The sequence below is a fragment of the Cryptosporangium japonicum genome, assembly GCF_039524755.1.
Classification (GTDB): domain Bacteria; phylum Actinomycetota; class Actinomycetes; order Mycobacteriales; family Cryptosporangiaceae; genus Cryptosporangium; species Cryptosporangium japonicum.
This window is the reverse complement of the sequence record NZ_BAAAGX010000008.1, coordinates 1-57,671: the sequence shown is the minus strand read 5'-3', so window position 1 is coordinate 57,671 and position 57,671 is coordinate 1. Positions and strand designations below refer to the sequence as shown.

Here is a 57,671-nt window from a genome sequence, read left to right as displayed (position 1 = left end):
CCAGCGTGTAGGCCCGCGACGTGGAGTCGAGGGTCAGCAGGCCCCGGTCCACCAGCGACCGCATGATCCGGTGCACGACGGCCTTGCTCAGGTCGAGCTCCCGGGCCATCGCGGACACGCCCCACGACTGCGGGCCGTCGACGAACCGGAGCAGGACGTCGGCGACCCGACCGGCGCCCTCCGTACCGTCGCTGGCCATGCGGCTCCCTCCACGTCGAATCCGGCGTGTAGACCGTACCGGTTCTAAACCGTTCCTCTAGCAGGAACGCCATCATCCATCACATCAACGCGGTGTAAATGCTGCATCTCGTAGGGAGAGAACCCTTGACGACTCCACCTGCGGGTGGAACGGTCTGCGTTAACTAAAGCAGTCGTTCCGATTAGCGGAACGCAGCCCGGCACCTTTCGAGGGAGCGACATGGGTAGGCGGACTCTTCCGTTACTGGCGCTGGTGTGTTCCGTCTCGCTCGCCGTGGCCGGGTGCGGCGGCGGGTCGACCGGGTCCGGGAACTCCGGCGGCACGATCAAGATCGGCACGCTCCACCCGCTCACCGGCCCGTACGCGGGCGACGGCCAGCAGATGGAGAACGGCGTCAAGCTCGCGATCGACGACATCAACGCGGCCGGGGGCATCAAGGCCCTGGACGGCCGGAAGCTCGAGCTGGCCGGCGGGGACACGCAGGGCAAGCCCGACGTCGGGCAGAGCGAGGCCCAGCGCCTGGTCACCGAGGGCGTCACCGCGCTGGTCGGCACCTACCAGAGCGCGGTGAGCGCGAACGTCGCCCCGCTCGCCGAGCGCAACAAGGTGCCGTTCGTCATCGACATCTCCGGCGACGACGGCATCCTCTCCCACGGGTACAAGTACGCGTTCCGGATGCAGCCGCGGAACACGGTGTTCGGCACCGCGGGCGCGAAGTACCTGCAGGAGATCTCCAAGGCGGCCGGGAAGCCGCTCCCCAAGGTCGCCTACCTGCACGAGAGCACCGCGTTCGGCACCGGCGTGTTCAAGGCGTTCAAGGCCGAGGCCGAGAAGGCCGGCATCACGGTCGACCCGGAGATCACCTACGACGCGGCCAGCGTCTCCGACCTGACGACGCAGATCACCCAGGTCAAGGCGTCGGGTGCCCAGGCGCTCGTGGTCACCGGCTACTACAAGGACGGGGTGCTCGCGGCCAAGGCGGTGTCCACCGTGAAGCCTCCGCTCGACGCGGTCTACGGCATCGCGAACGGCGCGTTCGACCAGCCGCAGTTCCCCACCGACGCCGGCCCGGCCTCGGCCGGCTACTTCGACGTCAACTACCACCTCAACGACAAGAGCCCGGAGGCGACGAAGTTCGCCCAGGCCTACCAGGCGAAGTACGGGCAGCCGCCGCGTACCGGCGCCGCGCTGGCCTACGACTCGGTGCGGGTGATCGCCGCGGCGCTGGAGCGTTCGAAGTCGGTCGACGGGTCGAAGCTGCGCGACGCGATCGCCGACACCGACCTGACGCCGCTGACGCTCAACGACGGGCCGATCACGTTCGACGACAAGGGCGAGAACTCGACCGCGCTGCCGGCGCTCACCCAGGTCGTGAACGCCAAGCCGACCGTCGTCTACCCGGCGGAGTTCGCGACCGCGAAGGTCACGTACCCGGCCGCCCCCGGCGCATGAGTACGGCCGAAGCCCTCACCACGCGGTGGCGGTCGGTTCCGGCCGCCCCCGTGGTCGCGATCGGCCTGGTGTTCGTGCTGATCGCGGCCGCGCTGCTGAAGTCCGGCAGCGGCACGATCACCGGCCAGGCCGTGCTCACCGGGCTGGTGAACGGCGGGGTGTACAGCCTGCTCGCGATGGGGCTGACGCTGATCTTCGGCGTACTGGACATCGTCAACTTCGCCCACGGCGCGTTCCTCGCGGTCGCGCTGTTCGTCACCTACCAGTTCGTGAGCACGACCGGCGCGAACCCGTACGTCGCGCTGCCGATCGCGATCGCGGCGCTGTTCGCGCTGGGCGCGCTGGCCCAGTGGGCGTTGCTCAACCACACGATGGGCCGCCCGCTGGAGAGTCAGCTCCTGCTGACGCTCGGCCTGTCGCTGCTGGTGTCGAACCTGCTGCTGCTGGCGTTCGGCGGCGACCCGCTCTCGGTCGCGGTCGCCGGTGACCACGGCGTGAACGTGCTCGGAGCGGTGGCCAACCAGACGCGCCTGGTCGCGTTCGGTGGCGCCCTGGTGCTGGCGGCCGGCCTCTACCTGCTGCTCGGACGCACCCGGCTGGGGCGCGCGATCCGGGCCGTGGCGGCCAGCCGGCAGGGCGCCGGGCTGGTCGGCATCGACGTCCGGAAGATCTACGTGCTGACGTTCGGCCTCGGTACCGCGTGCGCCGGCGCGGCGGGCATGCTGATCGCGCCGTTCACCACGATCACCCCCACCGCCGGCGACCAGTTCAACATCCTCGCGTTCGTGGTCGTCGTGATGGGTGGCCTCGGCAACGTCGCCGGTGCGCTGATCAGCGGCATCATCGTGGGTCTGGTCGAGCAGCTGGGCGGGGTGCTGCTCACCGGGCAGAGCCCGCTGTTCGGCGTGTTCCTGGTCTTCATCCTGATCCTGGTGGCCCGCCCGCAGGGCCTGTTCGGGGCCCGGTCATGACCGCCGTCGTCGCGCCCGACGCCGGTGCGCACGAGGGGACCGTCACGCGCAGGCACCGCTCCGCGCGCGGAACCCTCGGGGTGCTCGCGGCGGTCACCGCCGTCGCCGCGACGATGCCGTTCGTGCTGCCGGAGTCGCAGCAGGCGGTCGCGATCCGGGTGCTGATCTTCGCGCTGCTGGCCACCGGCTGGAACCTGATGAGCGGCTACGGCGGCATGTTCAGCTTCGGCAACGCGGCCTACTTCGGCGTGGGCGCCTACGCCGACGTCGTGCTGCTGGTCGGGCACGGTGTCTCGCCCTGGATCGGCATGGTGGTCGGGGCGGCGCTCGCGGCCCTGCTCGCGGTGGGCACCGGGTACGTCGCGTTCCGGTACAAGGTCAAAGGCGCCTACTTCGCGCTGGCCACGTTCGCGATCGCCGAGATGCTGCGGCTGCTCGCCACCGACACCACCTGGGTGAACGGCACGATCGGCTACCACGTGCCGCTGCTGGCGGAGGAGTCGTGGTGGATGTTCCAGTTCGAGGCCAACGCGCCCGAGTACTTCTGGATCGGTCTCGCGCTCGTCGTCGTCGCCTTCCTGGCGGTGTTGTTCTACCTGCGCTCCAAGGCCGGCCGGTACACGGTCGCGATCCGCGACGACGAGGACGCGGCGGCCGCGCTGGGCATCGCGGTGATGCGCTACAAGCTCACGACGATGGCGCTGGCCGCGGCGATCACGTCGGTGGCCGGTGCGTTCTACGCGCAGTACTACCTGTTCGTCGACCCGGACATCGTGCTCGGGCAGACGCAGTCGATCCAGGCCATCGTGCCCGCGGTCGTCGGCGGCGTGGGGACGCTGTGGGGTCCGGTGATCGGCGCCGTGATCGTCGGCCCGCTCTCCACGGTCACCGCGTCGCTCCTGCGGACGCCGCCCGACGCGCTGTCGTTCCTGGCCGGGCGCAGCGGGCTGGACGTCGTGCTCTACGCGGTGCTGGTGATCGTGATCGTCCTCGTGCTCCCGAAGGGGCTGTACGGAACGATCCGCCAGTTCGTGCTCGATCGGTGGCGGTCACGGTGAGCGTGCTGCGGGTCGAAGGGCTGAGCAAGTCGTTCCGGGGCATCGCCGCGCTCTCCGACGTCGACGTCGAGGTGGCCGAGGGAACCGTCCTCGGCATCATCGGTCCGAACGGCGCCGGGAAGACGACGTTCTTCAACGTGGTCGCGGGGGCGTTCAAGCCCGACGCGGGCACCGTGACGCTCGACGGCACGGACATCACCGGGCTCCCGGCGCACAAGGTCGCGCGGGCCGGGATGACCCGGACCTTCCAGCTGATGCGCCCGTTCGCGACGCTGAGCGTGCTGGAGAACGTGGCGATCGCGGCGTCGGTGGGCGGGGGATCGCAGCGGGCGGCGCGCCGGCGGGCCGAGGAGGTCGTCGCGTCGGTCGGCATGGACGAGTGGGCCGACACGGTCGCCGGGACGCTGCACACCGCCGCGCTCAAGCGGCTGGAACTGGCGCGGGCGCTCGCGACGCGGCCCCGGGTGCTGCTGCTCGACGAGGTGCTGGCCGGGCTGGTGCCCACCGAGCGCCAGCCGGTGCTCGACCTGCTGGCGGGCCTGCGTGACGAGCAGGGGCTGACGCTGGTGTTCGTCGAGCACATCATGGCCGCGGTGATGCGGCTGTCCGACTCGGTCGTCGTGTTCGACCGCGGGCGGGTGATCGCGCGCGGCGCGCCCGCGGACGTGGTCGAGGACCCGGCGGTGGTGGAGGCGTACCTCGGCACGGGAGTGGGGTCCGGTGACTGACGGGCTGCGGATCGACGAGGCTTCGGCCGGGTACTCCGGCCTGCAGATCCTGCACGGGATCTCGCTGCACGTCGACGCCGGGGAACTGGTGTCGATCGTCGGCGCCAACGGAGCCGGGAAGTCGACGACGCTGCGGCTGATCAGCGGGCTGCTCCGCGCCACCGCGGGCACCGTGACCTACGCCGGGGAACGCATCGACGGGCGGCGGCCGCACGAGATCGTGCGCCGCGGCGTCGTGCAGGTCTCGGAAGGGCGCGACCTGTTCGGCCCGATGAGCGTGGACGAGAACCTGCGCCTCGGCGCGTGGACCGTGCGCTCCGGCGTGGACGCGCTCCTGGACGAGGTCTACGCGCTGTTCCCCGCGCTCGCCGAGCGCCGCAGGCAGGCCGCGCAGACGATGAGCGGCGGCCAGCAGCAGATGCTGGCGATCGGCCGGGCCCTGATGAGCCGGCCGAAGCTGCTGATGCTCGACGAACCGTCGACCGGCCTGTCGCCGAAGCTCACCTGGGAGGTGCTCGAGGCGGTGCGCTCGATCCGGGACCGCGGTGTGGCCGTGCTGCTGGTCGAGCAGAACGCCGCCCAGGCGCTCGGCATCTCCGACCGGGCGTACGTGCTGGAGAGCGGCACGATCGTGCTCGACGGTCCGGGTTCCGAACTGGCCGAGGACGCCCGGGTGCGGAAGGCGTACCTCGGCCTATGAGCGCGACGCCGGTGCGTGCCCTGGCCGCCTGGGCGGCCGGGCTCCGCACTGTCGACCTGCCCGGTGACGTTCCGAGCCGGCTGGAGACCGTGCTGGCCAGCGTGCTCGGCGTGACGCTGGTCGGGTCGGCGGGGCGCTCGGCGCTGGTCGACGCGTGGGACCCGCCGCCGGGGCCGTCCGTCCTGATCGGAACCGGCCGGTCGACGACGCCGGACGCGGCGGCCTGGCTGAACGCGACCGCGCTGGTGAGCCTGGAACTCGACGAGGGCAACCGGTTCGCCGGTGGGCACCCGGCGGCCCACGGGTGGCCGGCGGTGCTGGCGCTGGCCGGTGCCCGCGACGCCGACGGACCGACGACGGCGGCGGCGCTGGTGGTGGCGTACGAGGTGGCGGCACGGTTCGGCCGGGCGACGCGGCTGCGGCCCGGCACGCATCCGCACGGCACGTGGGGCGCGACGGGCGCGGCGGCCGGGTGCGCCCGTCTGCTCGGGCTGTCCGCCGACGCGACGGCCGCGGCGATCGACACCGCGGCCGGGATGGCCGTCGCCGGACCGTTCGTCGCGGCCCTGGACGGCAACCCGGTGCGTGACGAGTGGGTGGGCGCGGCCAACCAGAGCGGGCTGGCCGCCGCCCGCCTGGCCGCCGCCGGGCTCGCCCGGGACACCGGCATTGCCGGGCACTCGCTGGGCGGGCTGCTCGGGACGTTCGACCCGGCCCCGCTCACCGAGGAGCTCGGGCAGCGGTGGGACCTGGAGCTGGGCTACTTCAAGCGGCACGCGTCGTGCGCGTACACCCACCCCACCGCCGACGCGGTGCTCGACCTGCGGCCGCGGGTGCCGCTCGAGGACGTCGACCGGGTGGACGTCGAGACCTACACCGCGGCGGCGGCCCTCGATCGCGTCGACTGCCCCACCCGGCTGGCCGCGATGTTCTCGGTGCCGTTCGTCGTCGCGACCGCGCTGCGTGAGGGGGCCGTGCGCCCGGACGCGTTCACGCGCATCGACGCGGCCCGGCCGCTGATGTCACGCGTCCACCTGGCCGTCGCGCCCGACCTCGACGCCGCCGTGCCCGAGCACCGCGGTGCGCGGGTGCGGGTGACGCTGCGCTCCGGCGAGGTCGTGCGGGCCGAGGTCACCGACCCGATCGGGGACGCCGCCCGGGGCCCGTTCGGCGCCGCCGACGTCGAAGCGCTCCTCGCCGACCTGCTCGGCTCGGCCGCCGACGCCGAGCGCGTCTGCGCGGTCGCCCGGGAGCTGCCCTGGCTGGGCTCGGTCCGCCGGGCGCTGCGCGAGCTCCCCTGACCCAGGAGGTACTGACATGCGGATCTACGCCGTGACCCCGCTGCACGTCGGGGCCCGTGAGCTCGCCCGTCGGCAGGAGCGCTACGACTGGATCGCGCCCGACGGCGTCGTCGTGGACCTGCACGACCTGCCGTTCGGCGCGCCGACGTCGCTCGAGACGCCCGCGGACATGCGCTCCTCCGAGCGTTCGGTCGTCGCGGCGCTGGCCGACGTGCCCACCGGGTACGACGCGGTGATGCCCGACTGCGTGCTCGACCCCGGCGTCGCGGCCATGCAGGCCGACCCGGCCTTCGGCACCGTGATCGGTGTCCTGCGGGTGACCCTCGCGCACGCGTCGGCGCTGGGGGAGACGGTCGCCGCGGTGGTCAGGAACCCGGCGATCGCCGACGAGCTGCGCGCGGTCGTCGACGGGTACGGCTGGGGTGCGGTGGTCACCCCGGTGCGGACACTGGACCTGGACTTCGCCGCGGTGGCCGACGGGGACCGGTGGCGCGAGCGCCTGGCCGGTGCCGCGGCCGACCTGGCCGGCTCCGGAGCGACCGCGCTGATCAACGGCTGCTCGGCGGTCGACGTCGGCGGCGGCACCCCGATCCCGGTCGTCGACCCGGTGATCCGCACGCTGCGCCTGGTCGCCGCCGGGGCCGCGGCATGAGCGCCGACGGGCCGGACCTGGTCGTGGTCGGCGCCGGGGGCGGGCTGTTCGCGGCGTTGCGTGCGGCCGAGCACGGGCTGAGCGTGCTGGTGGTCGAGGCCAGCGCGCACTACCGCCGGGGCAACAACACCTCGATGTGCACCGCGATGGTGCCCGGCGTCGGCACCCGCTGGCAGCGCGCCGCCGGGATCGAGGACTCGCCTGAGCTCTTCGTCGACGACGTGCGCCGCAAGACCGGCGGCACCGGCGACGCCCGGCTGGCCCGCGCGCTCGCCGAGGTGAGCGCCGAACTCGTCGAGTGGATGGCCGACACGGCCGGCTTCGAGATGTCGTTGATGACCGACATGAACTACCCGGGGCACTCGGTGGAACGCTGCCACACGATCCCCGAGCGCCACGGCGCCGCGCTGGTCGACCGACTCACCCGCCTGGCCGACGCCAGCCCGCTGATCGACGTGCTGGTGCCGGCCCGCGTCACCGACGTGCTGCTCGACGACGACGGCACGGTGCGTGCCGTGGTCGCCGGGGACGAGGAGATCCCGACCGACGCGGTGCTGCTGGCCACCAACGGCTTCGGCGCCGACCGCGACCTGGTCCGCGCGCACCTGCCGGAGATCGCCGCGGCGACCTACCACGGCAGTGAGACCTCCCGGGGCGACGCGCTGCGCATCGGGGCCCGCCTCGGGGCCGACACCGCGTTCCTCGACGCCTACCAGGGGCACGCCGCGCTCTCGGCGAAGGCCTCCACGCTGCTCGGCTGGGCCACGATCGTGCACGGCGGGATCATGCTCGACACCACCGGTCGTCGCTTCGGCCGCGAGACCAGCGGCTACTCCGAGTTCGGCCCGGCGCTCGCGGCCCGCCCCGGCGCGACCGGCTGGATCGTCTACGACCAGGGCGTCCACGACGAGTGCCTGCCGTTCACCGACTTCCGCCACTGCGTGGAGGCGGGCGCGGAGGTGTGGGCGTCCTCGCCCGAGGAACTGGCCGAGGCGACCGGGCTGCCGGTGGACGGGATCCGGGCCGAGCTGGCCGGGGTCGAGCGGCACACCCGGGAGCCGGACCCGTTCGGACGCACGTTCACGCGGGCGTTGCGTGCGCCGTACGCCGCGGTCCGCGTGCTCCCCGCGCTGTTCCACACCCAGGGCGGCCTGGTGGTGGACGGCCGCGCCCGGGTACTGCGCCCCGACGGCAGCGCGATCCCCGGCCTCTACGCGTCGGGCGGTGCCGCGGCGGGCATCTCCGGGCACGGGGCCGCCGGCTACCTGGCCGGCAACGGCCTGCTCCCCGCGTTCGGCCTCGCCTACCTGGCCGCCGACGCCGTCGCCGAGGGAAAGGCGCGCGCGTGATCCGACCGGTTCGCAGTTACCTCTACGTCCCGGGTGACCGGGCGGACCGGCTGCTCGGCGCGCGTTCACGCGGTGCCGACGCGCTGATCGTCGACCTGGAGGACGCGGTCGCGCCGGCGCGGAAGCAGGCGGCCCGGGAGCTGGTGGCCGACTGGCTCACCCCGGAGCCCGGCCCGCAGGTGTGGGTGCGGATCAACGCCGAGAGCGTCGCCGACGACCTGGCCGCGGTGGTGCGCCCGGGTCTGGACGGCGTCGTCGTGCCGAAAGCCGGCCCGGACGGTCTGGCCGAGGTCGACGCGCGGCTGACCGCCCTCGGGTCGGACGCGGCCGTGCTGCCGCTGATCGAGTCCGCGGCGGGGTTGATCCGGGCCGCGGAGATCGCGGCCGGGCCGCGCGTGCTGCGCCTGGGCATCGGCGAGGCCGACCTGATCGCCGACCTCGGCCTGCGTCCCGGCGCCGACCGCGCCGAGCTGGCGCCGGTCCGCCTGCAGGTCGTCGTCGCGTCGGCCGCGGCCGGCATCGCGCGCCCGGTCGGCGCCACCTCCACCGACTTCCGCGACACCGACGCGTTCCGGGAGAGCGCCCGCACGCTGGCCCGCCAGGGCTTCCGCGGCCGCACCGCGATCCACCCGGCGCAGGTGCCGGTGATCCACGAGGTGTTCACGCCCACCGACGAGGAGGTGGCGACCGCCCGGGACGTCGTCGACCGCGTCGACGCCGCCGGCGGTGGTGGCGCGGTGGACGCCGGAGGCCGCTTCATCGACGCCGCCGTGGTCCGCTCCGCCCGCGAGGTACTGGCCCTGGCCACTCGCTGAGCCCCGATGTGCCACAGTGGACATCGGTGGTACCGGTGCACGGGAGGCGAGGCGGGATGGCGCGGTCGTCCGCGAGGACGTGGATCGGTGTCGCCGTGGGCACGGCCGTGTCGGCCACCGCCGGGTACCTGCTGTCGGCGGCCCAGGAGAGCACCGGCCTCACCGCCGGGGACGTCGCGATCGGTGTCGTGCTGGGGCTCGGCTTCGGCCTGGTCGTCACCGGCGTCGGCGCCGGACTCGTCGGGTTCCTCCGGCGACGTGGTCCCAGGCTCACGTCGGCGCCCGGGGTCACGCTGGCCTCACCGCTGCGGGACCTGAGCCGGGCCGATTCGCGTATCGTGCGCGACGCGCTGAAGCGCGCCGAGCCGCCCGACGATCCGGAACTCCGCGCGATCGCCCGCCACGAGGCGCGACGGTTGACGAGATACCTCCCGATCGCCCTGTGGGTCTACCCGGTGATCCTCGTCCTGCAGAGCGCGCAGGTGGTGTTCGGCGACCGGCTGTGGCAGCGCCTCGTCGGCGGTTACTGCGTCGTCTTCTTCGCCGCCGTCCTGGGCTTCTCGATCGTGCAGCTGCGCCGGGCGCGTCGGTACGTGGCCCTCGGCGGCTGAACCGGTACGGACGGCCGATCGCTGTCCACGATGGAGCAACGCTGGCAGACTCCGCCTTCCTCGAATGGCAAGGAGGCCCACGGTGCGATTACTCCTCGGTGGCGCGTTGGCCGTAGCGCTACTCGTCCCGGCCGCGACCGCTCACGCCGCCCCGACGGTCACCGCCACCCCGCTCCCGGTTCCGGACGGCACCACGAGCTCCGCCGTCTCCGACGTCGACGACGCCGGGATCGCGGTCGGGCGCGCGGACGTCGGCGGCACACCCCAGGCCCTGCGCTGGGACGACAGCGGCTACACCGCGCTGCCCGGCTCGGCCCAGCGCCCGGGCGCGTCGGCGGCGCGGATCTCCGACGGCGGTGTGGTCGTCGGCTCGATCGGCGAACCCGACGTCAACCAGCGCGCGATCCGGCACTGGCGTCCGGACGGCACGACCGGCGACTGCCCGATCACGCTCGGGGCCCCGCTCGGCGTCGAGGACGCGAACGGGAGCGGTGACGCGCTGGTGGGCACGGTGACGTCCGGGCGGCGGTTCAGCGCCACGGTCTGCCGCGCCGACGGCGGCACGACGAACACCGACCTCGCGGTCGCGCACGCGATCGCCGACGACGGCCGGGTGGCCGGCGCCCGCCCCGGGAACAGCGCCACGAACGTCAACCACGTCCCGACGGTGCTCACGGCCGACGGCACCGCGACCACCCTGCCGGTACCGGCCGGGCAGGCCGGGGTCGCGTACGATTTCGGCCCCGGCGACGTGGTGGTCGGCGCGCTGGGCACGATGCGGTTCGGCACCGGGCCGTCGGTCACGTTCGTTCCGCGGGTCGCGGTGGTCTGGAGCGGTGGCCGGATCACCGAACTCGGAACGCTCGGTGGCGACACCAGCGTCCCGGCCGACACCGGCCGCGCGGTCAACGCCGCCGGCGACGTCATCGGCACCAGCACGACCGCGTCCGGTGAGACGCACGCGTTCCGCTGGCGGGCGGGCACGCTGACCGACCTGGGCACGCTCGGCGGTGCGGGCAGCGTGCCGACCGCGATCAACGACCAGGGCCAGGTCGTCGGCTCCAGCACGACGGCGTCCGGCGCGACCCACGCGTTCCGCTGGGACGACGGTGCGCTCACCGACCTCGGGGCGCCCGGCGGCACCGGCAGCGCCGCCGTCGACGTCAACGACTCCGGTGTCGTGGTGGGCACCGTGACCACGGCGTCCGGTACGCAGGCCGTGCGGTGGACGATCCGATGAGGTGACGTCAGCCGGTGGGGCGCCGCACGTACTGTCCGCGCGGCGCCCCCACCACGGCCCCGTCCCGCAGCACGGCGTCGCCACGCAGGTAGGTGTCGGTGACCCGTGCCGACAGCTCGAAGCCCTCGAACGGGGAGTACTCCTGCGCCGACTCCGAGTCCGCGGCACGCACCACCCACGAGGACCCGTCGTCGACCAGGCAGAAGTCCGCGTCGTAGCCCGGCGCGACCGTGCCCTTCGAGTACAGCCCGAAGCGCTGGGCCGGGTTCCAGGACGTCAGCGCCGCGATCCGCCCGTGCGACAGCCCGCGTCGCCGCCCCTCGCTGACCAGCGCCGGCAGCAGGTACTCGGTGCCGCCGAACCCGCTCTTCGCGGTGAACACGTCCTCGCGCGGGTCGCCGAACTTCTGCTCGTCCTTGCAGCACGCGTGGTCGCTGGTCACCCAGGAGAAGTTCCCGGCCAGCACGTGCTCCCAGAGCGCCTCGACGTCGTCGCGCGGACGCAGCGGCGGGTTGACCTTGCCGCCGAGCCCGCTCGCGGTCGAGATGTCGGCGACCAGGTGCCCGATCGTCACCTCCCGCCGGAAGTCCACGTGCGGGAACGTCGCCTGCATCAGCATCGCGGCCTCGATCGCCTTGCGCGAGGAGAGGTGCAGCAGGTTGATGTTCGGTAACTGGGTCTCGTGCGCCAGGTACGACGCGATCGTGATCGCCAGCCCCTCGGAGTGCGGCGGGCGCGAGGCGCTGTAGGCGGCCAGGTCGCGCGGGCCCCCGGCCTCCTCGACGATCTTGGTGTAGGCGCGCATGATCTCGGCGGTCTCGCAGTGCAGCGACAGCGAGATCGCGTCCGCGTGCGCCGCGAAGCGCGGGTCCTCCCGGGCGGCCTGGATGCCGCGCATCACGAACTCGAAGTGCGCGTAGTCGTACGTCTCGTCCTCGGGCAGCATCAGGAACGAGCCCTGCTCGTTGGAGCGGCCGTGCAGGCCGTGCGTGCCGTAGAACATGAAGATCTTGAACGAGGGGACGCCGAACTCGCTGATCATCGTCGGGATCTCGTCGATGTGCCGACGCAGGATCGGCGCCACGTGGAACGCGTAGTCCACGTACGCGTGGCCCTCGGTGGCCTTGAGCACGTCCGGGAAGATCTCGGTGTAGGGCCCGGTGCGGTTCAGGTAGTACTGGCCGGTGCGGATGTAGGTGATCCCGGTGGTGACCCCGCCCTGGGCGGAGGCCCGGCTCTCGGTGCGCGCGTCGTCGGTGAGGTCGTTGTAGATGCCCCAGTGCTGGTGCACGTCGACCACGCCCGGGTAGAGCAGCTTGCCGCCGGCGTCGAGCACGGTCCCGGCGTCCGCCGGGTCGAGCGTCCCGAGCGCGGTGAACTTCCCGTCCTTGATGCCGACGTCGGTCGAGCGGGGCTCGGCGGTGTCCGGCGTGACCACGCGCGCGTTCGTGACGATCAGGTCATAGTTCATGGGCGTCGACCTCCCGGAGCGGTTCGAGCAGGGCGGACAGATCAGTGATGTCGTGCAGGCCGGCGATCGCGTCCGCGAGCGACCCGACGGCATCGGCGGGGAGGGCCCGCCCGGCATTGTCGCGGAACTTGGTTGCGAGCTCGTCGAACGAGAGCGGATCGTCCGGTCCGCCCCGGTTGACCAGCACCTCCTCGGTGAGCTCGGTGCCGTCGTCCAGCCGGACCGTGACGACGGCGGGGAACTGGTACGGGAAGATCGCGGTGCACTTCTCGTCCGGCTCGACCTCGACCAGGGCCATCAGCGCGCGCCGGCGGGGGTCGCGGGCCAGCTCGTCGGTGAAGTCGTCGAGCCCGACGCCGAGCCCACCGCCGCCGAGCAGGCCGGCGACGAGCGTGTACGGGCCGCTGAACTGGGCCATGTAGCCGGTCTCAGGGGCGCGTTTCACCTCGATCGGCTGCCCGACCGTGGGGAGGTTCTGCCGGGGTACGCCCAGGCGGATCGCGGCGACGCGGTCCGGGTCGAGACCCTGCGCACGCAGGCGGCGTGCGGCGTCGATGCCGGCGTGGGTGAAGTGGTTGGCGGGGTAGGGCTTGAAGAAGATGCCCGGGACGGCCCACTTCTCGCCGAGGCCGTCGGTGATCGGGCTCGCGTCGAACACGCCGTGCAGCCAGGCCTGGAAGAACCCGAACCGGCCTTCGAGCACGGTCGGCGGGCCGGTGAAACCGTGACGCACCAGCCCCACCGCGCTCAGCGCCGCGTGCGCGGCCCAGCCGCAGTGCATGCGTTTCACGGTGCCGCCGGTGCGGTTGGCCTCGATCAGCCCGGAGGCCATCGAGGCGGTGACCCCGAGCACGTCGGTCACGCGCTCGGCGCCGAAACCGTGCAGTCTCGCCGCGGCGACCGCGCCGCCGAGCGCGCCGCAGATCGACGTGGCGTGCTGGCCGTGTTCGAAGAACACGGAGTTGTTGGTCCGCCGGTCGTAGCCGGCCATGCCGAGGCGCACCGTGGTTTCGAGGCCGACGGCGATCGCGGCCTCCAGCTGGGCGCCGGTCGCGTGCGTGGCCTCGGCCGCGGCGAGCGCGGCCGGGACGACGACGGCGCTGGGGTGCAGGACCGACGGCAGGTGGGTGTCGTCGTAGTCGAGGGAGTGGGCCAGCACGCCGTTGACGAACGCGGCCTGCGCGGCCGGCAGCTTCTCGGCGAGGCCGATCGCGGTGGCCTCGGGCTTCCCGCCCTGCTCGGCGGCCCAGCGGCGGGCGGCGCGGCTGGTCTCCAGCGACGCGGCCGCGGCCGCGATGCCGAGGACGTCGAGCACCCGCTTGCGGACGCTGTCGGTGACCTCGGCCGGCAGGTCGTCGGCCTCGGCGGCGAAGGTCCCGAGCCGCTGGGCCAGCGTGGGCTCAGCCACCGGACACCACCGCGAGCGGGCGGACGGGGGAGCCGGTGGCGCCGAGCAGCTTCAGCGGCGCGAGCACGAACAGGAATTCGGCGACGCCGGCCGCGGCCAGCTCGTCGAGCGCCATCGCCTCGATCAGGTAGATGCCGTGCTCCACGAGCAGGACGTTGTGCGCGGGCAGCAGCGCATGGCCCCCGCCGGGCGCGAGCCGCTCGAACGCGATCGTGTCGGCCCCGGCGGCGTGGATGTTCCTCTGCGCCAGCCACCTCGCGCCGGCCTCGGAGATCCCGGGCACGCCCGAGTCCTTCCCCACGTAGGCTTCGGCGCCCTCGTCGAACCGCCGGCCCCACCCGGAGCGGATCAGCACGACGTCGCCGGGGCGGACGTCGACGCCGGTGGCCTCCAGATCGGACACCGTGATCTCGTAGCCGGGTTCGCACTCCGGCCGGCCCAACGCCCGGGGCACGTCGAGCAGCACACCGCGGCGGACCATCGGCGCGATCGTGTGCACCCCGTGCTCGAGGTAGCGGCCCCCGGTCCCGGCCGCGTGGGCGTCCGCGCCACCGTGAAGTCTGCCCTGGTAGCTGACGTGCGCGAGCGCGTCGATGTGGGTTCCGACGTGGGTGCCGAGCACGATCAGGTCGTTCGCCGCCGACGCGCCGTCGGCACGCACCAGGTCGCCGTGGCGCCGGGGCAGCGTGTGGGTGTACGCGGGGTGGTTCGGCGACTGCGGCATGCCGGGGAAGAACGTGCGCCCGAGGTCGTGGACCGTGACACCGGCCGCGACCGCGTCCAGTAACGCGTCGCTCATCGGATGACCTCCCGGTCGCGCAGGGCCTGGATCTCGCCGGCGGAGAGGCCGGCCTCGGTGAGCACCTCGTCGGTGTCGGCGCCCAGGGCCCGGCCGGTGAACCGGATCCGGCCCGGCGTCTCCGACATCCGCCAGAGGACGTCGTGCTGGAGCATCGTGCCCAGCTCGTCGTCCTCGACCTCGGTGAGCATCTGCGTCTCGCGCACGTGGACGTCCTCCACCAGGTCCTTCGCGGTGTAGACCGGGGCGATCGCCGCGCCGGCTCCGGTGAACGCGTCGAGCACCTCGTCGCGGGTGCGCGCGCCGATCCAGTCGCCGACGTACGCGTCGAGTTCGTCGACGTGCCCGGCCCGGCCGCGCCCGGTGGCGAACCAGGGCTCGTCGATGACCTCGGGGTGTCCGACCAGCCGTAACACCCGCTCGGCGATCGACTGCGCGCTCGTCGAGATCGCGACCCAGCTGCCGTCGGCCGTGCGGTAGGTGTTGCGCGGCGCGTTGTTCGTCGAGCGGTTGCCGTGGCGCTGTTCGATCTCGCCGGTCTGCTGGTAGACGGTGGGCCCCGGCCCGACCGCGGTCATGATCGGCGCCAGGATGCTCAGGTCGACCACCTGGCCCCGGCCGGTGCGGTCGCGGTGGCGCAGCGCCATCAGCGCGGCCGAGGACGCGGCGAGCCCGCAGATGCTGTCGGCGAGGCCGAAGCTCGGCAGCGTCGGCGGCCCGTCGGCCTCACCGGTGAGCGCCGCGAACCCGCTCATCGCCTCCGCGAGCGTGCCGAACCCGGCGCGCGAGGAGTACGGACCGGTCTGACCGAAACCGGTGAGACGCACCAGGACGAGGCCGGGATTCGCGGCGTGCAGCGTCTCCGGGCCCAGGCCCCAGCGCTCGAGCGTGCCGGGGCGGAAGTTCTCGACGAGCACGTCGGCGTCGGCCGCGAGTCTCCTCAGCGCGGCGGCACCGTCCGGATCGGACAGGTTGAGCGCGACCGTGCGCTTGTTCCGGCTGATCTCCTTCCACCAGATCGCGACGCCGTCCTTCTGGCCGCCGTGCCCGCGCATGCTGTCGCCGGTGCGCGGGTGCTCGATCTTGATCACGTCGGCGCCGTAGTCACCGAGGATCTGGCACGCGAGGGGGCCGGCCAGGATCGTCGAGACGTCCAGGACTCTCAGCCCGTGGAGCGGTCCGTTCTCCGGTGGGCTCGTCATCGTTCCGCTCCAAGAAACGCCATGCGGGGACTCTATACCCGGCTGGCGGCCGTGAGGAAGGTTCTCGCGGCGCAGCGCCTATTTCGCGTACCGGCTGGCGGAACGGAGCGCCCCTCCCGGTCCCGGACGAATTGTTGAACAATGCTTGCCGGATTGTTCAACAATCTCGTACGGTGAGCGGCACCCGCGCACCATCGGCCCTCGACTCGAGGAGCACACCGTGGCCAGCGAAGTTCTCACCGAACGGAAATCCCGGCGATCAGCGCTGCTCGGCGCGATCTTCCTGATGGCGACGAGCGCCATCGGACCCGGATTCATCACTCAGACCACCACGTTCACCGTGTCGCTCGGCGCGGCGTTCGCGTTCGGCATCCTGGTGTCGATCCTGATCGACTTCGTCGTCCAGATGAACGTCTGGCGGATCATCACGCTCAGCGGCCGGCGCGCGCACCAGATCGCCAACACCGTGGTGCCCGGCGCCGGCTACCTGCTGGCCGCGCTGATCATCGCCGGTGGGCTGGTGTTCAACATCGGCAACGTGGCCGGCTCGGGGCTCGGCCTGAACGCCGCGCTCGGGCTCGACCCGAAGCTCGGCGGCCTGCTCTCGGCCGCGCTGGCGATCGTCCTGTTCGCGGTCAAGCGCGCCGGCGCGGCCATGGACCGGGTGCTGATCGTGCTCGGCCTGCTGATGATCGGGCTGACGCTCTACGTCGCGATCGCCTCCGGACCGCCGGTCGGCGACGCGCTCCGGCAGACGGTCTGGCCGGACACGATCGACGTCGCCGCGATCACCACGATCATCGGCGGCACCGTCGGCGGGTACATCACGTACTCCGGGGCGCACCGGCTCCTGGACAGCGGCACGACCGGCCCCGAGCACGTCCGGGAAGTGACCCGCGGCGCGCTGGCCAGCATCGCGGTCACCGGCGTCATGCGGTTCCTGCTGTTCCTGGCGATCCTCGGGGTCGTCGCCTCGGGCGTCGTGCTCGACACGGCCGGGAACGCGACGGCGGACGCGTTCCAGGCCGCCGCGGGCGAGTTCGGTCAGCGGGCGTTCGGGCTCGTGCTCTGGGCCGCCGCGATCAGCTCGGTCGTCGGGGCGGCGTACACGTCGGTGTCGTTCTTCGACGCGTTCTCGGCCCGGCTGAACCCACCCCGGCCGCGGGCCTGGGCCACCGTCGCGTTCATCGCCGTGACCACGGTGATCTACCTGATCATCGGCACCGCGCCGGCCGCGCTGCTGGTCTTCGCCGGCGGGTTCAACGGGCTCATCCTGCCGATCGGCTTCACGATCCTGCTGTACGCGGCGTGGCGGCGGCGCGACGTGCTCGGCGGTCACCGCCACCCGGCGTGGCTGCTGGTGCTGGGTGCGCTGGTGAGCGTGGTGACGTGGTACATGGGTGTGGTGTCGGTCCGGACCATCTTCGACTACCTGGCGGGGTGAGGTCGTGAACGTCGATCTGAACAGCGACCTCGGCGAGAGCTTCGGCACCTGGCGGCTCGGCGACGACGCCGCCGTGCTGGACGTGGTGACCAGCGCGAACGTCGCGTGCGGCTTCCACGCCGGCGACCCGCGGACGCTCCTGTCCACCTGCGAGCGGGCGGTGGCCGCCGGTGTCGTGATCGGAGCCCAGGTGGGGTACCGCGACCTGCCCGGGTTCGGCCGCCGGTTCATCGACTACGAGTCGGCGGACCTCGTCGCCGACCTGCTCTACCAGCTCGGGGCACTGGAGGGGTTGGCCCGGGTCGCCGGTGGGCGGGTGCGGTACGTGAAGCCGCACGGCGCGCTCTACAACACGATCGTGCACCACGAGGAGCAGGCCGCGGCCGTGGTCGAGGCCGTCGTCCGGTTCGATCCGGGCCTGCCGGTGCTGGGGCTGCCCGGGTCGGTGTTCCTGGCCGCGGCGGAGAAGGCCGGGCTGCGCACGGTCGCCGAGGCGTTCGTCGACCGGGCCTACACCCCGGCCGGGACGTTGGTGTCCCGCCGCGAACCCGGGGCGGTGCTGCACGATCCGGACCAGGTGGCCGAGCGGATGGTCCGCCTGGTCACCCGGGGTGAGCTGGTGGCCGTCGACGGCTCGGTGGTGACCGTGCGCGCCGACTCGTTGTGCGTCCACGGCGACTCCCCGGGTGCGGTCGGGATGGCCGGGGCCGTGCGCGCCGCGCTGGAGTCGGCGGGCATTTCGATCGGGGCGTTCGCGTGAGCGCCGCGAGCGAGGTGCGCTCGGAGTTCCGGGGTGGGCTCGTCCGGCCCACCGCCGGGCTGGCGCCGGGGGTGGCGCAGGCGAACCTGATCGCGCTGCCCCGCGAGTGGGCCTGGGACATGCTGCTCTACGCGCAGCGCAACCCGCGCCCGTGCCCGGTGCTCGACGTCAGCGACCCGGGGCAGCCGTTCACCGTGCTCGCGCCCGACGCCGACCTGCGCACCGACCTCCCGCTCTACCGGGTGTGGCGCGACGGCGAGCTCGTCCGCGAGGTGAGCGACGCGACCGAGGTCTGGCGCGACGACCTGGTCGCGTTCCTGATCGGCTGCAGCTTCACGTTCGAGGCGCCGCTGCTGGCCGCCGGCATCGACGTCCGGCACGTCTCGGCCGGGAGCAACGTCCCGATGTACCGCACCGACCGGCAGTGCCGCCCGGCCGGCCGGCTCCGCGGCGAGCTGGTCGTGTCGATGCGGCCGATCCCGGCCGACCGGGTCGCCGACGCCGTCCGCATCAGCGGGCGCTTCCCGGCCGTGCACGGTGCGCCGGTGCACGTCGGGAACCCGGCCGCGCTCGGCATCGAGGATCTGGACCGGCCCGACTTCGGTGATCCGGTCGAGGTCCGCGCGGGCGAGCTCCCGGTGTTCTGGGCCTGCGGGGTCACCCCGCAGGCGGCGGTGATGGCCTCGGCGGTGCCGTACGCGGTGACGCACGCGCCCGGGCACATGTTCGTCACCGACGTCCCCGACCTCGAATACCAGGTCTGATGCGGTTCCGCCGCTGTGGACGCGAAGCGGTGCTGGTCGAGGTCGCCGACCTGGACGCGGCGCTGGCGCTCTACGAGGGGGTGCGTGCCGCGCGCCTTCCCGGTGTCCTGGACCTGGTGCCGGCCGCGCGCACCGTGCTGGTGCGTCTCGACCCGGCGGTGACGTCACCGGCTCGTGTACGTCACCGGATCGCCGGCCTGGCCGTGGGGGAGGGGCGGCTCGCCGACCGCGGCACGGTCGAGATCCCGGTGCGCTACGACGGCGACGACCTGGCCGAGGTCGCGGACCACCTCGGGGTCACCGCGGACGAGGTGGTAGCCCGGCACACCTCCTCGACGTGGACGGCGGCGTTCGCCGGGTTCGCGCCCGGCTTCGCGTATCTCACCGGCGACGACCCGCGCCTGGACGTGCCGCGCCGGGCGACGCCGCGGACCCGGATCCCGGCCGGTGCGGTCGCGCTGGCCGGTGGCTTCTCCGCGGTCTACCCGGCCGACACCCCCGGTGGCTGGCAGCTGATCGGACGGACGACGACCCGCCTCTGGGACGTCGACCGTGACCCGCCGGCGCTGCTCGTGCCCGGCACGCGGGTGCGGTTCCGGCGGGCGGACCGATGAGGATGACCGTGGTGCGTACCGGTCCGCGTGTCGTGCTGAAGGACGCGGGGCGCCTCGGGTACGCCGAGTACGGGGTCGCGCCCTCCGGGCCGGTCGACCGGGCCGCGTACACGGCCGCCAACCGGCTGGTCGGCAACCGGGCCGGCGCCGCGGTGCTGGAGTGCCTGCTCGGCGGGCTGGTCGTCCGGTTCGACGCGCCGGCCGTGGTGGCGCTGACCGGCGCGGACGCCACGCTGCTGGTGGGCGTCACCGAGGTGCCGGCCGGGGTGGCGGTGGAGGTCGCGCCGGACGTGCCGGTGGAGGTGACGACGCCCCGGGCCGGTGTGCGGAGCTACGTCGCGGTGGCCGGTGGGATCGCGGTGCCCCCGGTGCTCGGCTCCCGCTCCACCGACGCGCTCGGCGGCATCGGCCCGCCGGCGCTCCGCCCCGGCGACACGCTCCCGATCGGCCCGGCACCGGCCGGTCACCGCGGGCCGGCACCGGGCGGCCAGCTCTCGGGCGGCCTGCTCTCGGGCGGCCTGCTCTCGGGCGGCCCGGCGCCGGGCGACGGGGTGCTCGTCGTGACCGTGGACCTCGGGCCCCGGAACGACTGGTTCGCGCCGCGGACGATCGCGACGTTCCTCACCGCCGGGTACACCGTCGCCCCGGCGAGCGACTCGGTCGGCGTCCGGCTCTCCGGCCCGCCGCTGCCCCGGTCGCGCGAGGGTGAACTCCCGAGCGAGGGGGTGGTCCGCGGGGCGGTGCAGGTGCCACCGGACGGGCAGCCGATCGTCTTCGCCGCCGACCACCCGCTCACCGGCGGATACCCGGTGATCGCGGTCGTCCACCCCCGGGACACCGACCGGCTCGGCCAGGCCAGACCGGGACAGACCGTGCGGTTCGCGCTGGCCACCGACTTCCTCGAGGACCCCTGAGTGGTTCACTGAGCCTCATGACGATGGTTCTCCCCGCCGGCTCCGCGGCCCGGGCGGTGGCCGAACTCCGTGAGCGGGTGACCGCGGGGCACCTCACGCCGGGCACCCAGCTCTCGGAGGCGTCGCTCACCGGTCCGCTGGGCGTGTCACGCAACACGCTGCGGGAGGCGTTCAGCACGCTGATCGAGGAGGGGCTGCTGGTCCGCATCCCGCACCGCGGGGTGTTCGTCGCCACCCTGACCGCCGCGCAGATCGCCGACATCTACCGGGTCCGCGCCCTGCTGGAGTGCACGGCGCTGCGGCAGGCCCCGGTCGACCCGCCGCGCGCCGAGGGCATGCGCGCGGCCGTCGACGACGCCGAGCAGCGCGCCGCGGCGAGCGAGTGGCAGGCCGTCGGCACCGCGAACATGCACTTCCACGAGCAGATCATCGCGCTGGCCGGCAGCCCACGGCTCAACCAGTGGATGAAACAGCTCACCGCGGAGCTGCGCCTGGCGTTCGTCACCGCGGACGCCGAGACACTGCACCGCCCGTTCGTCGCCCGCAACGCCGAGATCGTCGCGGTGTACGAGTCCGGGGAGGCCGGCGCGGCCGCCGACCTCCTGCACGACTACCTGCTGATGTCCGAGCGCGTCGTGCTCGGCGCGCTGGGTCAGGTCAGGTAGCCGCCCATCCGGGTGAAGTACTCCGGCGCGGAGAGCTCCTTGCCCTCCGACGTGCGCACCGTGCGCACCAGCAGCGCGCGGTTGCGGCCCCGGCGGGCGTCGGCGCCGGCGACGATCGCCACCCCGTCGCCCTCGCGGTAGAAGATCCGCCCCGGCGTCCCGCCGTACACCGCCTCGGAGACGTCGGCGGCGAGGATCTCCAGCCGGTCGTCGCCGTGGTAGCAGAACGCGGCCGGGTACGGCGCCGACTGGGCCCGCACCAGCCGTTCGAGCTCCTCGGCCGACCAGGTCCAGTCGATCCGGATGTCCACCTCGGAGCGTTTGTGGAAGAAGCTGGCCTTCGAGCGGTCCTGGAGCGGGAAGTCCGTGCGTCCACTCCCCAGTTCGGCGAGCGCGTCGAGCAGGATCGGTTCGATCAGCTCCAGCGTCGCGTGGAACAGGTCGGTGGCGGTGTCCTTCGGCCCCACCGGGATCGCCCGCTGCGCGACGATCGGGCCGGCGTCCAGCGTCGCGTCCATCAGGTGGGCGGTGACCCCCACCTCGGGTTCGCCGTTGATCAACGCCCAGATCAGCGGCGAGAAACCGGCGTACGCCGGCAGCAGCGCGTCGTGGATGTTGAGCGTCCCGAGCCGGGGCAGCTCGAAGATGCGCGGCGGGATCCAGGTGCGCCAGTTGTTGGCGACGAAGACGTCCGGCTCGAGCGCACGCAGCGCCTCGTACAGCTCGTCGTCGTCCGGGCGGTCGCGTAACAGCACCGGCACGTCGTGCGCCGCGGCCAGGTCGGCGACCGAGTCCGACCACACCCGCTCGTACACACCCCCGCCCGGGTGGTGGGTGACGACCGTCACCACGTCGTGGTCGGAGTCCAGCAAGGCCTTGAGCGTCCGGTGTCCCCAGGTCTGGTACCCGAACATGACGACCCGCATACAGCCTCCTGATTGCGCCTCGAACCCAGCATCCGGCTGGGCTATCTTAAGCAAGGCTCACCTAAGAAAGGACCCCTCATGTCGACTAACCCCTTCGACGACGAGAACGGCCTGTTCAGCGTCCTGGTGAACGACGAGGACCAGCACTCGCTCTGGCCGACGTTCGCCGCCGTGCCGGACGGGTGGCGGGTCGTGTTCGGTGCCGACGGCGGCGCGAGCCGGGCCGACTGCCTGGCCTACGTCGAGGAGAACTGGACCGATCTCCGGCCGCGCAGCCTGCGCGAGAGCATGGCGTAACCGTCGGCCCGCATCACGGAAGGACGTCCATGGCCGAGCCGGGGAACCGCGTTCTCCTCCGGGCCGTCGCACGCAACCGACGCCGGCTGGCGATCGGCACCGTGCTGGTCAGCGCGCACCAGATCTGCGAGACGGCGGTGCCGATCCTGATCGGCGTCATCGTCGACACCGCGGTGGCCACCGGCGACCGGGGCAACCTGGCCGGCTGGATCGGCGCGCTGGCCGCCCTGTTCGTCGCGCTGACGCTGGCCTACCGGTTCGGCGCGCGGCAACTGGTCCGCTCGATCGCCGAGGAGGCCCACCGGCTGCGCATGGAGGTCTCGGGGAAGATCCTCCACCCGCGCGGCATCAAGACCGACCTCCCGGCCGGTGAACTGCTCACGGTGTCGACGTCGGACGCGGACAACACCGCCGAACTGCTCGACTACCTGCCGCGGATCGTCGGCGCGATCGTCGCCACGGTCGTGTCCGCGGCGGCGCTGCTCGTCGTCTCGGTGCCGCTCGGGCTGCTGGTGCTGGTCTGCACCCCGCTCGTGCTCGGCGTGCTGCAACTGGTCTCGCCACGCATCACCGAGCGGGTCGCCCGCCAGCAGGAACTGGCCGGCCGGGCCACGTCGCTCGCCACCGACCTGGTCAGCGGCGTGCGTCCGCTGCGTGGCATCGGCGCCGAGCGGGCGGCGTCGGCCCGCTACGCCGAGGTGAGCCGGCGCTCGCTCGCCGCCACGTTGCGTGCCGCACGTACCCAGGGCGCGTACCTGGCCGCGTCGACGACGCTCTCGACGCTGCAGGCGTGCGGGGTGGCGCTCCTGGCCGGCTGGTTCGCGCTCACCGGCCGGATCACGGTCGGCGAGCTGATCACGGTCATCGGCCTGGCGCAGTTCCTGATCGAACCGTTCGGGCTGCTCGCGCTGATCCCCAGCTGGGTGGCGTCGGCGCGGGCCTCCGCGGGGCGGGTCGCGGCGGTACTGGACGCACCGCCGCTGCTGCCGTCGTCGTCGACCCCGCTGCCGCCCGGGCCCTGCTCGGTGGAGCTGGTCGACCTGCGCTACGGCCCCCTGCGGCTCGACCTGCTGGTCGAACCGGGCGAGGTGCTCGGCGTCGTCGCGGCCCGACCCGCCGACGGGGAGGCGCTGGTGCGGCTGCTCTCCGGCCGGGTCGCCCCCGACGAGTACGAGGGCCGGGCGTTGCTCGCCGGTCACCCGCTGCACGACCTCGACCCCGACGCGGCCCGGGGTGCGCTGCTGGTGCAGCCGCACAAGTCCGATCTGTTCGGCGGCACGATCGAGGCCAACATCGCCGCCGGGACGGCCGACCGGGACCACTGGGACGCCGTGCTGCGCAGCTCCGCCGCCGACGAGGTGATCAGCGCGCACCCGGAGGGCCTCGACCACGTCGTCGTCGAACGGGGCGCGAACCTCTCCGGCGGCCAGCGGCAGCGGGTCGCGCTCGCCCGCGCCCTGCTGGTGCGCTCGCAGGTGCTCGTGCTGCACGACCCGACGACCGCGATGGACTCGGTCACCGAGCACGTCATCGCGCAGGGCATCCGGGCCCAGCGCGACGGGCTCACCACCGTGCTGGTGGCGAGCAGCCCGGCGCTGATGGCGATCACCGACCGCGTCGTGATGCTCGACGGCGGCCGGATCGTCGCCACCGGCACCCACACCTCGCTGGGCTCCGACGACGCCTACCGAAAGGCAGTTCTGCGGTGATCCTCCCCGTTGCCACCGCCCGGCGGACGGGCGCCTGGCTCGGGGCCGAGCTCCGGGCCCGCACGACCGAAGGGCTGCTGACGCTCGTCGTCGGCCTGGTCGCGGCGGCGTCGTCGATCGTGCCGGTGTACACGCTCGGTTACCTCGTCGACCAGGTGCGTGCCGGTGCCCCGACCGGCGTGATCGTCCAGGTGTCGGCCGTGGTGCTCGTCGCCGCGGTGGTCTCCGGCGCCGCGATGGGCCTGTCGCTGGTGCTGATCGCCCGCCTCTGCGGCCGGATCCTCGCCGACCTGCGCGAACAGGTCGTCGACCGGGCCCTCACGCTGCCCACGCCGGTGCTCGAACGGGCCGGCAAGGGCGACCTGCTGTCCCGGGTCGGCGCCGACGTCGCCGCGATCGGCAACGCGGTCACCCAGACCGTGCCGAACCTGGTGACCTCGGTGCTGCTCGGGGCGCTGTCGCTGGTGGCGATGGCCGGGATCGACTGGCGTCTGGGACTCGCCGGGGTGGTGGCCGTGCCCGCCTACGCGCTCGCGCTGCGCTGGTACCTGCCGCGGTCGGCGCCGGGCTACCGGGCCGAGCGCGAGGCCGTGGCCGAGCGCGGGCAGCTGCTCGTCGACAGCGCGCAGGGGCTGCGCACCGTGCACGCCTACCGGCTGGAACAGCGCCACCTCGCCGACATCGACCGGGCCTCGCTGCGTGCCCGCGACGTCCTGGTCTCGCTGTTCGACCTGTTCACCCGGTTCGTGGGCCGGGTCAACCGGGCCGAGTTCGTCGGGCTGTCCGCGATCCTGATCGCCGGCTTCTTCCTGGTGGACGCGGGCGCGGTCACGGTCGGTGAGACCTCGGCCGCCGCCGTGCTGTTCCACCGGCTGTTCAACCCGATCGGCATGCTGCTGTTCAGCTTCGACGACATCCAGGCCGGTGGCGCGAGCCTCGCGCGGCTGGTGGGCGTCGTCGACATGCCGTCCCCGCCGGCGCCGCCCGACGGGCCGTCGCCGGCCGACGCGTCGCTCGAACTGTCCGGCATCGACTTCAGCTACGACGGGGCGGCCCAGGTGCTGTTCGGCGTCGGGCTGCGGGTCGAGCCGGGTGAGCGGGTCGCGCTCGTCGGCTCCACCGGGGCCGGGAAGTCGACGCTGGCGCTGATCGCGGCCGGGTCGCTCCGGCCGACGCACGGGGTGGCGTCGATCGGCGGCGTGCCGGTCGAGTCGCTGGCCGACCCCCGGCGGCACGTGGCGATCGTCAGCCAGGAGACCCACGTGTTCGCCGGGACGCTGCTGGCGGACCTGCGGCTGGCCGCACCGGAGGCGACCAGGGACGACGCGTCGGCGGCGCTGGCGACCGTCGGGGCGCTCGGCTGGGTGTCGGCGTTGGACCAGGGGCTCGACACGCCGGTCGGTGAGGGCGGCCACGAGCTGACGCCCGCCCAGGCCCAGCAGCTGGCGCTGGCCCGGCTCGTGCTGCTCGACCCGGCGATCGCGATCCTCGACGAGGCGACCGCGGAGGCCGGGAGCGCCGGCGCCCGCGACCTGGAGGACTCGGCGGCCGCGGCCACCGCCGGCCGGACCACGCTGGTCGTGGCGCACCGGCTGACCCAGGCGGCGTCCGCGGACCGCATCGTCGTGCTCGAACACGGCCGGATCGCCGAGACCGGCTCGCACCCCGAGCTGGTGGCCGCCGGCGGCCGCTACGCCCAGCTCTGGGCCGCCTGGGAGGGCCGCACCCCTAGCGCCGTCCGCTGAGCACGTCGCGGGCGATCCGGTCGCGTTCGGCCGCCGCCCGCTCGGCGTCGGCCTGCTCCGCGGCGGCGCGCCGGTCGTAGGCCGCCCGCGCGCCGGCGATCTCGCTCTGGTGCGCCTCGGTCCACGTCACCAGTGACTTGATCGTCTCGTGCAGCGTGCCGCCCAGGTCGGTGAGCCGGTACTCGACCCGCGGGGGCACGGTGGCGTACACGGTGCGGCTGACCAGCCCGTCGCGCTCCAGGTGGCGCAGGGTGCGCGCGAGCATCCGCTGGCTCACGCCGTCGATCTCGCGGCGCAGCTCGGTGAAGCGCAGCGTACGCCGCTCCAGCAACGCGATGACGAGCAGCGACCACTTGTCGGCGACGCGGTCGAGGATCTGCCGTACCTCGCAGCCCTCCCGCGCGTCCCACTGCGCCACGTCGTAGTCCGCGTCGGTATCCGCGCAGTAACCAGGGGTCGGAGAAGTTCCGTCTTCCACGGTGCTCGATGGTGCCTGACGATCCCGTCGGTAACAAGAAGGAACCGACCGCACCGAGGGGTACCGATGAGAGCGTGGGCCGTCCTGCTGGTCCTGTGTGGAGCAATATTTCTGGAGGGCATCGACGTCGCGATGCTGAACGTGGCGCTGCCCGCGATCCGCGCCGATCTCGGGCTCCCGACCGGCACGCTCAGCGGGGTGGTCAGCGCGTACGTCCTCGGCTACGGCGGCTTCCTGCTGCTGGGCGGGCGGGCCGCCGACCTGCTCGGCCGCCGGCGCATGTTCCTGCTGTGGCTGGTCGTCTTCCTGGCCTTCTCCGGGCTCGGCGGCCTCGCCACCGAGGGTTGGATGCTGCTCGCGGCGCGCTTCGCCACCGGGGTGGCCGCCGCGTTCCTGGCCCCCGCCGGGCTCGCGCTGCTGACCGACCACTTCCCGGAGGGCCCGCGGCGCAACCGGGCGCTCGGCCTCTACGCGGGCACCGCCGCCGGAGGGTTCTCGCTGGGCCTCGTCGCCGGCGGCCTGCTCACCGCGATCGGCTGGCGCTGGGTGTTCTTCGCGCCGGTCATCGTGTCCGCGCTCCTCCTGGTCGCCGCGGTGCCGCTGCTGCGCGCCGACGAGCCGCGGCCGCGGCGGGAGAGCTTCGACCTGGCCGGAGCGGCCACCGTGACCGCCGCGATGCTGCTGCTCGTCCACGGCGTCGTCCGGCTCGAACACGGGCTGACCGGCGCGACGCTCGCTGTCTTCGCGGTGGCGGTGGTGCTGCTGGCGCTGTTCGTCCGGATCGAGCGCCGGGCGGCCCGGCCGCTGGTGCGCCTCGCGATCCTCCGGTCACCGGCGCTCGTACGCACGAACCTGGCCGCGCTGCTGTTCCTGGCCTCGTTCGCCGGCTTCCAGTTCATGATGACGCTCTACCTGCAGGAACTGCGCGGCTGGAGCGCGCTGCAGACCGGGCTGGCGATGCTGGTCATCGGCATCGACACGGTGCTCGCCCCGACGCTGACCCCGTGGCTGGTCAACCGGTTCGGCACCGGGCGGGTGGTGTTCGGCGGGGTCGCGTCGGCGGCCGCGGCCTACGCGCTGTTCCTGCCGCTCGCTCCTGACCGGACCTACACGGCGATGCTGCCCGGCCTGCTGCTGCTCGGGCTGGCGTTCTCGCTCGCCTACGGCCCGCTGACGATGGCCGCGACCGACGGCGTCGCGGTACCCGAGCAGGGTCTCGCCGGCGGGCTGCTCTACACGTCGATCCAGTTCGGCACGGCGCTCGGGATCTCCGGGGTGACCGCGCTGAGCACGGCCGGCGGGATGGAGGGGATCCGGGCCGGGCTGATGCTGCCCGCGGTGGCCGCGCTCGTCGCGCTGGGCGTCACGGCCGGGGGACTCCGGCGGACTCCGGCGCCGCGGCCCGGTGATGGCGTCCCATCGGCACGACCATCGGCGTCCCGGTGACCGGGTCCGCGCCCACCTGGCACTCCACCGCGAACACCGTCCGGATCAGCTCGGCGTCGACGACCGCGCCCGGCTCGCCCTCGCGCACGATTCCGCCGTCCTTCATCGCGATCAGGTGGTCGGCGTAGCGGCAGGCCTGGTTCAGGTCGTGCAGCACCATCACGACCGTCCGGCCCTCCGACCGGTTCAGGTCGACGACGGTGTCGAGCACGTCGATCTGGTGGGCGAGGTCGAGGAACGTGGTCGGCTCGTCGAGCAGCAGCAGCGGCGTGTCCTGGGCGATGGCCATCGCGATCCAGGCGCGCTGCCGCTGCCCGCCGGACAGTTCGTCGACCGGCCGGGTGCGGTGCTCGGCCATGCCGGTCGCGGCCAGCGCCTTCTCCACGGCCCGCTCGTCCTCCTCGGACCACTGCCGCCACCAGTTCTGGTGCGGTGACCGGCCCCGGGTGACCAGGTCGACGACCGTGATGCCGCCCGGCGCCACCGGCGACTGGGGCAGCAGCCCGATGCTCCGCGCGACCTGCCGGGTGGGCTGCGAGTGGATCGACCGGCCGTCCAGCGTCACGGCTCCGGCGCGCGGAGCCAGCAGACGCGCCAGCGCGGCGAGCAGCGTCGACTTGCCGCAGGCGTTGGCCCCGACGATCACCGTGATGCGCCCGGGCGGCACCTCGACCGACAGCCGGTCGACGACGACGTGTTTGCCGTAGGCCAGCGTCAGGTCGTCCGCGCGTAAGGTCATGCGCTCAGCCCCCCGATCCGAGTCGATTGGCGCGGGTCAGCAGCCAGAGCAGGACCGGGGCGCCGAGAATGCCGGTCACGACGCCGACCGGCAGCTGTACCGAGACGAGCACGTGCCGGGTGACGAGGTCGGCGCCGAGCACGAGTACGGCGCCGACCAGCGCCGAGCCCACCAGCGGTGGGGCCGGCGTGCCGGCCAGCCGCTGGGCGATCTGCGGCGAGACCAGCGCGACGAAGATGATCGGGCCGGCCGCCGCGGTGCCGAACGCGGCCAGCCCGGCGCCGACGATCAGCAGCGCGAACCGCACCGCCCCGACCGGCGTGCCCAGCCCGCGCGCGACCGCGTCCCCGAGTTGCAGCGTCCGCAGCCAGCGACTGAGCAGCAACGTCGTCGGCACCAGGATCAGCGCGGCGAGCGCCAGCGGCCGGACGTGGTGCCAGCCGCGCTCGTTGAGGCTGCCGAACAGCCAGCCGACGGCCTGGTTGGCCTGGTACGGCAGCGCCTTGGCCAGCAGGTAGTCGGTGAGGCTGGCGCAGGCCCAGGAGACACCGATGCCGACCAGCACGAGCCGGTAGCCGTGACCGCTGCCCATCGACAGGACGTAGACCAGCGCGCCCGCGGCGAACGCCCCGAGCAGACCGAGCACCTGGGTTCCGAGCCCGGCGCCCCAGCCCAGCACGATGCCGCCGACGACGGCCACCTGCGCACCGCCGGTGATGCCGATCATGTCCGGTGCGGCGAGCGGGTTGCGCGACATCGTCTGGAACACCGCGCCGGACAGCCCGAACACCACCCCGACCAGCAACCCGACCAGCGCCCGGGGCAACCGCAGCTCCTGGACGACGAACAGCGTCGCGGGGTCACCGGCCCCGACCAGCGCCGCCGGAATGTCGGCCAGCGGCAGCGGCAGATCACCGGTGGCCACGCCGAGCAGGAAGAGCCCGGCCGCGAGCACGGCCAGCACGGTGGACGTCAGCACCGCACGGGGCGAGAGCACCCCGGAGACGGGCCCGGCCCGGTACGTGGCCCGGCCCGCGGCCAGCGAGACGCTCACAGCTCGGCCACCGAGCGGCGGCGCACCAGCGCGATGAAGAACGGCGCCCCGATGAACGCCACGATCACGCCGACCTGCATCTCACCCGGCCGCACCACGACCCGCCCCAGGACGTCGGCCGCGAGCAGCAGCGCGGGGGAGAGCAGCAGCGTGAACGGGAGCAGGAGCCGGTAGTCGGGGCCGGTGATCAACCTCACCAGGTGCGGCACCACCAGGCCGACGAACACGATCGGGCCGGTCACCGCCACGCTCGCCGCCGCGAGCAACGTCACCGCGACCGCGCCGGTGACCCGCACCAGCCCGACGCGCCGGCCCAGCGCGCGCGCCATCCGGTCGCCGAGCGCCAGTGTGTTCAACGCCGGGGCACTGCACAGCGCGACCACGATGCCGACGACGAGGAACGGCGCGACCCGCCAGATCGTGCCGGTGTCCTGCCCGGCCAGCGACCCCGCCGACCAGAACCGGAAACGGTCCAGCGCGGCCGGGCTGGCGAGCACGATCGCGCTGGTCACCGACCCCAGGAAGAACGTCACCCCGACGCCGGCGAGCGCGAGCTTCACCGGCGTCGCACCGCCGTGGCCGAGGCCACCGAGGACGTAGACGAGCGCGCTGGCCAGCACCGCGCCGAGGATCGCGAACCAGATGTAGCCGTAGAAGTCGCCGACGTGCAGCACACCGACCGCGACGACGATGCCCAGCGACGCGCCGGCGCTCACCCCGAGCAGGCCGGGGTCGGCGAGCGGATTGCGCGTCAGGCCCTGCATGAGGGCGCCGGCCAGGCCGATCGACGCGCCGGTGAGCAGGCCGAGCACGGTACGCGGCACCCGCAGGCCACGGACGATCGCGAGTTCGTCGTCGGGGGCGCGGTCCGGTGTGAACAGTGCGTCGAGGACGTGGCCCAGCGGCATCGACCGGGCCCCGACCGCGATCGAGACCAGGCACAACACCGCGAGTACCACGACGATGCCGACGAGCGCCAGCCAGCGCCGAGAGGAAATCACCCACAGCCCTTCGCCCGTTTACAGTGAGCCCCGCACTCGCTTAGGTTAGGCGAACCTTCGTGCTTTGAGCACGGCCCCCACCCCCACTGTGGAGGACCCCGCATGAAAAAACTGCGCATTTTGGCGCAGGCCACCCTTGCTCTCGCGCTCGGGGTAGCGCTGGCCGGGTGCGGCAGCGACGAGAACACCGGGTCGAGCGAGCCGTCCACCTCCGCGGGGTCCGGCGCGTTCCCCGTGACGATCGCGCACAAGTACGGGTCGACGACGATCCCGAAGAAGCCCGAGCGCGTGGTCACGCTCGGGCTCACGGACCAGGACTCGGTCATCGCGCTGGGCACGGTGCCGGTCGGTGCCGTCGACTTCTTCGGGGAGCGTCCGTTCGGCAACTGGCCGTGGGTCAAGGACAAGTGGAACCCCGCCCCGACGATCGTCGGTGAGCGCGACGAGTACCAGGTCGAGAAGATCGTCGGCCTCAAGCCGGACCTGATTCTCGCCCAGTACTCGGGCATGACCCAGGAGCAGTACACGACGCTGTCCAAGATCGCGCCGGTCGTCGCGCAGATCAAGGAGTTCCCGGACTACGCCGCGCCCTGGCAGGACATGGCGAAGGTGATTGGCCGGGCGCTCGGCCAGGAGGCCGAGATGGACACGATCCTCGGAGCCATCGACGACAAGCTGGCCAAGGTCAAGGCCGACAACCCTGGCTGGGCGAACCAGACCGCGGTGGTCGTCGACCCGTCCGAGCCCGGCGTGTACGCCGCGTTCACCGAGACCGACCCGAAGGCGCAGCTGCTGCGTGACATGGGCTTCAAGCTCAGCCCCGAGGTGACGAAGATCGGCGGCAAGGAGAACGCGGCCGTGCTGAGCGCCGAGCGCCTCGACGTGCTCGACGTCGACCGGCTGGTGCTCCTCGCCTCGGACAAGACCGTGCAGCCCCGGGTCGAGAAGGACCCGGCGTTCGCGGCGCTGACGGTGGCCAAGGAGAAGCGCACGACCTGGCTCACCTACACCGACGAGCCGCCGGTCGGCGGAGCGTTGACGTTCGTCACACCGCTGTCCGTGCCGTGGGCGGTCGATCAGCTGGTGAAACAGCTGCAGTAGGCCGTCGCCGCCGACCGGCGGAGCACACCTGTGCTTCGCCGGTCAGGCATGCCCGAAGCACACGTGAACGTCTTGATTCAGCCGTTGACGGCCGACGATTGTTAGGTAAGCCTGGCCTTGCACGCCTGCGGGTCGGCTGTGTTCCGGCGTCGACGAAGGATGGTTTGAAATGGTGCACACGACTGCTGAGTACGACGTCATCGGCGTCGGCTTCGGACCGTCCAACCTCGCGCTCGCGGTCGCGCTCACCGAGTCGGCCGAGGCTCCATCGGCCCTGTTCCTCGAGCGCCAGGCCTCGTTCGGCTGGCACCGCGGCATGCTCCTGGACGACGCGACGATGCAGGTCTCGTTCCTCAAGGACCTGGTCACGCTGCGCAACCCGAGCAGCCGCTTCAGCTTCCTGTCCTATCTGCACGAACGCGGCCGCCTGGTCGACTTCATCAACCACAAGACGCTGTTCCCGCTGCGGGTGGAGTTCCACGACTACCTCGAGTGGGCCGCGCGCCAGGTCGACGACCTGGTCCGGTACGGCCACGAGGTGATCGGCGTCCGCCGGGTCGAGGGCGACGACCTGGTCGAGGTCCTCGTCGACACCGGCACCGGCACGACCGTCCTCCGGGCCCGCAACCTGGTGCTCGCCACCGGCCTGCAGCCGTCGCTGCCGCCGGGCGTGGTCGCCGACGAGCGCATCTGGCACAGCCGCGACCTGCTGCACCGCGTCGCCGCGCTCGGGGACGAGCAGCCGAAGCGGGTCGTCGTGGTCGGCGCCGGGCAGAGCGCCGCCGAGGTCACCGCGTTCCTGCACGACCGGTACGCCGACGCCGAGGTGTGGGCCGTCTACTCGCGGTTCGGCTACAGCCCCGCGGACGACAGCTCGTTCGCCAACCGCATCTTCGACCCGGCCGCCGTCGACGACTTCTACGACGCGCCCGGCTGGGTCAAGGACCAGCTGCTGACCTACCACGCGAACACGAACTACTCGGTCGTCGACTCGGACCTGATCGCCGAGCTGTACCGGCGCTCGTACCGCGAGCAGGTGCTCGGCCGGCCGCGGCTGCGGATGATGAACGTGTCCCGGCTGGTCGGGGCGGTGTCCGCTCCGGACGGTGTCCGGGTGACCGTGGAGGCGCTCGCCACCGGCGAACAGACCGTGCTCGACGCCGACATCCTCGTCTGCGCGACCGGCTACGACCCGGTCGAACCGGCCACGCTGCTCGGCGAGCTCAACACGTTCTGCCGACGCGACGCCGCCGGCCGGCTGGAGGTCGACCGCGACTACCGGGTGGCCACCGACGACGCGCTCGGCGTGGGCATCTACCTGCAGGGCGGCACCGAACACAGCCACGGGATCAGCTCGTCGCTGCTGTCGAACGGAGCCGTGCGCGCCGCCGAGATCCTCGACGCGATCCGGTCCCGCACCGGTGCGGCCGGGAAGGCCCGGCCGGTCGCCACCCGCTGACCGCGGGTCCCTTCTTGCTACGACGAACGGAGTGCGGCGTGTCCGCGAGTGACCTGACCAGCGGGATCAACTCCCGGGCGGCGTACTGGCGGGAACTGCTCGCCGGCGCCCCGACGGACCTGCCGTTACCGACCGACGTCGTCGACGCGTCCCCGACCGGCACCGGGGTGGCCGAGCGCCCGGTGCCGAACGCGGTCGGCGCGGCCGCCGAGCGGGCCGGGGTCACCGCCGACGACCTGCTGCTGGCGGCGTTCGTCGCGGTGCTCTCCCGCTACGGCGCCGGGAACGACCTGGTGGTGCTGGCCGACGGCGCACCGCTGCGCGTCCGGATCGACGACGGCGACGGGCTCGACGCGCTCGCGCGCCGGGTCGCCGCGGCGCGGACCGAAGCGCGGGCGCACGCCGTCCCGCTCGCCACGATCGCCGCGGAGGTCGACGCCGAGCCGCTGCGCCGCGGCGCCGTGCTCGCCAACGTCGGTTTCGGCGGCGAACCGGACCCGACGCTCGACCTCTGGCTGGGCTCCGCCGACGGCACGCTCACGCTGCGCCACGCCACCGACCTGGTCTCGGCCGGCGGCGCCGCCCGGATCCTCGGCCACCTCGCGACGCTGCTCACCGACGACGTCGAGCCGCCACTGGGCCGCCGGACGGTGCTCACCGCCGACGAGTACGAGCAGGCGATCCACGGCTGGAACGCCACCGGGCACACCGTCGCACCCGGCACCGTGCCCGCGCTCTTCGCCGAGCGCGTCCGCGCGGCCCCGGACGCGATCGCGCTCGTCGTCGAGGAGACCACGCTCACCTACGCCGACCTCGACGAACGCGCCAACCAGCTCGCGCACCTGCTCCGCGCGAGCGGCGTAGGGCCGGAGACGTTCGTCGGGCTCGCGCTGCCCCGCTCGGCCGCGCTGATCGTCGCCGAACTCGCGGTGCTCAAGGCCGGTGGCGCCTACCTGCCGCTGGACCTGGACTACCCGGCCGACCGCATCGCGTTCATGCTCGGCGACGCCGCCCCGGTCGTCGTCGTCACCACCCGGGAGCTCGCGGCGGCGCTGCCGGGGAACACCGCGGTGCTCGTGCTCGACGACCCGGCGACCGCGGCGGACCTGGCCGCGCAGCCCACCCGCGCCCCGGACGTCGACCTCGCGGTGACCAACGCGGCCTACGTCATCTACACCTCGGGCTCCACCGGCCGCCCCAAGGGCGTCGTGCTCTCCCACTCCGGGGTGGCCAAGCTGCTGGCCACCGGCGTCGAACACTTCGGCATCGGTCCGCACAGCCGGGTACTGCAGTTCGCGTCCCCGAGCTTCGACGTCGCGTTCTTCGACCTGTGCCTGGCGTTGCTCTCCGGCGGCCGGATGATCCTCGTGCCGTCCGACCGGCGCACCCCCACCGACGCGCTCGCCTCGTACGCCCGCGAGCACGGCGCGACGTTCATGATCCTGCCGCCGGCCCTGCTCGGCGCGCTCCCGGCCGACGCCCGGCTCCCGGAGGGTGCCACGCTGCTCGCCGGCACCGAACGGATCTCCCCGGCGCTGGTGGCCCGGTACGCCCGCGGGCGACGCATGTTCAACGCCTACGGCCCCACCGAGGCCACCGTGAACTCGACGCTGGGCCGCTGCGACCCCGACGTCGTCGAATCCTCGGTGCCGATCGGCCACCCGGACCCCGGCACCCGCGCCTACGTCCTGGACGACGCGCTGCGCCCGGTGCCGGTCGGCGTCGTCGGCGAGCTCTACCTCGCCGGCGACGGGCTCGCGCGCGGCTACCTGGGCCGCCCCGACCTGACCGCGGCGCGCTTCGTCGCCGACCCCTACGGCGACGGCGGGCGGCTCTACCGCACCGGCGACCTCGTGCGCCGACGCCCGGACGGCCGGCTGGACTTCGTCGGGCGCTCCGACGACCAGGTGAAGATCCGCGGCTACCGGATCGAGCTCGGCGAGGTCGAGGCCGCGCTCTCCCGGGACGCGCGGGTCGCGCAGGTCGCCGCGACCGTGCGTGAGGACCGGCCGGGTGACAAGCGCCTGGTCGCGTACGTCGTGCCCGCGTTGGACACGGCCGGGGACGACCGCGTCGAGGCGTGGAAGGACCTGCACGAGCGCCTCTACGGCTCGCGCACCGGCGAGCAGGTCGGGGAGGACTTCACCGGCTGGAACTCCTCCTACGACGGTCGGCCGATCCCGCTCGACGAGATGCGTGAATGGCGCGACGCCACCGTCACCCGGATCCGGGCGCTGCGGCCGCGGCGGGTGCTGGAGCTCGGCGTCGGCAGCGGGTTGCTGTTGCACCGGATCGCGCCGGACTGCGTGGAGTACTGGGGCACCGACCTGTCCGCCGGCGCGATCGAGGGCCTGCGTCCGCAGGTCGGGGCGAACGTGACGCTGCGCAACCAGCCGGCCGACGACGTCACCGGCCTGCCGCCGGGCCGTTTCGACGTGATCGTGCTGAACTCGGTGATCCAGTACTTCCCGGACGCCGGCTACCTCGAGCGGGTGCTGCGCCGGGCGACGTCGCTGCTCACCGCCGACGGCGTGCTGTTCGTCGGCGACGTCCGCAACCTGCGGCTGCTGCGCACGTTCCGGGCCGGAGTGGCGCTCGGCCGCACCTCGTCCACGGCCGGTGCCGCCGCGGCCGTCGAGCAGGACCTCGCCTGGGAGGGCGAACTGCTCCTCGACCCGGACGCGCTGCCGCGGATCGCCGCGCGTCTCGGCCTCACCGCCGACGTCGAGGTGAAGCGGGGCGAGGGCGCCAACGAGCTGACCCGCTACCGCTACGACGTCGTGCTGCGCCGCGCGGGCGCGCCGGCCCCGGTCGCGTCGGTGCCGTGGACCGGTTCGCTCGACGCGGTGCTGGCCGCCGGGCCGGACGCGATCCGGGTCACCGGCATCCCGAACGGCCGCCTCGACGCCGACCGGGCCGCGCTGCGCACCCTCGACGGCGCCGCGCCCGCCGCCCCCGGCGTCGACCCCGAATCCGTCTACGCCGCCGGTCGGGACCGCGGCTACACCACCCACCTGACCTGGTCGGCCGACGAAGCGTGCCTCGACGCCGTCTTCACCCGCCCGGGCACCGACACCCCGATCGTGCCGGGCGACCCCGGCACCGAGCGGCCGATGACGAACCGGCCGGTGTCGTTCCGGGACGTGCCCACGCTGCTGCGGCGCCTCCGGGAGCAGGCCCGCGAGTGGCTGCCGGACTACATGGTGCCCTCGGCGTTCGTGCCCCTGCCCGCGCTCCCGGTCACCGGCAGCGGCAAGCTCGACCGGGCCGCGCTCCCGGCCCCCGACCGGGCGGCGCTCTCCACCGGCGCCGCGCCGCGCAGCGCCCGCGAGGAACTGCTCTGCACGATCTACGCCGAGGCGCTCGACCTGCCCCGCGTCGGCATCGACGACGACTTCTTCGCCCTCGGCGGCGACAGCATCATCGCGATCGACCTGGTGATCCGGGCCCGCCAGGCCGGCCTCGCGCTGCGCCTGCGTGACGTGTTCGCGCTGCGCACGGTCGCCGCCCTGGCGCCGGCCGCCACCCCCGCGACCGAGGCCACGCCCGGCGCGCTCCCGGACGCCGTCGACCCCGACACCGCCGCCCGGCTCGCCGAGGAGCTCCCCGGCCTCACCGAGATCCTCCCGGTCACGCCGCTGCAGGAAGGCTTCTGGTTCCACGCGCTCGTCGACGGCGCCGACACCGGCACCTACGTCGTCCAGCTCGTCGTCGAGCTCGAGGGCACCGTCGAGGAGACCGCCCTGCGGACCGCCGCGCAGACCGTGCTCGACCGGCACGCCCCGCTGCGCGCCGCGTTCCGGCAACGCCCGGACGGGCGGCTGGTGCAGGCGATCGTCGACGGCGTCGCGCTGCCCTGGCGGGTGGTCGACGCCACCGACCTGGACGAGGACGCCCAGCGGCGCCGCCTGACCGCCGAGGCCGACGCCGAACGCGCCCGCCCGTTCGACCTGGCCCGCCCGCCGCTGCTGCGCGCCCTGCTGGTGCGCCGCGACGGGGGCCGCGCCTGGCTCCTGCTGCAGTTCCCGCACGTCATCGCCGACGGCTGGTCGGTGTCGGTGCTCCTGCGCGACCTGTTCGCCGCCTACGGCGCCGCCCCGCAGCTGCCTCCGGTGACGCCTTACCGCTCCTACCTGGCGTGGCTCGCCGCCCGCGACACCGGGGCCGCCCGGGACGCGTACCGGGCCGCGCTGTCCGGTCTCGACGAACCCACGCTGGTGGCCCGCGCGGTGCCCTCGCCGCGCACCGGGCGCGGCCGCGCCGAGGAGGTGCGCGTCGAGCTGCCCGCGGCACTGACCGCCCGGGTGGCCGCACGGGCCCGCGAGCACGCGCTCACGCTCGGCGTCGTCGTGCAGGGCGCCTGGGGTCTGCTCCTGGGCCGCCTCACCGGCCGCTCCGACGTGGTGTTCGGCACCACGGTGAGCGGCCGCGCCGCCGAGGTGGACGGGGTCGCGGACATCGCCGGGCTGCTCATCAACACGGTGCCGGTGCGGGTGCGCTGGAGCGCGTCCGACCGGCTGGCCGACCTGCTCACCCGGCTCTCCGCCGAGCAGTCCGACCTGCTCGACCACCAGCACGTCGGGCTGGCCGACGTGCAGCGCGACGCCGGCGTCGACGAACTGTTCGACACCGTCGTGGTGCTGGAGAACTACCCGGTCGACGCCGGGCTGCGCGACGCGGCGGGCACCGTCACGCTCGCCGGGCTCGACTACCGCGACGCCGGCCACTACCCGCTCGCGCTGATCGCGGTGCCGGGCGAGACGCTCGAACTGCGGTTCAAGCACGACGCCACCCGGGTCGACGCCGCGTTCGTCGCGCAGGTCGCGGCGTGGTTCACCGGCGTGCTCGACGCGTTCGCCGAGACGCCGGAACGCCCGGCCGGGCAGCTCGAGCTGCTGTCCGGAGCGGAGCGCTCCGCGCTGCTCGCGGCCTGGGCGGGCGACCGGGGTCCGGCGCCGGAGACCGTGCTGGACCAGTGGGCCGCCCAGGCGTCGTCCACCGCGACCGCGGTCGTCGACGGCGACGGTTCGCTCACGTTCGCCGAGCTCGACGCGCGGGCCGAGGAGCTCGCGGAGCGGTTGCGTGCCGCCGGGGCCGGCCCGGAGACCGTGGTCGGGGTCGCGGTGCCGCGGTCGCTGGACCTGCCGGTCGCGCTGCTCGGGGTGCTCAAGTCCGGCGCCGCGTACCTCCCGCTGGACGTGGCCCTGCCCGCCGAGCGCCACACCGCGATGCTCGCCGACGCCGGCGCGACGCTCGTGGTCGCGGCCGGCCTCACGCTCCCGGGTGCCGAGCCCGTCCCGGCGGCGGTGCCCCGCGCCCCGCGCGGCGACAACGCCGCGTACGTCCTCTTCACCTCAGGGTCGACCGGGCGGCCCAAGGGCGTCGTCGTACCGCACTCGGCGCTGGCCTCCCAGCTGGCCTGGGTGCAGCAGCGCTTCGACCTGCGCGCCGACGACCGGGTGCTGCACCACCTCTCGATCGGGTTCGACCCGGCCGTGCTGGAGCTGCTCTGGCCGCTCACCGCCGGCGCGACAGTGGTGCTGAGCCCGCCCGCCGCCACCGGCGACCCGGCGACGCTGGTCGAGCTCGTGCGCCGGCACGGCGTCACCACGATGGTGCTGGCGTCCTCGCTGCTCCCGCCGCTGACCGACGCGGCCGGCGACCGGCCGATTCCGGTGCGGCGGCTCCTGGTCGGCGGCGACGCGCTGACCGGCACCGTCGCGCGGCGCTGGACCGAGGCGACCGGTGTGCCCGTCGCCAACCTCTACGGCCCCACCGAGACCACCGTCCAGGTGACCTCGTCCGACGCGGACCCCGCGGCGACCGGACCGGTGCCGATCGGGCGGGCGGTGGACCGGGTGCGGCTGTACGTGCTCGACCAGGCGCTGCGGCCGGTGCCGCCCGGGGTACCGGGAGAGCTGTACGTGGCCGGCGCCCAGCTGGCCCGCGGGTACGCCGGTGCGGCCGCGCTCACCGCCGACCGGTTCGTCGCCGACCCGTTCGGGCCGGGGCGCATGTACCGCACCGGTGACCTGGTCCGCTCCACCGCGGACGGCGTGCTCACCTACCTCGGCCGCACCGACCGGCAGCTGAAGGTGCGCGGCAACCGCATCGAGCCCGGCGAGATCGAGGCGCACCTGCTCGCCCGCCCCGACGTCGCCGACGCCGCCGTCGTCGCACCGGACGGCCGCCGCCTGGTCGCGTACCTGGTGCCGGCGGCGGACACCGCGCCCGACGTCGAGGCCGTGCGGGCGGCGCTGGCCGACGCGCTGCCGGCGCCGTTCGTCCCGGACACGTTCGTCCGGCTCGACGCGCTGCCACGCACGTCCGGCGGCAAGCTCGACGTCGCCGCGCTCCCCGACCCCGAGCCGGTCGCGGTCGCCGCGGGCCGGGCACCGGCGACCCCGCTGGAGCGCCGATTCGGCGAGATCATCGCGTCCGTGCTCGGGCTGCCCGAGGTCGGTCCGGACGACGACTTCTTCCGCATCGGCGGCGACAGCATCCAGTCGATCGCGGTCGCCAACCGCGCCACCGCGGCCGGCACGCCGATCACCCCGCGTGACGTCTTCACCCACCGCACCGCCGCGGCGCTGGCCGCGCTGGCCGCGCCGGCTGACCCCGGGTCGCCCCCGCTCCGGCCGGTGACCGTCGAGCTCACCGACGACGAGCGGCGCACCGTCGACGCGCGCAGCCCGTGGCCGGTCGAGGCGGTGTGGCCGCTCTCCCCGCTCCAGGAGGGACTGTTCTTCCACGCCGGGTACGACGGCACCGGCTCGGTCGACGTCTACACCGCCCAGGTCGCGTTCGACGTCGACGGCGGCCTCGACGCCGACCGCCTGCGCGCCGCGACGAGCGCACTGCTCGCGCGCCACCCCGGGATGCGCGCCGGCTTCACGGCCGACGGCCTGCCCGGCCCGGTGCAGTTCGTCACCGTCGACCCGGAGCCTCCGCTCACGCTCGTCGACCTGGCCGGGCTCGGCCCGGAGGCGCAGGAGGCGCGCATCACCGCGCTCCTGGCCGACCACCGCACCCGCCGCTTCGACCTCGCGCGGCCCCCGCTGTTCCGGATGTTGCTGATCCGGCGCGGTGACGGGCCCGACCGGCTCGTACTCACCCACCACGTCCTGCTCTGGGACGGCTGGTCGGCCCGCGTCGTGCTCGAGCAGCTCTTCGCGCTCTACCACCGGCGGGAACCGGCCCGGGCCGGATCCTACGGCGACTACCTCGCCTGGATCGCCGCCCGCGACACCGAGGCGGCCAGGCGGGCCTGGCGCGCGGCGCTCGACGGCCTCGCCGAACCGACGCTGGTGGCACCGGCCGGGACCACCGGCACCGTCCCCGCGCTCCCGCACCGCCGCCGCGCCGACCTCCCGGCCGAGCTCACCGCCCGGCTCACCGGACTGGCCCGGGCCGAAGGCGTCACGCTCAACACCGTCCTCAACGCCGCCTGGGCGCTCACGCTCAGCGGCGCGGTCGGGCGCACCGACGTCGTCTTCGGCTCCACCGTGGCCGGCCGCCCGGCCGAACTGCCCGACGTCGGGCACGCGGTCGGGCTGTTCCTGAACACGGTGCCGGTGCGGATCGCGCTGGACCCGACCGAGACCGTCGCCGACCTGCTGCGCCGCGCGCAGGCCGAACGCGCGGCACTGATGGCGCACGAGTACCTCGGCCTCGGTGAGGTGCAGCGCGAGTCCGGTCACGCGCGGTTGTTCGACACGCTGTTCGCGCTGCAGCACGTCGGTGACGCCGACGACCTCGCGACGACGTACGGCGCCACCGAGGTCGCGAGCATCGACGCCACCCACTACCCGCTGACGCTGGTGGTGGCGCCCGGCGAGCGGCTGCGGGTGGTGCTCGCGCACCGTCCGGACGCGATTCCGGCGGGCACCGCGGGTGCGCTGCTGGCCCGCTTCACCACGATCCTCGAGCGCTTCGCCGCCGCCCCCGGCACACCGCTCGGCCGCCTCGACGTGCTCCCGGCCACCGAACGCGCCGCGCTGGCCGCCCGCGCGGCCGCCACCGCGCACGTGCTTCCCGAGCAGACGATCGCCGACCTGCTCGGCGCACAGGCCGCGCGCACCCCGGACGAGATCGCACTGGTCTTCGGCGCCGAGCGACTCACCTACGGCCAGCTCGACGAACGGGTCAACCGCATCGCCCGCCTGCTGCTCGAGGCCGGCGCGGCACCGGAGCGGATCGTCGCGCTGGCGCTGCCGCGCTCGGCCGACATGGTCGCGGCCCTGTTCGCGGTGCTGCGTACCGGCGCGGCCTACCTCCCGCTGGAGCTCGACCACCCGGACGCCCGGCTCGCGGCCACCCTCGCCGACGCCGAGCCGGTCGCCGTGCTCACGACCGCGGCCGTGGCGCCGCGCCTGCCCGGCGAGCCGCTGATCCTGGAGAACCTCGACCGGTTCGCCGCCGGCCCGGTCAGCGTCGCGTTCAGCCTGGACCACCCGGCGTACGTGATCTACACGTCGGGCTCCACCGGAAAGCCCAAGGGCGTCGTCACGCCCTACCGCGGCCTGACGAACATGCAGCTCAACCACCGCGAAGCGATCTTCGAGCCGGCCATTGCCGCCGCCGGTGGCCGGCGTCTGCGCATCGCCCACACCGTGTCGTTCGCGTTCGACATGTCGTGGGAGGAGCTGCTCTGGCTCGTCGAGGGCCACGAGGTGCACGTCTGCGACGAGGAGCTGCGCCGCGACGCCGAGGCCCTGGTCGCCTACTGCGACCGGCACCGGATCGACGTCGTGAACGTCACGCCGACCTACGCCGACCACCTGATCGGCGAAGGGCTGCTGGCGTCCGGGCCCGAGCAGCACCGGCCGCCGCTCGTGCTGCTCGGCGGCGAGGCCGTCTCGGACTCGGTCTGGGGCCGGCTGCGCGACACCGTCGGGACGTTCGGTTACAACCTGTACGGACCCACCGAGTACACGATCAACACGCTCGGCGGCGGCACGCTCGACAGCGCCACGCCCACCGTCGGCCGGGAGATCTGGAACACCAGCGTCCACCTGCTCGACCCGTGGCTGCGACCGGTGCCGGACGGGTGCCCCGGCGAGCTCTACATCGCCGGCGCCGGCCTCGCCCGGGGTTACCTCGGCCGGCCGGGGCTGACCGCGGAGCGGTTCGTCGCGAACCCGTTCGGCCCCGGACGCCTGTACCGCACCGGTGACCTGGGCGTCCGCCGCCCGGACGGGGCCATCGACTTCCTCGGACGCACCGACGACCAGGTGAAGATCCGCGGCTACCGGGTGGAGCCCGGTGAGGTCGAAGCGGTGCTGGCCGCCTCCGACGACGTGGCCAGGGCCGCGGTCGTGGTGCGCGGCCGCGGCGACGCCCGGCGGCTGGTCGGGTACGTCGTGCCGACCGCGCGCGCGGCGGACGGCGACGAGGACGAGCAGGTCGCCGAGTGGCAGCAGGTGTACTCGGACGAGTACGACGAGATCCCGACCGCGCTGGTGCACGAGGACTTCTCCGGGTGGGACTCCTCCTACGACGGGCAGCCGATCCCGCTCGCCGACATGCGTGAGTGGCGCGCCACCACGGTCGAGCGGATCCGCGCGCTGCGCCCACGCCGGGTGCTGGAGATCGGCGTCGGCAGCGGGCTGCTGCTCTCCCGGCTGGCGCCGGAGGTGGCCGAGTACTGGGGGACCGACTTCGCCGCTCCGGTGATCCGGAAGCTGCGTGCCGAGCTGCCCTCGTCGCTCGCCGACACCGTGCACCTGCGTCACCAGCCCGCCGACGACGTCAGCGGGCTGCCCCGCGGCGTGTTCGACACCGTCGTGATCAACTCGGTGATCCAGTACTTCCCCAGCGTGGAGTACCTGGTCACGGTGCTGACCCAGGCGCTGGACCTGGTGGTGCCGGGCGGCTCGGTGTTCGTGGGCGACGTGCGCAACCTGCGGCTCGCGCGGATGTTCCACACCGCGGTGCAGGCCGGGCGGGTGACGCCCGACCGGCTCCGGACGGCGGTGGACCGCGCGCTGGCGCTGGAGAAGGAGCTGCTCGTCGACCCGGACCTGTTCGGGTCGCTGGCCCCGGCCACCGTGCTGGTGAAGGCCGGTGCGCACCACAACGAGCTGACCCGCCACCGCTACGACGTGGTCCTGCGCACCGGCCCGGCGGTGTCGGTCGCCGACGTGCCGTCGGTGGCGTACCCGGACGCTCTCGAAACGGTGGTCGCCGCGCACGAGCGGGTGCGCATCACCGGCATCCCCAACGCCCGCCTCACCGGCGAACTGGCGCTGCTGACCGGCGACCCGGTCCCGGCGGGGGTCGAGCCGGACGCGCTGGTGGCGCTGGGGGAGCGGCTGGGGCGGCGGACCGTGGTGACCTGGTCCCCGGCCGACGACGGGTCGCTCGACGCGGTGTTCACCGTGGACGACGAGCCGCTGGTCGACGTGGTGCGGACCGACCCGGCGCGCGGTGGGCTCGCCAACCGCCCGGCCGCCGCGCGCGGAGCCGCCGCGCTGGTCACCCGGGTCCGCGAGTACGTCAAGGCGCGGGTACCGGACTACCTGGTGCCGGCCGCGATCATCCCGATCGCCGACCTGCCGCTGACCGTGAACGGCAAGCTCGACGTCGCCGCGCTCCCCGACCCGGACACGCCCGGCGCGGGGTCCGGCACCGGCCGCGCCCCGGCCACCCCGCTGGAGTCGACGCTCTGCGACCTGTTCGCCGACGTCCTCGGCCTCGGGTCGGTGACCGCCGACGACAATTTCTTCGACCTCGGCGGGCACTCGCTGCTGGCCACGCGCCTGGTCGGCCGGGCCCGCTCCGCGCTCGGCGCGGAACTGTCCATTCGCGACCTGTTCGAGGCACCCACGGTCGCCGAGCTGGCCACCCGGGTCGGCGCGGCGGGCGACGGACGCCCCCGCCTCACCCGCTACCCGCGGCCGGCGACGCTCCCGGCCGCGCCCGCCCAACAGCGGCTCTGGTTCCTGCAGCAGCTCGACCCGGCCTCACCCGCGTACAACTTCCCGATCGTGGCGCGGATGCGCGGTCACCTGGACCGGGCGGCGTTCGCGGCGGCGTTGCACGACGTCGTCGCCCGGCACGAAGCACTGCGGACGCTGCTCGTCGCCGACGACGGGCGGCCCGTCCAGGTGATCGTGCCGGTCGAGCGGGCCCACGTGCCGATCGTCGAGCGCGCCGACCTGGACGTCGCGGCCCGGGAGCCGTTCGACCTGGCGAGCGAGCTGCCGATCCGGGTGGCGATCGACACCCGCGAGGACGGCGACCACCGCGTCCTCGTGCTCCTGCACCACGTCACGACCGACGAGTGGTCCGACGGTCCGTTCCTGCGCGACCTGGCCACCGCCTACACGGCCCGCCTGGCCGGTACCGCCCCGTCCTGGGCCGAGCTCCCGGTCCAGTACGCCGACTACACGCTCTGGCAGCGTGCGCTCCTCGACGAGGTCGCCGAGGCCCAGCTCGCGTACTGGACCGAGGCCCTGCGCGGCGCGCCGCGGCGCCTGGAGCTGCCGTACGACCGACCGGGCACGCCGGCGCGGCCGGTCGCGGAGTTCGCGCTCGACGTGGCGGGCGAGACGTCCGCGGCGTTGCGTCAACTCGCGCAGCAGCGCGGCGCGAGCATGTTCATGGTCGGTCAGGCCGCGGTGGCCGCGCTGCTGCACCGGCTCGGCGCCGGCGACGACCTGCCGCTCGGTGCGCCGATCGCCGGCCGCACCGACGAGAAGCTCACCGACCTCATCGGGTTCTTCGTCAACACGCTGGTCCTGCGTACCGACGTGTCCGGCGACCCGGCGTTCGGCGAGCTGGTCGGCCGGGTACGCGCCGCCGACCTCGCCGCGTTCGCCGCGCCGGACGTGCCGTTCGAGGCGGTCGTGCGCGCGGTCAACCCGGACCGCTCGGCGACCGACAACCCGCTGTTCAACGTCATGGTCGTGTACCGCAACGCCGCGGACACCGGGCTCTCGCTGCCGGGCCTGACCGTGACGCCGGAGCCGCAGTCCACCGGCACCGCGCGCTTCGACCTGGTGTTCGCGTTCCTCGAGGGCGACGACGGCGGGCTCGGCGTCCTGCTCGAGTACCGCGCCGACCGGTTCGACGCGGCCACGATCGACGCGCTGGCCCGGCGTCTCACCCGGCTGCTCGCCGCGGTGGCCGCCGCGCCGGACGCGCCGCTCAGCGCCGTCGACCTCCTCGACGAGGCGGAGAAACGGCGGGTACTGGAGGAGTTCAACGACACCGCGCGAACGGTGGAGGAGAAGACGCTGCCCGCGCTCTTCGCCGACCGCGTGCGCGAGGCACCGGACGCGATCGCGGTGGTCGACGCGGCCGGGGAGACGACCTACGCGGCGCTCGACGCCGACTCCGACGTGCTCGCGGCCCGGCTCGCCGCGCGGGGCGTCACCGAGGGCGACGTCGTGGCGCTGGCCGTGCCGCGGGGCACGGCGCTGGTGACCGCCGTCCTCGGTGTGCTCAAGCTCGGCGCGGCCTACGTCCCGCTGGACCTGACGCACCCTTCCGAGCGGCTCGCGTTCATGCTCGCCGACAGCGCCGCGGTGCTGACGATCACCGACTCGTCGGTCGCCGGCCGGGTGCCCACCGGCCCGCTGCTCCGGCTCGACGACCCCGGACCGGCACCGCGTCCGTGGCGCGGACGGGGGCCGACGCTGCACAGCCCGGCCTACGTGATCTACACGTCGGGGTCGACCGGGACACCCAAGGGGGTGGTCGTCGGCCACGAGGGCATCGCGAGCCTCGCGGCGCTGGCCACCGACCGGATGGGCGTGACCAGGGACAGCCGGATCGCGCAGTTCGCGTCGGTCGGGTTCGACGTGTTCGTGTTCGACCTGGTCCAGGCGCTCACCGTCGGCGGCCGGCTGATCGTCCTGCCCGAGGACGTCCGGGTCGCCGACCACCCGCTCACCGACTTCCTCGCGGCCACCGGCGCCACCCACGCGATCCTGCCGCCGTCGCTGCTCTCCGCGCTGCCCGCCGAGTGCGAGCTGCCCGACGGGATGGTCGTGCTGGTGGGCACCGAGACCGTGCCACCGTCACTGGTGCGGCGGCTGACCCGGCGGCAGCGGGTCTTCGGCGCGTACGGGCTCACCGAGGCCACGGTCAACAACACGCTCTGGGAGGCCGAACCCGACTGGGACCAGGCCGTCCCGATCGGCCGCCCCGACCCGAACACCCGCGCCTACGTGCTCGACGAGCGCCTTCGCCCGGTGCCGGTCGGCGTCGCCGGTGATCTGTACCTGGGTGGCCGCGGCCTGGCGATCGGCTACCTCGGGCGCCAGGCGCTCACCGCCGAACGCTTCGTCGCCGACCCGTTCGCCGGCGGCCGGATGTACCGCACCGGTGACCGCGCCCGCTGGCGCGCGGACGGCAACCTCGACTTCCTCGGCCGCGACGACGACCAGGTGAAGGTGCGCGGCCACCGGATCGAGCTCGGCGAGATCGAGGCCGCGCTGGCCCGGGCCGACGGGGTCACCCAGGCGGCGGTGATCGCCGACCGGACCGGCTCCGTCACCCGGCTGATCGGGTACGTGACCGGCGATCCGTTCCTGGACTCCGCGTCGGTGCGGGCCGAGGTCGCGACCCGGCTGCCCGACTACCTGACGCCGGCCGCCGTCGTGGTGCTCGACGGGCCGTTGCCGCTCACGCCGAACGGCAAGCTCGACCGCGCCGCGCTGCCGGAGCCGGTGTTCGGCACCGAGGGACGCGCGCCCGCGACCGAGCGGGAGAAGGTGCTCACGACGATCCTCGCCGACCTGCTGCACCTGCCGTCGGTCGGGGTCGACGACGACTTCTTCGCGCTCGGCGGCGACAGCATCATCGCGATCCAGCTGGTCAGCCGGGCACGGCGGGCCGGGCTGCGGCTCAAGCCGTCGGCGGTGTTCACCGGGCGGACGCCGGCCGGTCTGGCCGCGGCCGCCGAGGACCTGCCCGGGTCCGCACCGGCACGCACCGACCTGCTGAACCTCACCGCGTCCGAGAGCGCGCAGGTCGCCGCGTGGAACGCGGCCGAGATCCTGCCGCTCACCCCGACGCAGCAGGGCATGCTGTTCCACGCCGCGCTCGACCAGGACACGATCGACCCGTACCTGGTGCAGGTGTGGCTGGAGCTGCCCGCCGACGCCGATCCCGCCCGGGTGCGCGCGGCCGGGCAGGCCCTGCTCGACCGGCACGCGAACCTGCGGGCGTCGTTCCGGTACCTGGAGTCCGGGCGGCCGGTCGCGGTGGTCCCGGACCGGGTGGAGCTGCCGTGGACCGAGTACACCAAGGAGTCCTGGGAGGAGTTCGGCGAGGCCGAGCTCGTGCGTTTCGACCTCGGGCGCGGCCCGCTGGTGCGGATGGCGGTGGCCGGCGACGTGCTCGTCGTCACCCACCACCACATCCTGCTCGACGGGTGGTCGGGGCCGCTCTGGGTCGGTGAGCTGAGCGCGCTCTACACCGGCGCCGAGCTGCCACCCCCGGTGCCGTTCCGCGACTACCTCGGCTGGCTCTCCACCCAGGACACCGATGCCGCCGCCGACGCGTGGGCCGCGGAACTGGCCGGGCTGCCCGCGGGGCCGCGTCACCTGGCGCCGGCCGACCCGGGGGTACCGCCGGTGTGGCCGGAGACCGCGACGCACCACCTGTCGGAGGAGGTCACCGAACGGCTCGCCGCGTTCGCCCGCGGTGCCGGGGTGACCGTCGGCGCGTTGGTCAACACCGCCTGGGGCCTGACGCTCGGCCGCCTCACCGGCCGGGACGACGTGGTCTTCGGCACGATCGTCTCCGGCCGCCCGGCCGACCTGCCCGGCATGGAGTCGATCGTCGGCCTGTTCATCAACACCGTGCCGGTGCGGGTGCGCGGCACGGCCGACACGTCGTTGCGCGACGCGCTGGCCCAGGTCTGGGACGCCCAGTCCCGCCTCGCCGAACACCAGTACCTCGGCCTGAACGACATCCAGCGCGCGGCCGGCACCCGCGAGCTCGTCGACACGATCGTCGTGGTGGAGAACTATCCCACCGCCGCCGGCGACGACGCGGTGATCCGGCCGGCCGGCGGTGACGACGCCACGCACTACCCGATCTGCTGGGACGTCAAGATCGAGGCGCGGCTCAAGCTGGCCGCCCAGTACCGGCCCGACCTGTTCACCGCCGCGGAGATCGAGCGCTTCACCGCGGCGTTCGCGTCGGTGCTGACCGCGTTCGCCGACGAGGAGGACCGGCGCGTCGGCGACCTCGACGTGCCCCGGTACGTGCGCGACACGATCCCCTGGGAGCAGTACCCGGTGGAGGTGGCCCCGGCGTCCGACGCGGTGCTGGTGAACGCCGTCCGCGAGCTCTACGCCGAGGTGCTCGACCAGCCGGTCGGCCCGGACGACGACTTCTTCACGCTCGGCGGCGACAGCGGTGCGTCGACCCGGCTGGTGCAGGCCGGTCGTCGCCGCGGGCTGGAGATCCGCCTCCGCGAGGTGTTCCGGCTGCGTACCCCGGCGGCGGTCGCCACCACGGTCACCGCGGCGGAGACCGTCGTGCCCGCGACCCCGATCGTGCGCTGGCTCGCCGCGACCGGAGGGAGCATCGACGGGTTCAACCAGTCGGTGGTGCTACGGACCCCGGCCGGCACCGACCCGGCCCGTCTCGCGCGGGCACTGCAGGCGGTCGTGGAGCGCCACGACCTGCTGCGCGCGCGCCTCGACCGGTCGGACTGGACGCTGCGCGTGCCCCGCGCGGCCCGGCCGGTGCCGGTGCGCACCGTGCCCGTCGCCGGCCTCTCCGCCGACGCGCTGCACGCGGCCGTCGACGCCGAGGCCCGCGCCGCCCGCGACCGGCTGGACCCGGACGCCGGAGCGATGGTGCAGGCGGTCTGGTTCGACGCCGGGCCCGAGCCGGGGCGGCTGCTGCTGATGATCCACCACCTGGTCGTCGACGGGGTGTCCTGGCGGATCCTCGTCCCCGACCTGGCCGCCGCGCACGAAGGCCGGCCGCTGGAGGAGGTCGGCACCTCGTTCGCCGACTGGGCCGTCGCGCTGGGCACCGCGGCCGCCGCGCGCGCCGGTGAACTGCCGTACTGGCGCGACGTGCTGGCCGGCCACCGCCCGGGGCCGGCGCCGGCCGCCGAGCGGGACGAGTTCCGGATCGTGCTCGGTCCGGACGAGACCGCGCCGCTGCTCGGCCGGGCCCGCGACCGGCTGATGGCCGCGTTCGCGCTGGCCCTCGACGGTGCCCCGGTCGTGCTCGAAGGCCACGGCCGCGAGGAGTCGGCGGTGCCGGGCCCGGTCGACCTCTCCCGTACGGTCGGCTGGTTCACCAGCGTCTACCCGGTCCGCCTGGACGCCGGCACCGGCACACCGGCCGAGCAGCTCGACCGGGTCGCCGCGGCGTTGGCGGCGGTGCCGGGCAACGGCATCGGGTACGGGCTGCTGCGCTACCTCGGCCCGGAGACGGGGCCGGAGCTCGCGCGGGCCGGCCTGCCCGACGTCCAGATCAACTACCTGGGCCGGTTCGACGCCCCGGAGACCGCCGACTGGACTTTTGCCCCCGAAATGGCGGCAGCCGCTGCGTATGCCGACGATCCGGGCATGAGCCCGGCCTATCCGATCAGCGTGACGGTGAGCGTCGACGACCGCGCCGAGGGACCGGTCCTGACCGCGACCTGGACATTTACCGTGGACCGCGCCGACGAGGCGCGCCGTCTCGCCGCGGTCTGGCGGGAACGGCTGGCGCTCCTGTCCGAATGAGATGGGCGGACAGCCCCGGACGAGCCGTGGAACACTTTCCCGGGTGGGGGTGACCGAACTGCGGATCCGGATGTTCGGCCGGATCGACCTGCTCATGGACGCGCAGCCGCTGCAGATCGCGCGGCAGGAGGCCACCGTGCTGGCGGCGCTGGTGGCCTCCGGAGGCCCGGTCCGGCGCGATCAGCTGATCGCCGCGGTCTGGCCGGACGACGCACCGCGCGGGGACGGGTTGTCCCCGGTCGTCGCCCGGCTGCGCAAGCGCCTGGCGCCGGGCGGGCTGGACATCACCTACCTCCGGGACCGCCGGACGTACGAGCTGGTCGGTCCGCTCGGCACCGGGGCGGCGTCCCGGGTGGACACCGTCCGGTTCGTCCACTTCGCCGACGCGGGCGACCGGCTGGCCGCCCAGGGGCGCGACCTCGACGCGCTGGCGGCCTACCGCGCCGCGGTCGACGAGTGGATCGACGCGCCGTTCGCGCTGTTCGGCGACGACCCGCCGGCCCCGTGCGTGCGGCTGGCCACCACGTTGACGCGTCGCCATGCCGACGTCGTCACGCACCTGGCCGAGGTGGGGCTGCGGCTGGGCCGCTACGACGTGGTCGGTCCGGGGGAGTCCGACGCGCAGTGGCTGGCCCGGTTCCTGCGGACGCTCCGCGACGCCGGCGGCACCGCGGCCGAGGAGCTCATCGATGCCCGGCGCGTGGTCGCCGGGTACGACGACGCCGTGACGCGGGCGTTCGACCTGCTCTCGCTGTTCGAGTTCGGGTTCGACGTCCACCGTCCGCTGTGGATCGCGCCCCGGCCGGTGGACCCGGGAACGCCGGCCCGGCTGGTGGGGCGCGAGGCCGAGGTCGCGGCGCTCGGCGCGGTGCTGGAGCCGGTCGCGGCGGCGCGGCCTTCGGCGCTGACCGTGACCGGGGTCGGCGGCGTCGGCAAGACCCGGCTGCTCGAGGAGCTCGGGCGGCTCGCCGACCGGCAGGGCACGGCCGTGGCCGCGGTGACCTGTTACCCGTCGGGGGAGTTACAGCCGTGGCGGCTGCTGGCCGGCGCGTTCTGGGCGCGCACGCGGCGTGACCCGTCCACCGGCCCGAGCCCGCTCGACCGCGGCACGCTGGTGGACTTCCTGTCCGCGGCGGCGGGCAGCACACCGCGGGACCCGGCGCAGCTGACGTCGGTGCTGTGCTCGCTGCTGCAGCGGGCCGCCCGCCCGGGCGGGATCGTGGTGGCGTTCGACAACGCGGACCTGCTCAGCCCGCGGGCGATCGAGCTGCTCGACCAGGTGCGTGCCGCGCTCGGCGACGTCGGCGTCGGGTTCGTGCTGGCCGGGCGGGACGAGGGGGCCTGGCGGGACCGGCCCGGCGACGACCGGCGGAGTGCACCGGCCACGCTGCGGCTGTCCGTGCTCGGCGCCGACGGCGTGCGCGAGTGGCTCACCGAGACGCGCGGCGCCGCACCCGGCGAGGACGAGACCCTGGCCGCCTACCGCTCCACCGGCGGCCTCCCGATCCGCCTCGGTGACCTCGCCGCCGACGGTCCGGCCGCGGCGGCGCCGGGCGCGGCCGGCGAGGAGGAGCCCAGGGCCCGGCGCGCGGCCGGGTTGTCGGAGTGGCTCGCGGCCGCGGCGATCACCTGCATCGACGAGCGGATCGACCTCGGGCTGGTCGCGGAGATGCTGGGGCTCGACGCCGAGGAGTCCGACCGGCAGCAGGCCGCCGCGGTCGCGAGCCGGGCGATCGAGGGGCACGGGCCGGTGCGGTTCCGGCACGCGCTCTGGCGCGAGGAGGTGCTCACCGAGCTCGAGTCCCGGCCCGCGCTCGCCCGGCGGCTGCACCGGCGCGCGTTCGAGGTGCTCGACGCCAGGACCCCGGTCGACCAGGCGCTGTCGGTGCGGATCGCGCACCACGCCCGGGCCGCGGCGGTCGAGCTCACCGACGAGCAGGTCGCGATCGCGTGCCTGGCCGCGGCCCGGGCCGAACAGCACACGTTCGCACCGAAGGCGGCGATGGTCTGGGCCGAGGAGGGCCTGCGCCGCCGCTGCTCCACCCCGACGCGGTTCGCGCTGCTCGTCGTCCTCGGCGACGCGCGCAACGACACCGGCTACATGGACGAAGCCGGCCGGGACTACCTCGCGGCCTACGAGGTCGCGGACGGGCATCCGCGGCTGCGTGCCACCGCGGCGGTCAAGATGGCCCGCCGCTGGTCGGACCCGGGGCGGGTCGACGTCCAGCTGACCCAGATCCTGCGCACCTGCCTGGCGGAGCTGGAACCGGTCGACGACGACACCGCCCCGCTGGTCGGGCAGGTGCGTGCGCACCTCGCGCACAAGACCGCGATGGGCGTCGACGACGTCGCGCCGGACGGCCGCACCGGAGCCGCCCTGGCCGAGCAGGCGCTCGCCGAGCTGTCGCCGTCCTGGGACCCGGCGGTGCAGTGCGAGATCCTCACCGAGTGCCGGTGGGGTCTCTACGACACGCGGCCGCCGTCCGAACTCCTCACGCTGGCCGGCCGGCTCCACGAGACCAGCCTGCGCGCGAAGTCCCCGCACTTCCGCAGCGAAGGCCTGGTGGCGCTGGCCATCGACCGGTTCCGGCTCGGCCGCGTCCCCGACGCGCTCGCCGCGGTCGAGGAATACCGCCAGCACGTCCAGTTCAACCGCAGCCCGCTCAACGTCTGGCAGCTCGGGGTGCTGGAGACCGTGCTCGACCTCTGGCGGGGCAAGTTCGACGCCGCCGAGGCGCGGATCCTGGGGGAGTCGCTGCGCACCGTGCAGGAACTGGAGAGCACGCAGACGCTCCCGGTCAGCACGCTGCGCCAGACGTGGATGGGCCAGGCCTACTGGCTGGCGCACGAGCGGGGTGCGATGGAGCAGCTGTTCGATCTGGGCCTCGCCGACCAGATGGACCAGCACGGGTTCTTCCCGATCTGGCAGGCGGCGCTGGTGCTCGCGCACGCCGAGACCGGTCGCCACGACCGCGCGGCCGACCTGCTGCTCGCCGTGCTGGACGAGACCGAGTTCCCGGCACACGGCTGGGGTCCGCCCGCGCTCGGCATCCTCGCGGAGGCGTGCACGACGCTGGCGCTCACGCCGGTGTCCGGCCCGGAACTCGACGCCGTCGCCGTCCGGCTGCGTGCGCTGCTCGTCCCGCACCTCGACGAGGTGCTCCTCGCCGGCTGGCCCACGGTGCTGATCGGACCGGCGGCCCGGTTCGCCGGGGCGCTCGGCATCGTCACCGCGGACTACGACGAGGCACTGGACCAGCTCGGTGTCGCCACCCGGCTGGTGTCGGCAGCCGCGCCCCAGCTCGCCCGCGTCCGCCTCGACCAGGCGCGGGCGTACCTGCTCCGCGACGGTCCCGGCGATCGCGGCGACGCCGCGGCCCTGCTGCGCAAAGTACTGGCGTCGTCCGACGCGCTGGGCATGGCGGACGTGTCCGCGCGGGCCCGGACGTTGGCCGGCCAGCTGTCCTGAGCCTGTCCTTCGGCGTCTCCTCTCGTCGGCCGGATGCCGTACCGGGACTCGCGGCACCCCCTCCTTCACCGAGGGCCCCGGTACGGCGGGTACCAGCCATTGTGGTGGTTGAACCTTGCACGACCCTTGCGTGCACGACCCTTGCGTGCCCGGTCAGACGCGGAAACCCGCGACCGAGTCGTTCAGCGCGCTCGCGGTCAGGGTCAGTTCCCGGGCGGCGCCGGCGGCCTGGGCGGCGCTCGCGTTCGACTCCTCCGCGGTGGCCGAGACGTCGCTGACCGTCAGCGCGATGTGGTCCACCCCGGTCGCGGCCTGCCCGATGCTGCGGTTGATCTCGTGCGTGGTCGCGGTCTGCTCCTCGACCGCCGAGGCCACCGTCGTCTGGTGCTCGTTGATCTGCTCGATGATCGCGTTGATCTGCCCCAGCGCGGCCGCGGCCTCGTCGCTGCTGGCCTGCATCGCGGCGATCTTGCGGGTGATCTCCTCGGTGGCCTTCGCGGTCTCCTGCGCCAAATCCTTCACCTCGGTCGCGACCACCGCGAAACCCTTGCCGGCCTCCCCGGCCCGGGCGGCCTCGATCGTCGCGTTCAGCGCCAGCAGGTTCGTCTGCTCGGCGATGCTGTTGATGACCTTGACCACGTCGCCGACCTCGACGCTGGCGGCACCGAGCGCGGCCACCGAGTCGTTCGTCTGCTGCGCGGTGTTCAGCGCCTGCTGCGCCACCTCCACCGCGCTCGCCGCGCTGCGTGAGATCTCCGCGATCGCCGCGCTCATCTGCTCGCTCGCCGCCGCCACCGTGCTCACGCTGGCCGCCACCTCGTTCGCGGCCATCGACGCGGTCTGCGAACCGGCGGCGGTGGTCGTCGCACCGGTCTCGATCCGGGCCGCGACCGCGCTGAGCTCCTGCGACGCGTCGGTGACCCGGCCCGCCTGCCGGAGCACCTCGGCGACGCTGGCGCGCATCGACTCCAGCGTGCGCTTGACGCCCCGGGCCATCTGGCCGACCTCGTCGTTCGTGCCGGGATCCGGGACCGCGGTCGTCAGATCCCCGCTCGCCATCCGATCGAGCGCCGCTCCGACGCCACGCAGCGGCCGGCTGATCCCGCGCGCCACCCACAGCGCGAGCACCAACCCGATCGCGATCGCGGTCAGCAGCCCGGCGACCGAGATCGTCAGCGCGGTCGTGTACCGGCCGTCGAGCTCGTCGGCGCGGGCCCGGGCCTGCACGTTCTCGGCCGCGGTGATCTTCTTCAGCGCTTCCTCGGCGGCCAGGTACGGTGCTCTGGCCGCGCCTTCCTTGATGCTGACGTAGCGCGCGGTGTCGCCGGCCGACGCGGCCGGGATCATCTGGGCCGTCGCGATGTCGTCGTAGGTGGAGAACGCGGTGACGAACTCGTCGACGAGCGTGGGGTCGGCCGCGGTGGCGCGGTACTTCGCGGCCAGCGCCGTGATCGTCTCGCCGTCGTCGCTGATCTGCTGGGCCTTCTGCGTGCTCGCGGCGCTCCCCGCGTCGAGCAGCGCGAGCGAGTTCTGGTCCGCGCGCATGAGCCGGAACGCGTCGCGCAGCTCGCCGACGGTGACCAGCGGGACGACGTTGTTGGTGTAGATCGCTTTGCCGACCGACCGCACCTCGCCGGTCTGCAGCAGGGTGACCAGGGTCGCGGCGGACGCCACCGCCAGCGCGCCGAGCACGGCGACGGTGATCTTCGCGCCGACCTTCAGATCGCCCCAGGGCCGGCGCCCACCGGTCGGCTCCTCGACGCTGTGCGGCTGCGCCACGACGTCCCCAAGCTGTTGTAGGAGAGTGCTCCGTCTCTCTCGTCGGCGCCGGGACCGTAGCTCTGAGCGAAATCAGGTGCGGGGACGCTCGAACAACCGGGACATGACGATCGTCGTGCGGGTGCGGTCGACCTGCGGCAACGCACGCATCCGCTCGACCGTGCTCTCCACCCCGGCGATGTTCGCCGCCATCACGTGCACCAGCGCGTCGGCGTCCCCGGTGATCGTGCGCACGCCGACGACCTCCGGGATGGCCTCCAGGTCCGCGCGCAGCCGCGCCGGCGAGACGTTGCCCTGGTACGACAGCTCGACGTACGCCTCGGTGTCCCAGCCCAGCGACGCCGGATCGACGATCGCGGTGAACCCGGCGATGGCGCCGCGCTGACGCAGCTGGTCGACGCGGCGCTTCACCGCCGGGGCCGAGAGCCCCACCTGGGTACCCACCTGCTGGTAGGTCGCGCGGCCGTCGCGGAGCAACGCGGCGACGATTGCCCGGTCCAACTCGTCCATCGGCACTCGATTCGTTGTGTGTTCGGCCTCTCTGCGCAACACATCGACGCTATCCGCGCAACGGATCGTGATTGCTTGCGAGTGGCGGCGTTCGTACGTTAATCGACGAACGCAAAGGAGCTCTCGCTATGAACGTCCCTTTCGTCGATGTCGCATCCCTGGCCCGCTGGGTCACCGCGCTCGGCGCCGAGCGCATCGTCGCCGACCTGGTCGGCGAGCTGGAGCTCGACTTCAAGCGCTGGCCGGAGTTCGACAAGAGCGCCCGGGTGGCCACCCACTCGACCGACGGTGTCATCGAGCTCATGCCGATCAGCGACGGGCAGCAGTACGCGTTCAAGTACGTCAACGGCCACCCGACGAACCCCGAGCACGGCTACCAGACCGTCACCGCGTTCGGTGTGCTCGCCGACGTCCACAACGGATACCCGGTCTTCGCGGCCGAGATGACGATCCTCACCGCGCTGCGCACGGCCGCGACCTCCGCGCTGGCCGCGCGCTACCTCGCCCGGCCGGGGTCGACCACGATGGCCCTGATCGGCTGCGGCGCCCAGGCGGAGTTCCAGGCCCTGGGCTTCCGTGCCGTCCTCGGCATCGATCGGCTGCGTATCTGGGACACCGATCCGGCGGCGATGGACAAGTTCGAGCGCAACGCCACCGCGCTGGGCTTCACCGTCGAGCGCGCGTCGGACGCCCACGACGCGACGGTCGGCGCCGACGTCGTCACCACCTGCACCGCCGACAAGACGAACGCGACAGTGCTGGCCGCCGCGTCGGTCGGCCCCGGCGTCCACGTCAACGCGATCGGCGGCGACTGCCCCGGCAAGACCGAGCTCGACCCCGACCTCCTGCCGCGGTCGGAGGTGTTCGTGGAGTACACGCCGCAGACGCGGATCGAGGGGGAGATCCAGCGCCAGCCGGCCGGCTTCGCGGTCACCGAGCTGTGGGAGGTGATCGCCGGGCTGCGGCCCGGGCGGAGCAGCGCGGAGGCGATCACCGTCTTCGACTCGGTGGGCTTCGCGATCGAGGACTTCACCGCTCTGCGCTACCTGGCCCGGTCGGTCGAGGGCACCGGTTACGCCGTCGACCTGGACCTGATCGCGGATCCGCGCGACCCCAAGGACCTCTTCGGGTTCGTCGCCGGTGCCTGAGATGGGTCAGGCGCCCGGAGCGGTCGTACTGGTCCGGCCGCACCACTTCGTGCCCAACCCGGCCACGATCTCCGACAACCTGTTCCAGGCCCGGTCGCCGGTGCCCCCGTCGCGCGCGCTCGCGGACGCGGCGTTCGCCGAGGTCACCGCCGTCGCCGACGCCCTGCGCGCGGTGGGCGTCGGCGTCCACCTGTTCGACGACGAGTCGACCGGTACGCCGGACTCGGTGTTCCCGAACAACTGGTTCTCCACGCACCCCGACGGCCGGGTGGCGATCTACCCGCTGTACGCGCCGAACCGCCGGGCCGAGCGGCGCGCCGACATCGTGCGGTCGCTGCGCGTCGGCTTCCAGGTCAACGGTGTCCACGACTACTCGGTGCTGGAGGACGACTGCCTCTACCTCGAGGGCACCGGTTCGATGGTGCTCGACCACGTGCAGCGGGTCGCGTACGTGGCCCGCTCGTTCCGCTCCCACGACCGGGCGGTCGCGATGGTCTGCCGTGACCTCGGCTACGAGCCCGTCGTCTTCTCCTCGCTGGACTCCCGGGGCGCGCCGATCTACCACACCAACGTGATGATGTCGGTCGGCTCGACGGTGGCCCTGGTCGCGCTGGACTCGTTCGAGCACCGGGCCGAGCGGGACGCGGTCGAGCGGCGGTTGGCGGCGTCCGGCCGGGTGGTCGTACCGCTGACCCAGCCGCAGGTCGACGAGTTCGCCGGCAACACCATCGAGCTGCGCGGGGGCGACGACTCGTACCTGCTGCTCTCCGCCCGCGCCCACGACAGCCTGACCGGGGAGCAGCGCGCGGTGCTCTCCGCGCACCTGAAGCTGCTCCCGGTGGCCGTGCCGACGATCGAGCTGGCCGGCGGGTCGGTGCGGTGCATGGTCGCGGGCATCCACCTGCCGCGCCGGGTGCGGCGCCCGGCCGAGACCGGCCTAGTAGTACTTCGTTAAGTCGGCGTGTTGGGGAGTGTGTTTGTCGGGTC

39 protein-coding genes (1 of these 39 running past the window's edge) are annotated in these 57,671 nt (G+C 73.9%); 27 read left to right on the top strand and 12 right to left on the bottom strand.

The window, feature by feature from the left end; genetic code table 11:
- A protein-coding gene (locus tag ABD437_RS10540; RefSeq protein ID WP_344648603.1) for an IclR family transcriptional regulator crosses the window boundary here: on the bottom strand, window positions 1–199 show its 5' portion. 578 nt of this gene lie to the left of the window's left edge; 199 of the gene's 777 nt are visible here — the first part of the coding sequence; the start codon lies at window positions 197–199; the stop codon falls past the left edge of the window.
- A gap of 219 nt (window positions 200–418) precedes the next feature.
- Between ABD437_RS10540 and ABD437_RS10535 the strand changes: the two genes are divergently transcribed.
- The 11 genes from ABD437_RS10535 to ABD437_RS10485 all read left to right on the top strand — a co-directional run bounded on the left by ABD437_RS10535 (window position 419) and on the right by ABD437_RS10485 (window position 11,076).
- Window positions 419–1,651: an ABC transporter substrate-binding protein gene (locus ABD437_RS10535; RefSeq protein ID WP_344648602.1), complete on the top strand. Its 1,233-nt coding sequence runs from the start codon at window positions 419–421 to the stop codon at window positions 1,649–1,651.
- Window positions 1,648–2,622, top strand: coding sequence for a branched-chain amino acid ABC transporter permease (locus tag ABD437_RS10530; RefSeq protein ID WP_344648601.1), 975 nt, complete (start codon window positions 1,648–1,650; stop codon window positions 2,620–2,622). The genes ABD437_RS10535 and ABD437_RS10530 overlap by 4 nt, the downstream gene beginning before the upstream one ends.
- The gene (locus ABD437_RS10525; RefSeq protein WP_344648600.1) at window positions 2,619–3,680 is read left to right on the top strand and encodes a branched-chain amino acid ABC transporter permease; all 1,062 of its coding nucleotides are present in this window, start codon (window positions 2,619–2,621) and stop codon (window positions 3,678–3,680) included. The genes ABD437_RS10530 and ABD437_RS10525 overlap by 4 nt, the downstream gene beginning before the upstream one ends.
- Window positions 3,665–4,408 carry an ABC transporter ATP-binding protein gene (locus ABD437_RS10520; protein ID WP_344648599.1) on the top strand — a complete coding sequence of 248 codons (744 nt, stop codon included), beginning with the start codon at window positions 3,665–3,667 and terminating at the stop codon, window positions 4,406–4,408. The genes ABD437_RS10525 and ABD437_RS10520 overlap by 16 nt, the downstream gene beginning before the upstream one ends.
- The gene (locus tag ABD437_RS10515; RefSeq protein WP_344648598.1) at window positions 4,401–5,108 is read left to right on the top strand and encodes an ABC transporter ATP-binding protein; all 708 of its coding nucleotides are present in this window, start codon (window positions 4,401–4,403) and stop codon (window positions 5,106–5,108) included. Before ABD437_RS10520 ends, ABD437_RS10515 begins: the two co-directional genes overlap by 8 nt.
- Entirely contained in the window at window positions 5,105–6,409 is a 1,305-nt protein-coding gene (locus ABD437_RS10510; protein WP_344648597.1) for an MmgE/PrpD family protein, read from the top strand. Before ABD437_RS10515 ends, ABD437_RS10510 begins: the two co-directional genes overlap by 4 nt.
- A gap of 16 nt (window positions 6,410–6,425) precedes the next feature.
- The gene (locus tag ABD437_RS10505; protein ID WP_344648596.1) at window positions 6,426–7,061 is read left to right on the top strand and encodes an aspartate/glutamate racemase family protein; all 636 of its coding nucleotides are present in this window, start codon (window positions 6,426–6,428) and stop codon (window positions 7,059–7,061) included.
- On the top strand, window positions 7,058–8,410 hold the full coding sequence (locus ABD437_RS10500; RefSeq protein WP_344648595.1) for an FAD-dependent oxidoreductase: 1,353 nt from the start codon (window positions 7,058–7,060) through the stop codon (window positions 8,408–8,410). The genes ABD437_RS10505 and ABD437_RS10500 overlap by 4 nt, the downstream gene beginning before the upstream one ends.
- The gene (locus ABD437_RS10495; RefSeq protein WP_344648594.1) at window positions 8,407–9,225 is read left to right on the top strand and encodes an HpcH/HpaI aldolase/citrate lyase family protein; all 819 of its coding nucleotides are present in this window, start codon (window positions 8,407–8,409) and stop codon (window positions 9,223–9,225) included. The genes ABD437_RS10500 and ABD437_RS10495 overlap by 4 nt, the downstream gene beginning before the upstream one ends.
- A gap of 95 nt (window positions 9,226–9,320) precedes the next feature.
- Window positions 9,321–9,836: a hypothetical protein gene (locus ABD437_RS10490; RefSeq protein WP_344648593.1), complete on the top strand. Its 516-nt coding sequence runs from the start codon at window positions 9,321–9,323 to the stop codon at window positions 9,834–9,836.
- Window positions 9,837–9,918: 82 nt separating this feature from the next.
- Window positions 9,919–11,076 carry a hypothetical protein gene (locus tag ABD437_RS10485; protein ID WP_344648592.1) on the top strand — a complete coding sequence of 386 codons (1,158 nt, stop codon included), beginning with the start codon at window positions 9,919–9,921 and terminating at the stop codon, window positions 11,074–11,076.
- A gap of 7 nt (window positions 11,077–11,083) precedes the next feature.
- On the opposite strand, the gene ABD437_RS10480 is transcribed toward ABD437_RS10485, so the two are convergent.
- Genes ABD437_RS10480 through ABD437_RS10465 form a run of 4 tightly spaced genes read right to left on the bottom strand, consistent with a single transcriptional unit; the run spans window position 11,084 to window position 15,956 of the window.
- A complete protein-coding gene (locus tag ABD437_RS10480) occupies window positions 11,084–12,547 on the bottom strand; it encodes a dihydroorotase (protein WP_344648591.1) in 1,464 nt (487 codons plus the stop codon).
- Window positions 12,537–13,955, bottom strand: coding sequence for an MmgE/PrpD family protein (locus ABD437_RS10475; RefSeq protein WP_344648590.1), 1,419 nt, complete (start codon window positions 13,953–13,955; stop codon window positions 12,537–12,539). Before ABD437_RS10475 ends, ABD437_RS10480 begins: the two co-directional genes overlap by 11 nt.
- Window positions 13,948–14,754, bottom strand: coding sequence for a cyclase family protein (locus tag ABD437_RS10470; RefSeq protein ID WP_344648589.1), 807 nt, complete (start codon window positions 14,752–14,754; stop codon window positions 13,948–13,950). The genes ABD437_RS10475 and ABD437_RS10470 overlap by 8 nt, the downstream gene beginning before the upstream one ends.
- Entirely contained in the window at window positions 14,751–15,956 is a 1,206-nt protein-coding gene (locus ABD437_RS10465) for a CaiB/BaiF CoA transferase family protein (protein WP_344648588.1), read from the bottom strand. The genes ABD437_RS10470 and ABD437_RS10465 overlap by 4 nt, the downstream gene beginning before the upstream one ends.
- 220 nt (window positions 15,957–16,176) lie before the next feature.
- On the opposite strand from ABD437_RS10465, the gene ABD437_RS10460 reads away from it, so the two are divergent.
- Genes ABD437_RS10460 through ABD437_RS10435 form a run of 6 tightly spaced genes read left to right on the top strand, consistent with a single transcriptional unit; the run spans window position 16,177 to window position 21,117 of the window.
- Window positions 16,177–17,400 carry an NRAMP family divalent metal transporter gene (locus ABD437_RS10460; RefSeq protein WP_344648587.1) on the top strand — a complete coding sequence of 408 codons (1,224 nt, stop codon included), beginning with the start codon at window positions 16,177–16,179 and terminating at the stop codon, window positions 17,398–17,400.
- Between the two features lie 4 nt (window positions 17,401–17,404).
- Entirely contained in the window at window positions 17,405–18,160 is a 756-nt protein-coding gene (locus ABD437_RS10455; RefSeq protein ID WP_344648586.1) for a LamB/YcsF family protein, read from the top strand.
- Entirely contained in the window at window positions 18,157–18,924 is a 768-nt protein-coding gene (locus tag ABD437_RS10450; protein WP_344648585.1) for a putative hydro-lyase, read from the top strand. The genes ABD437_RS10455 and ABD437_RS10450 overlap by 4 nt, the downstream gene beginning before the upstream one ends.
- Window positions 18,924–19,538 carry a 5-oxoprolinase subunit B family protein gene (locus tag ABD437_RS10445; RefSeq protein WP_344648584.1) on the top strand — a complete coding sequence of 205 codons (615 nt, stop codon included), beginning with the start codon at window positions 18,924–18,926 and terminating at the stop codon, window positions 19,536–19,538. Before ABD437_RS10450 ends, ABD437_RS10445 begins: the two co-directional genes overlap by 1 nt.
- A complete protein-coding gene (locus ABD437_RS10440; RefSeq protein WP_344648583.1) occupies window positions 19,535–20,452 on the top strand; it encodes a 5-oxoprolinase subunit C family protein in 918 nt (305 codons plus the stop codon). The genes ABD437_RS10445 and ABD437_RS10440 overlap by 4 nt, the downstream gene beginning before the upstream one ends.
- 17 nt (window positions 20,453–20,469) lie before the next feature.
- Window positions 20,470–21,117 carry a GntR family transcriptional regulator gene (locus ABD437_RS10435; protein ID WP_344648582.1) on the top strand — a complete coding sequence of 216 codons (648 nt, stop codon included), beginning with the start codon at window positions 20,470–20,472 and terminating at the stop codon, window positions 21,115–21,117.
- Here the strand turns inward: ABD437_RS10435 and ABD437_RS10430 are convergent.
- The gene (locus ABD437_RS10430; protein WP_344648581.1) at window positions 21,105–22,043 is read right to left on the bottom strand and encodes a methionyl-tRNA formyltransferase; all 939 of its coding nucleotides are present in this window, start codon (window positions 22,041–22,043) and stop codon (window positions 21,105–21,107) included. The two genes, ABD437_RS10435 and ABD437_RS10430, sit on opposite strands and share 13 nt — an antisense overlap.
- Window positions 22,044–22,121: 78 nt before the next feature.
- Here ABD437_RS10430 and ABD437_RS10425 point away from each other — a divergent pair, with 78 nt between their 5' ends.
- The 3 genes from ABD437_RS10425 to ABD437_RS10415 are packed head-to-tail and all read left to right on the top strand — an operon-like array spanning window position 22,122 to window position 25,794.
- Window positions 22,122–22,340, top strand: coding sequence for an MbtH family protein (locus ABD437_RS10425; protein ID WP_344648580.1), 219 nt, complete (start codon window positions 22,122–22,124; stop codon window positions 22,338–22,340).
- A gap of 29 nt (window positions 22,341–22,369) precedes the next feature.
- Complete coding sequence (locus ABD437_RS10420; protein ID WP_344648579.1) at window positions 22,370–24,049, top strand: ABC transporter ATP-binding protein; 1,680 nt, start codon at window positions 22,370–22,372, stop codon at window positions 24,047–24,049.
- Entirely contained in the window at window positions 24,046–25,794 is a 1,749-nt protein-coding gene (locus ABD437_RS10415; protein ID WP_344648578.1) for an ABC transporter ATP-binding protein, read from the top strand. The genes ABD437_RS10420 and ABD437_RS10415 overlap by 4 nt, the downstream gene beginning before the upstream one ends.
- Here ABD437_RS10415 and ABD437_RS10410 read toward each other — a convergent pair.
- The gene (locus ABD437_RS10410; protein ID WP_344648577.1) at window positions 25,778–26,272 is read right to left on the bottom strand and encodes a winged helix-turn-helix transcriptional regulator; all 495 of its coding nucleotides are present in this window, start codon (window positions 26,270–26,272) and stop codon (window positions 25,778–25,780) included. The genes ABD437_RS10415 and ABD437_RS10410 overlap by 17 nt on opposite strands.
- A gap of 66 nt (window positions 26,273–26,338) precedes the next feature.
- Between ABD437_RS10410 and ABD437_RS10405 the strand changes: the two genes are divergently transcribed.
- Window positions 26,339–27,718: an MFS transporter gene (locus tag ABD437_RS10405; protein WP_344648576.1), complete on the top strand. Its 1,380-nt coding sequence runs from the start codon at window positions 26,339–26,341 to the stop codon at window positions 27,716–27,718.
- Here the strand turns inward: ABD437_RS10405 and ABD437_RS10400 are convergent.
- The 3 genes from ABD437_RS10400 to ABD437_RS10390 are packed head-to-tail and all read right to left on the bottom strand — an operon-like array spanning window position 27,636 to window position 30,512.
- Window positions 27,636–28,457, bottom strand: coding sequence for an ABC transporter ATP-binding protein (locus ABD437_RS10400; protein WP_344648575.1), 822 nt, complete (start codon window positions 28,455–28,457; stop codon window positions 27,636–27,638). The genes ABD437_RS10405 and ABD437_RS10400 overlap by 83 nt on opposite strands.
- A 4-nt stretch (window positions 28,458–28,461) precedes the next feature.
- Entirely contained in the window at window positions 28,462–29,511 is a 1,050-nt protein-coding gene (locus ABD437_RS10395; protein ID WP_344648574.1) for a FecCD family ABC transporter permease, read from the bottom strand.
- Window positions 29,508–30,512: a FecCD family ABC transporter permease gene (locus tag ABD437_RS10390; protein WP_344648573.1), complete on the bottom strand. Its 1,005-nt coding sequence runs from the start codon at window positions 30,510–30,512 to the stop codon at window positions 29,508–29,510. Before ABD437_RS10390 ends, ABD437_RS10395 begins: the two co-directional genes overlap by 4 nt.
- Before the next feature lie 102 nt (window positions 30,513–30,614).
- Between ABD437_RS10390 and ABD437_RS10385 the strand changes: the two genes are divergently transcribed.
- The 4 genes from ABD437_RS10385 (at window position 30,615) to ABD437_RS10370 (ending at window position 53,247) form a co-directional block, all read left to right on the top strand.
- On the top strand, window positions 30,615–31,613 hold the full coding sequence (locus ABD437_RS10385) for an iron-siderophore ABC transporter substrate-binding protein (protein ID WP_344648572.1): 999 nt from the start codon (window positions 30,615–30,617) through the stop codon (window positions 31,611–31,613).
- Window positions 31,614–31,782: 169 nt separating this feature from the next.
- The gene (locus tag ABD437_RS10380) at window positions 31,783–33,072 is read left to right on the top strand and encodes a lysine N(6)-hydroxylase/L-ornithine N(5)-oxygenase family protein (RefSeq protein WP_344648571.1); all 1,290 of its coding nucleotides are present in this window, start codon (window positions 31,783–31,785) and stop codon (window positions 33,070–33,072) included.
- Between the two features lie 38 nt (window positions 33,073–33,110).
- A complete protein-coding gene (locus ABD437_RS10375) occupies window positions 33,111–49,778 on the top strand; it encodes an amino acid adenylation domain-containing protein (protein ID WP_344648570.1) in 16,668 nt (5,555 codons plus the stop codon).
- A 43-nt stretch (window positions 49,779–49,821) separates the two neighbouring features.
- Complete coding sequence (locus ABD437_RS10370; RefSeq protein ID WP_344648569.1) at window positions 49,822–53,247, top strand: AAA family ATPase; 3,426 nt, start codon at window positions 49,822–49,824, stop codon at window positions 53,245–53,247.
- 153 nt (window positions 53,248–53,400) lie between these two features.
- Here ABD437_RS10370 and ABD437_RS10365 read toward each other — a convergent pair whose 3' ends face one another.
- Both ABD437_RS10365 and ABD437_RS10360 read right to left on the bottom strand, forming a co-directional pair.
- The gene (locus ABD437_RS10365; protein ID WP_344648568.1) at window positions 53,401–55,026 is read right to left on the bottom strand and encodes a methyl-accepting chemotaxis protein; all 1,626 of its coding nucleotides are present in this window, start codon (window positions 55,024–55,026) and stop codon (window positions 53,401–53,403) included.
- A gap of 72 nt (window positions 55,027–55,098) precedes the next feature.
- Complete coding sequence (locus ABD437_RS10360) at window positions 55,099–55,536, bottom strand: Lrp/AsnC family transcriptional regulator (protein WP_344648567.1); 438 nt, start codon at window positions 55,534–55,536, stop codon at window positions 55,099–55,101.
- A 128-nt stretch (window positions 55,537–55,664) separates the two neighbouring features.
- Here ABD437_RS10360 and ABD437_RS10355 point away from each other — a divergent pair, with 128 nt between their 5' ends.
- Both ABD437_RS10355 and ctlX read left to right on the top strand, forming a co-directional pair.
- Complete coding sequence (locus ABD437_RS10355; RefSeq protein ID WP_344648566.1) at window positions 55,665–56,684, top strand: ornithine cyclodeaminase; 1,020 nt, start codon at window positions 55,665–55,667, stop codon at window positions 56,682–56,684.
- A gap of 1 nt (window position 56,685) precedes the next feature.
- Window positions 56,686–57,639 carry a citrulline utilization hydrolase CtlX gene (gene ctlX, locus ABD437_RS10350; protein WP_344648700.1) on the top strand — a complete coding sequence of 318 codons (954 nt, stop codon included), beginning with the start codon at window positions 56,686–56,688 and terminating at the stop codon, window positions 57,637–57,639.
- The last annotated feature ends 32 nt before the right edge of the window (window positions 57,640–57,671 follow it).

Coding starts and splice junctions, on each gene's coding strand:
- ABD437_RS10535 (WP_344648602.1), top strand. CDS start 419: ATGGGTAGGCGGACTCTTCCGTTACTGGCGCTGGTGTGTTCCGTCTCG.
- ABD437_RS10530 (WP_344648601.1), top strand. CDS start 1,648: ATGAGTACGGCCGAAGCCCTCACCACGCGGTGGCGGTCGGTTCCGGCC.
- ABD437_RS10525 (WP_344648600.1), top strand. CDS start 2,619: ATGACCGCCGTCGTCGCGCCCGACGCCGGTGCGCACGAGGGGACCGTC.
- ABD437_RS10510 (WP_344648597.1), top strand. CDS start 5,105: ATGAGCGCGACGCCGGTGCGTGCCCTGGCCGCCTGGGCGGCCGGGCTC.
- ABD437_RS10505 (WP_344648596.1), top strand. CDS start 6,426: ATGCGGATCTACGCCGTGACCCCGCTGCACGTCGGGGCCCGTGAGCTC.
- ABD437_RS10500 (WP_344648595.1), top strand. CDS start 7,058: ATGAGCGCCGACGGGCCGGACCTGGTCGTGGTCGGCGCCGGGGGCGGG.
- ABD437_RS10480 (WP_344648591.1), bottom strand. CDS start 12,547: ATGAACTATGACCTGATCGTCACGAACGCGCGCGTGGTCACGCCGGAC.
- ABD437_RS10470 (WP_344648589.1), bottom strand. CDS start 14,754: ATGAGCGACGCGTTACTGGACGCGGTCGCGGCCGGTGTCACGGTCCAC.
- ABD437_RS10465 (WP_344648588.1), bottom strand. CDS start 15,956: ATGACGAGCCCACCGGAGAACGGACCGCTCCACGGGCTGAGAGTCCTG.
- ABD437_RS10445 (WP_344648584.1), top strand. CDS start 18,924: ATGCGGTTCCGCCGCTGTGGACGCGAAGCGGTGCTGGTCGAGGTCGCC.
- ABD437_RS10440 (WP_344648583.1), top strand. CDS start 19,535: ATGAGGATGACCGTGGTGCGTACCGGTCCGCGTGTCGTGCTGAAGGAC.
- ABD437_RS10435 (WP_344648582.1), top strand. CDS start 20,470: ATGACGATGGTTCTCCCCGCCGGCTCCGCGGCCCGGGCGGTGGCCGAA.
- ABD437_RS10430 (WP_344648581.1), bottom strand. CDS start 22,043: ATGCGGGTCGTCATGTTCGGGTACCAGACCTGGGGACACCGGACGCTC.
- ABD437_RS10425 (WP_344648580.1), top strand. CDS start 22,122: ATGTCGACTAACCCCTTCGACGACGAGAACGGCCTGTTCAGCGTCCTG.
- ABD437_RS10420 (WP_344648579.1), top strand. CDS start 22,370: ATGGCCGAGCCGGGGAACCGCGTTCTCCTCCGGGCCGTCGCACGCAAC.
- ABD437_RS10405 (WP_344648576.1), top strand. CDS start 26,339: ATGAGAGCGTGGGCCGTCCTGCTGGTCCTGTGTGGAGCAATATTTCTG.
- ABD437_RS10400 (WP_344648575.1), bottom strand. CDS start 28,457: ATGACCTTACGCGCGGACGACCTGACGCTGGCCTACGGCAAACACGTC.
- ABD437_RS10385 (WP_344648572.1), top strand. CDS start 30,615: ATGAAAAAACTGCGCATTTTGGCGCAGGCCACCCTTGCTCTCGCGCTC.
- ABD437_RS10380 (WP_344648571.1), top strand. CDS start 31,783: ATGGTGCACACGACTGCTGAGTACGACGTCATCGGCGTCGGCTTCGGA.
- ABD437_RS10360 (WP_344648567.1), bottom strand. CDS start 55,536: ATGGACGAGTTGGACCGGGCAATCGTCGCCGCGTTGCTCCGCGACGGC.
- ABD437_RS10355 (WP_344648566.1), top strand. CDS start 55,665: ATGAACGTCCCTTTCGTCGATGTCGCATCCCTGGCCCGCTGGGTCACC.
- ctlX (WP_344648700.1), top strand. CDS start 56,686: ATGGGTCAGGCGCCCGGAGCGGTCGTACTGGTCCGGCCGCACCACTTC.